At 61.6% G+C, this 50,240-nt stretch carries 58 protein-coding genes and 1 riboswitch (1 of these 59 running past the window's edge); of the genes, 26 read left to right on the top strand and 32 right to left on the bottom strand.

Annotated elements, in window-relative coordinates:
* From AB4Y85_RS09595 to xth, 3 genes are all read left to right on the top strand, one after another.
* Positions 1-167, top strand: a 167-nt coding sequence (locus AB4Y85_RS09595; protein ID WP_441984665.1) for a DNA translocase FtsK, incomplete at its 5' end; no start/stop codon positions are given.
* Between the two features lie 109 nt (positions 168-276).
* On the top strand, positions 277-1,215 hold the full coding sequence (locus AB4Y85_RS09590; protein ID WP_441984647.1) for an outer-membrane lipoprotein carrier protein LolA: 939 nt from the start codon (positions 277-279) through the stop codon (positions 1,213-1,215).
* A 67-nt stretch (positions 1,216-1,282) separates the two neighbouring features.
* Complete coding sequence (gene xth / locus AB4Y85_RS09585; protein WP_441984646.1) at positions 1,283-2,098, top strand: exodeoxyribonuclease III; 816 nt, start codon at positions 1,283-1,285, stop codon at positions 2,096-2,098.
* 3 nt (positions 2,099-2,101) lie between these two features.
* Here xth and AB4Y85_RS09580 read toward each other — a convergent pair whose 3' ends face one another.
* Entirely contained in the window at positions 2,102-2,596 is a 495-nt protein-coding gene (locus tag AB4Y85_RS09580; RefSeq protein WP_441984645.1) for a cyclic nucleotide-binding domain-containing protein, read from the bottom strand.
* Between the two features lie 3 nt (positions 2,597-2,599).
* Entirely contained in the window at positions 2,600-3,286 is a 687-nt protein-coding gene (locus AB4Y85_RS09575) for a response regulator transcription factor (protein ID WP_441984644.1), read from the bottom strand.
* Positions 3,287-3,503: 217 nt separating this feature from the next.
* On the opposite strand from AB4Y85_RS09575, the gene AB4Y85_RS09570 reads away from it, so the two are divergent.
* Both AB4Y85_RS09570 and AB4Y85_RS09565 read left to right on the top strand, forming a co-directional pair.
* Positions 3,504-4,037: a L,D-transpeptidase family protein gene (locus AB4Y85_RS09570; protein ID WP_441984643.1), complete on the top strand. Its 534-nt coding sequence runs from the start codon at positions 3,504-3,506 to the stop codon at positions 4,035-4,037.
* A 3-nt stretch (positions 4,038-4,040) separates the two neighbouring features.
* A complete protein-coding gene (locus AB4Y85_RS09565; RefSeq protein ID WP_441984642.1) occupies positions 4,041-4,889 on the top strand; it encodes an ATP-grasp domain-containing protein in 849 nt (282 codons plus the stop codon).
* Positions 4,890-4,898: 9 nt separating this feature from the next.
* Here the strand turns inward: AB4Y85_RS09565 and AB4Y85_RS09560 are convergent, their stop codons facing one another.
* Positions 4,899-5,798: a LysR family transcriptional regulator gene (locus tag AB4Y85_RS09560; RefSeq protein WP_441984641.1), complete on the bottom strand. Its 900-nt coding sequence runs from the start codon at positions 5,796-5,798 to the stop codon at positions 4,899-4,901.
* A 111-nt stretch (positions 5,799-5,909) separates the two neighbouring features.
* Between AB4Y85_RS09560 and AB4Y85_RS09555 the strand changes: the two genes are divergently transcribed.
* The gene (locus AB4Y85_RS09555) at positions 5,910-6,905 is read left to right on the top strand and encodes an aldo/keto reductase (RefSeq protein ID WP_441984640.1); all 996 of its coding nucleotides are present in this window, start codon (positions 5,910-5,912) and stop codon (positions 6,903-6,905) included.
* 178 nt (positions 6,906-7,083) lie between these two features.
* Positions 7,084-7,299, top strand: coding sequence for a YqaE/Pmp3 family membrane protein (locus tag AB4Y85_RS09550; protein ID WP_441984639.1), 216 nt, complete (start codon positions 7,084-7,086; stop codon positions 7,297-7,299).
* A 130-nt stretch (positions 7,300-7,429) separates the two neighbouring features.
* On the opposite strand, the gene AB4Y85_RS09545 is transcribed toward AB4Y85_RS09550, so the two are convergent.
* Both AB4Y85_RS09545 and AB4Y85_RS09540 read right to left on the bottom strand, forming a co-directional pair.
* Positions 7,430-8,947 (bottom strand): ATP-binding cassette domain-containing protein, encoded by a 1,518-nt coding sequence (locus AB4Y85_RS09545; RefSeq protein WP_441984638.1) that lies wholly within the window; start codon positions 8,945-8,947, stop codon positions 7,430-7,432.
* Positions 8,948-9,282: 335 nt separating this feature from the next.
* Positions 9,283-9,963 (bottom strand): YggS family pyridoxal phosphate-dependent enzyme, encoded by a 681-nt coding sequence (locus tag AB4Y85_RS09540; protein ID WP_441984637.1) that lies wholly within the window; start codon positions 9,961-9,963, stop codon positions 9,283-9,285.
* A 125-nt stretch (positions 9,964-10,088) separates the two neighbouring features.
* Here AB4Y85_RS09540 and leuS point away from each other — a divergent pair, with 125 nt between their 5' ends.
* The 3 genes from leuS to holA are packed head-to-tail and all read left to right on the top strand — an operon-like array spanning position 10,089 to position 14,298.
* Positions 10,089-12,710 (top strand): leucine--tRNA ligase, encoded by a 2,622-nt coding sequence (gene leuS, locus AB4Y85_RS09535; protein WP_441984636.1) that lies wholly within the window; start codon positions 10,089-10,091, stop codon positions 12,708-12,710.
* Entirely contained in the window at positions 12,697-13,272 is a 576-nt protein-coding gene (gene lptE / locus AB4Y85_RS09530) for an LPS assembly lipoprotein LptE (protein WP_441984635.1), read from the top strand. The genes leuS and lptE overlap by 14 nt, the downstream gene beginning before the upstream one ends.
* A 6-nt stretch (positions 13,273-13,278) precedes the next feature.
* Positions 13,279-14,298, top strand: coding sequence for a DNA polymerase III subunit delta (gene holA / locus AB4Y85_RS09525; RefSeq protein WP_441984634.1), 1,020 nt, complete (start codon positions 13,279-13,281; stop codon positions 14,296-14,298).
* A 9-nt stretch (positions 14,299-14,307) separates the two neighbouring features.
* Here the strand turns inward: holA and AB4Y85_RS09520 are convergent, their stop codons facing one another.
* The 6 genes from AB4Y85_RS09520 to mnmE all read right to left on the bottom strand — a co-directional run bounded on the left by AB4Y85_RS09520 (position 14,308) and on the right by mnmE (position 20,736).
* Entirely contained in the window at positions 14,308-14,754 is a 447-nt protein-coding gene (locus AB4Y85_RS09520; RefSeq protein WP_441984633.1) for a DUF1801 domain-containing protein, read from the bottom strand.
* A 218-nt stretch (positions 14,755-14,972) separates the two neighbouring features.
* Entirely contained in the window at positions 14,973-15,857 is an 885-nt protein-coding gene (locus AB4Y85_RS09515) for a ParB/RepB/Spo0J family partition protein (protein ID WP_441984632.1), read from the bottom strand.
* Between the two features lie 18 nt (positions 15,858-15,875).
* On the bottom strand, positions 15,876-16,715 hold the full coding sequence (locus AB4Y85_RS09510) for a ParA family protein (protein WP_441984631.1): 840 nt from the start codon (positions 16,713-16,715) through the stop codon (positions 15,876-15,878).
* Entirely contained in the window at positions 16,712-17,335 is a 624-nt protein-coding gene (gene rsmG / locus AB4Y85_RS09505) for a 16S rRNA (guanine(527)-N(7))-methyltransferase RsmG (RefSeq protein ID WP_441984630.1), read from the bottom strand. Before rsmG ends, AB4Y85_RS09510 begins: the two co-directional genes overlap by 4 nt.
* Positions 17,332-19,215, bottom strand: a complete 1,884-nt coding sequence (mnmG, locus tag AB4Y85_RS09500) for a tRNA uridine-5-carboxymethylaminomethyl(34) synthesis enzyme MnmG (RefSeq protein ID WP_441984629.1) — start codon at positions 19,213-19,215, stop codon at positions 17,332-17,334. The genes rsmG and mnmG overlap by 4 nt, the downstream gene beginning before the upstream one ends.
* A 210-nt stretch (positions 19,216-19,425) precedes the next feature.
* Positions 19,426-20,736, bottom strand: a complete 1,311-nt coding sequence (gene mnmE, locus AB4Y85_RS09495; RefSeq protein WP_441984628.1) for a tRNA uridine-5-carboxymethylaminomethyl(34) synthesis GTPase MnmE — start codon at positions 20,734-20,736, stop codon at positions 19,426-19,428.
* Positions 20,737-20,859: 123 nt separating this feature from the next.
* On the opposite strand from mnmE, the gene AB4Y85_RS09490 reads away from it, so the two are divergent.
* Complete coding sequence (locus AB4Y85_RS09490) at positions 20,860-22,884, top strand: thioredoxin domain-containing protein (protein ID WP_441984627.1); 2,025 nt, start codon at positions 20,860-20,862, stop codon at positions 22,882-22,884.
* A gap of 16 nt (positions 22,885-22,900) precedes the next feature.
* On the opposite strand, the gene AB4Y85_RS09485 is transcribed toward AB4Y85_RS09490, so the two are convergent.
* The 4 genes from AB4Y85_RS09485 to hemE all read right to left on the bottom strand — a co-directional run bounded on the left by AB4Y85_RS09485 (position 22,901) and on the right by hemE (position 27,002).
* Entirely contained in the window at positions 22,901-23,428 is a 528-nt protein-coding gene (locus AB4Y85_RS09485; RefSeq protein WP_441984626.1) for an Lrp/AsnC family transcriptional regulator, read from the bottom strand.
* A 185-nt stretch (positions 23,429-23,613) separates the two neighbouring features.
* Positions 23,614-24,879: a transcription termination factor Rho gene (gene rho, locus AB4Y85_RS09480; RefSeq protein WP_441984625.1), complete on the bottom strand. Its 1,266-nt coding sequence runs from the start codon at positions 24,877-24,879 to the stop codon at positions 23,614-23,616.
* A gap of 656 nt (positions 24,880-25,535) precedes the next feature.
* Positions 25,536-25,958, bottom strand: a complete 423-nt coding sequence (gene hemJ, locus AB4Y85_RS09475) for a protoporphyrinogen oxidase HemJ (RefSeq protein WP_441984664.1) — start codon at positions 25,956-25,958, stop codon at positions 25,536-25,538.
* Positions 25,959-25,964: 6 nt separating this feature from the next.
* Positions 25,965-27,002: a uroporphyrinogen decarboxylase gene (gene hemE, locus AB4Y85_RS09470; protein WP_441984624.1), complete on the bottom strand. Its 1,038-nt coding sequence runs from the start codon at positions 27,000-27,002 to the stop codon at positions 25,965-25,967.
* Positions 27,003-27,392: 390 nt separating this feature from the next.
* Between hemE and AB4Y85_RS09465 the strand changes: the two genes are divergently transcribed.
* From AB4Y85_RS09465 to dnaQ, 5 genes are read left to right on the top strand one after another with little or no spacing between them, the layout of a single operon-like run.
* On the top strand, positions 27,393-28,226 hold the full coding sequence (locus AB4Y85_RS09465; protein WP_441984623.1) for a pyruvate, water dikinase regulatory protein: 834 nt from the start codon (positions 27,393-27,395) through the stop codon (positions 28,224-28,226).
* A 3-nt stretch (positions 28,227-28,229) separates the two neighbouring features.
* The gene (locus tag AB4Y85_RS09460; protein WP_441984622.1) at positions 28,230-28,847 is read left to right on the top strand and encodes a Maf family protein; all 618 of its coding nucleotides are present in this window, start codon (positions 28,230-28,232) and stop codon (positions 28,845-28,847) included.
* A 12-nt stretch (positions 28,848-28,859) separates the two neighbouring features.
* Complete coding sequence (locus tag AB4Y85_RS09455) at positions 28,860-29,708, top strand: shikimate dehydrogenase (protein WP_441984621.1); 849 nt, start codon at positions 28,860-28,862, stop codon at positions 29,706-29,708.
* Complete coding sequence (coaE, locus tag AB4Y85_RS09450; protein WP_441984620.1) at positions 29,705-30,319, top strand: dephospho-CoA kinase; 615 nt, start codon at positions 29,705-29,707, stop codon at positions 30,317-30,319. Before AB4Y85_RS09455 ends, coaE begins: the two co-directional genes overlap by 4 nt.
* Positions 30,320-30,321: 2 nt before the next feature.
* A complete protein-coding gene (dnaQ, locus tag AB4Y85_RS09445; protein WP_441984619.1) occupies positions 30,322-31,050 on the top strand; it encodes a DNA polymerase III subunit epsilon in 729 nt (242 codons plus the stop codon).
* Positions 31,051-31,270: 220 nt separating this feature from the next.
* Here dnaQ and secB read toward each other — a convergent pair whose 3' ends face one another.
* The gene (gene secB, locus AB4Y85_RS09440) at positions 31,271-31,759 is read right to left on the bottom strand and encodes a protein-export chaperone SecB (RefSeq protein WP_441984618.1); all 489 of its coding nucleotides are present in this window, start codon (positions 31,757-31,759) and stop codon (positions 31,271-31,273) included.
* A gap of 292 nt (positions 31,760-32,051) precedes the next feature.
* Here secB and AB4Y85_RS09435 point away from each other — a divergent pair, with 292 nt between their 5' ends.
* From AB4Y85_RS09435 to AB4Y85_RS09420, 4 genes are read left to right on the top strand one after another with little or no spacing between them, the layout of a single operon-like run.
* Positions 32,052-32,774, top strand: coding sequence for a Tim44/TimA family putative adaptor protein (locus AB4Y85_RS09435; RefSeq protein ID WP_441984617.1), 723 nt, complete (start codon positions 32,052-32,054; stop codon positions 32,772-32,774).
* Positions 32,775-32,824: 50 nt separating this feature from the next.
* Positions 32,825-33,943, top strand: coding sequence for a murein transglycosylase A (gene mltA, locus AB4Y85_RS09430; protein WP_441984616.1), 1,119 nt, complete (start codon positions 32,825-32,827; stop codon positions 33,941-33,943).
* A gap of 10 nt (positions 33,944-33,953) precedes the next feature.
* Positions 33,954-34,517: a Smr/MutS family protein gene (locus tag AB4Y85_RS09425; protein WP_441984615.1), complete on the top strand. Its 564-nt coding sequence runs from the start codon at positions 33,954-33,956 to the stop codon at positions 34,515-34,517.
* A 4-nt stretch (positions 34,518-34,521) separates the two neighbouring features.
* Complete coding sequence (locus tag AB4Y85_RS09420) at positions 34,522-34,929, top strand: helix-turn-helix domain-containing protein (RefSeq protein WP_441984614.1); 408 nt, start codon at positions 34,522-34,524, stop codon at positions 34,927-34,929.
* A 55-nt stretch (positions 34,930-34,984) separates the two neighbouring features.
* Here AB4Y85_RS09420 and AB4Y85_RS09415 read toward each other — a convergent pair whose 3' ends face one another.
* Positions 34,985-35,626: a LysE family translocator gene (locus AB4Y85_RS09415; protein ID WP_441984613.1), complete on the bottom strand. Its 642-nt coding sequence runs from the start codon at positions 35,624-35,626 to the stop codon at positions 34,985-34,987.
* Between the two features lie 20 nt (positions 35,627-35,646).
* A riboswitch (ZMP/ZTP riboswitch) is annotated at positions 35,647-35,729 on the bottom strand.
* Positions 35,730-35,865: 136 nt separating this feature from the next.
* On the opposite strand from AB4Y85_RS09415, the gene AB4Y85_RS09410 reads away from it, so the two are divergent.
* Complete coding sequence (locus AB4Y85_RS09410) at positions 35,866-36,867, top strand: adenosine kinase (protein ID WP_441984612.1); 1,002 nt, start codon at positions 35,866-35,868, stop codon at positions 36,865-36,867.
* A gap of 184 nt (positions 36,868-37,051) precedes the next feature.
* Here the strand turns inward: AB4Y85_RS09410 and AB4Y85_RS09405 are convergent, their stop codons facing one another.
* The 14 genes from AB4Y85_RS09405 to AB4Y85_RS09340 all read right to left on the bottom strand — a co-directional run bounded on the left by AB4Y85_RS09405 (position 37,052) and on the right by AB4Y85_RS09340 (position 45,775).
* On the bottom strand, positions 37,052-37,570 hold the full coding sequence (locus AB4Y85_RS09405; RefSeq protein WP_441984611.1) for a YidH family protein: 519 nt from the start codon (positions 37,568-37,570) through the stop codon (positions 37,052-37,054).
* A gap of 45 nt (positions 37,571-37,615) precedes the next feature.
* Positions 37,616-37,978, bottom strand: a complete 363-nt coding sequence (locus AB4Y85_RS09400) for a hypothetical protein (RefSeq protein WP_441984610.1) — start codon at positions 37,976-37,978, stop codon at positions 37,616-37,618.
* A 36-nt stretch (positions 37,979-38,014) separates the two neighbouring features.
* Positions 38,015-38,473 carry a GNAT family N-acetyltransferase gene (locus tag AB4Y85_RS09395; RefSeq protein ID WP_441984609.1) on the bottom strand — a complete coding sequence of 153 codons (459 nt, stop codon included), beginning with the start codon at positions 38,471-38,473 and terminating at the stop codon, positions 38,015-38,017.
* 9 nt (positions 38,474-38,482) lie between these two features.
* Entirely contained in the window at positions 38,483-39,460 is a 978-nt protein-coding gene (coaA, locus tag AB4Y85_RS09390; RefSeq protein ID WP_441984608.1) for a type I pantothenate kinase, read from the bottom strand.
* An 18-nt stretch (positions 39,461-39,478) separates the two neighbouring features.
* On the bottom strand, positions 39,479-39,799 hold the full coding sequence (locus AB4Y85_RS09385) for a phosphoribosyl-ATP diphosphatase (protein ID WP_441984607.1): 321 nt from the start codon (positions 39,797-39,799) through the stop codon (positions 39,479-39,481).
* Between the two features lie 8 nt (positions 39,800-39,807).
* Positions 39,808-40,557, bottom strand: coding sequence for a type I methionyl aminopeptidase (gene map / locus AB4Y85_RS09380; RefSeq protein ID WP_441984606.1), 750 nt, complete (start codon positions 40,555-40,557; stop codon positions 39,808-39,810).
* A gap of 69 nt (positions 40,558-40,626) precedes the next feature.
* Positions 40,627-41,130, bottom strand: coding sequence for a hypothetical protein (locus AB4Y85_RS09375; protein WP_441984605.1), 504 nt, complete (start codon positions 41,128-41,130; stop codon positions 40,627-40,629).
* Positions 41,131-41,136: 6 nt separating this feature from the next.
* Positions 41,137-41,919, bottom strand: a complete 783-nt coding sequence (hisF, locus tag AB4Y85_RS09370; RefSeq protein ID WP_441984604.1) for an imidazole glycerol phosphate synthase subunit HisF — start codon at positions 41,917-41,919, stop codon at positions 41,137-41,139.
* The gene (gene hisA, locus AB4Y85_RS09365; protein ID WP_441984603.1) at positions 41,919-42,671 is read right to left on the bottom strand and encodes a 1-(5-phosphoribosyl)-5-[(5-phosphoribosylamino)methylideneamino]imidazole-4-carboxamide isomerase; all 753 of its coding nucleotides are present in this window, start codon (positions 42,669-42,671) and stop codon (positions 41,919-41,921) included. The genes hisF and hisA overlap by 1 nt, the downstream gene beginning before the upstream one ends.
* Positions 42,659-43,309, bottom strand: a complete 651-nt coding sequence (gene hisH, locus AB4Y85_RS09360) for an imidazole glycerol phosphate synthase subunit HisH (RefSeq protein WP_441984602.1) — start codon at positions 43,307-43,309, stop codon at positions 42,659-42,661. The genes hisA and hisH overlap by 13 nt, the downstream gene beginning before the upstream one ends.
* Positions 43,306-43,794 carry a DUF2628 domain-containing protein gene (locus AB4Y85_RS09355; RefSeq protein WP_441984601.1) on the bottom strand — a complete coding sequence of 163 codons (489 nt, stop codon included), beginning with the start codon at positions 43,792-43,794 and terminating at the stop codon, positions 43,306-43,308. The genes hisH and AB4Y85_RS09355 overlap by 4 nt, the downstream gene beginning before the upstream one ends.
* 66 nt (positions 43,795-43,860) lie before the next feature.
* Positions 43,861-44,448: an imidazoleglycerol-phosphate dehydratase HisB gene (hisB, locus tag AB4Y85_RS09350; RefSeq protein WP_441984663.1), complete on the bottom strand. Its 588-nt coding sequence runs from the start codon at positions 44,446-44,448 to the stop codon at positions 43,861-43,863.
* Between the two features lie 431 nt (positions 44,449-44,879).
* Positions 44,880-45,413, bottom strand: coding sequence for an SRPBCC family protein (locus tag AB4Y85_RS09345; protein WP_441984600.1), 534 nt, complete (start codon positions 45,411-45,413; stop codon positions 44,880-44,882).
* Positions 45,410-45,775: an ArsR/SmtB family transcription factor gene (locus AB4Y85_RS09340; protein WP_441984599.1), complete on the bottom strand. Its 366-nt coding sequence runs from the start codon at positions 45,773-45,775 to the stop codon at positions 45,410-45,412. Before AB4Y85_RS09340 ends, AB4Y85_RS09345 begins: the two co-directional genes overlap by 4 nt.
* A 221-nt stretch (positions 45,776-45,996) precedes the next feature.
* Between AB4Y85_RS09340 and hslV the strand changes: the two genes are divergently transcribed.
* The 4 genes from hslV (at position 45,997) to AB4Y85_RS09320 (ending at position 49,513) form a co-directional block, all read left to right on the top strand.
* Complete coding sequence (gene hslV, locus AB4Y85_RS09335) at positions 45,997-46,527, top strand: ATP-dependent protease subunit HslV (protein WP_441984662.1); 531 nt, start codon at positions 45,997-45,999, stop codon at positions 46,525-46,527.
* Positions 46,524-47,834: an ATP-dependent protease ATPase subunit HslU gene (gene hslU / locus AB4Y85_RS09330; RefSeq protein ID WP_441984598.1), complete on the top strand. Its 1,311-nt coding sequence runs from the start codon at positions 46,524-46,526 to the stop codon at positions 47,832-47,834. The genes hslV and hslU overlap by 4 nt, the downstream gene beginning before the upstream one ends.
* Positions 47,835-48,206: 372 nt before the next feature.
* Positions 48,207-48,980 (top strand): endonuclease III domain-containing protein, encoded by a 774-nt coding sequence (locus tag AB4Y85_RS09325; protein WP_441984597.1) that lies wholly within the window; start codon positions 48,207-48,209, stop codon positions 48,978-48,980.
* Positions 48,981-49,060: 80 nt separating this feature from the next.
* Positions 49,061-49,513, top strand: coding sequence for a BA14K family protein (locus tag AB4Y85_RS09320; protein WP_441984596.1), 453 nt, complete (start codon positions 49,061-49,063; stop codon positions 49,511-49,513).
* Positions 49,514-49,551: 38 nt separating this feature from the next.
* On the opposite strand, the gene AB4Y85_RS09315 is transcribed toward AB4Y85_RS09320, so the two are convergent.
* A complete protein-coding gene (locus tag AB4Y85_RS09315; RefSeq protein ID WP_441984595.1) occupies positions 49,552-49,902 on the bottom strand; it encodes a RidA family protein in 351 nt (116 codons plus the stop codon).
* Positions 49,903-50,089: 187 nt separating this feature from the next.
* Here AB4Y85_RS09315 and AB4Y85_RS09310 point away from each other — a divergent pair, with 187 nt between their 5' ends.
* A protein-coding gene (locus tag AB4Y85_RS09310; RefSeq protein ID WP_441984594.1) for a DUF4142 domain-containing protein crosses the window boundary here: on the top strand, positions 50,090-50,240 show its 5' end (the start). Its footprint extends 353 nt past the window's final position; the window shows 151 of its 504 coding nt (coding positions 1-151); the start codon lies at positions 50,090-50,092; its stop codon lies beyond the right edge, outside the window.

Genomic DNA, 50,240 nt, shown 5'->3' with positions numbered 1-50,240 from the left:
CGGTGGTGTTGCGGGACAAGAAGGCTTCGACGAGCTACATCCAGCGTCGGCTGCAGATCGGCTACAACCGGGCGGCCTCGCTGATGGAGCGGATGGAGAACGAGGGCATCGTCGGGCCCGCAAACCATGCCGGTAAACGCGAAATCCTGCTTGAATCTCCCGAATAATCAGAGGATTAGCCTCTATCGTCGGAACCTTGGCCGCGGGCCTGCGTCATTCTTGAACGCTGTCAAAGTAGCGCAGCTGCGGTCATAGTGTTCGCGGGAGAGGTTTCGGATGCGTTTTGCGCGGTTAGCTGGTTGGATCACGGTGGCGTCCGCGCTTGCGGTCGGTTCTCCGGCTGTAGCCCAAATCCTCCCGATGGAGCTGATCCTGCCGCCCAAGCGCCCTGTTGTGGGCGGTTTCAGCGGCTCCGCTCATACCCTGCCGACCTCGGCCTTCCATCCGACTGCCGCTTCGCAAACTGATTCGCAGCATGCCCGGCCCACCGCGCCTGCCGCACCCCCCGCCCGGGCGGTGAATGCGGAGCAGGTCTTGGCGGCGACCGCGCCGCTTCCGCCCTCGCGGCCTGTCGTGACAGCCTCGGCGGAGCCTGAGACTGTCACCATCGCGCCCACCCCCATCGTGACCGCCGCCATGGGTCCGGTATCGCGGGGCGAGCCGCTGTCGAACAGCGTCATCGTGGAGCGGGCGAACGCCTATTTCACCGGGCTGACCACCCTCATCGCCGATTTCACGCAGGTCGGCGGCGATGGACAGCGCATCGGCGGAACCCTCTTTCTCCAGCGCCCAGGCAAGGTGCGCTTCGATTACGATGCGCCCTCAAACCTGGAAGTGATCGCCGACGGACGCTCGGTGGCGGTGCGTGACCGCAAGCTCGCGACACAGGATCTTTATTCGATCTCGCAGACGCCGCTGAAATTCCTCCTGCGCGAGCAGGTCAATCTCGGCCAGGACATCAAGATCACCGGCATCACCGCTGAGCCAAACGCGGTGCGCATCAACCTGGAAGATTCATCGACGATCGCCGGCACCTCCCGCATCACCCTGTTCTTCGACGCGGATGTTCAGAACCTGAACCAATGGCGCATCGTGGATGCGCAGGGCTTCCAGACGGTCGTCGTGCTCAACAAGGCCCAGAGAGGCCGCGCCATAGATCAGAGCATGTTCCACATCAACTACGTGCCCATCATCGGCGGCAACAATAACAGGTAGCCGCTTGGAGCTTCCCTCCGGCGCAAATCTGTCGTAGCCCGGAAAGATCTTCCGAGGGGCTTTTTTCGTGAAACTCACCGTCTCGACCTGGAACATCAATTCCGTTCGCCTGCGCATCGACCAAGTCGGCCGTTTCCTGAAGGAACGGCGGCCCGATATCCTGTGCCTGCAGGAGACCAAGTGCCCGAACGATAAGCTGCCCCTCAAGGAATTGCAGGCCTTCGGCTATCCCTTCGTCGTTCATATGGGCCAGAAGGGCTATAACGGCGTGGCGATCCTTTCACGCTATCCGTTTTCGGAAACCAGCGTGATGGAGATGTGCGGCCGCCAGGACGCCCGGCACATCACGGTCACCTTGAGCCCGCAATCCAAGGCGGCGTCTGGCCTCACGATCCATAATTTCTATGTACCCGCTGGTGGCGACATCGCCGACCCGGATCTCAATGAGAAATTCCGCCACAAGCTCGATTTCATGGCCGAGATGCGTGCCTGGGGCGGACGCTCCAAGCCGACTTCCGGACCCGCGATCCTGGTGGGCGATCTCAACGTGGCGCCGCTTGAACACGACGTGTGGAGCCACAAACAGCTTCTCGACGTGGTGAGCCACACCCCCATCGAAACCCAGGCGCTGGAAGAGCTGCGTCAGGAAGCCGGCTGGATCGACGCCATGCGCGTCCTAAGGCCAGAGCCCGAAAAGATCTATTCCTGGTGGAGCTACCGCTCGCCCGACTGGAACGCTGCTAACAAGGGCCGGCGCCTCGACCATATCTGGCTCTCCGAATCCCTCAAGGGCAGCCTGCGCTCCATGGACGTGACCCGCGAAACCCGCGGCTGGGAGCGCCCCTCGGATCATGCGCCGGTAACGGTGGAGCTGGAGCTTTAAGACTCAGTCCTCATCAGTCCCCTTCGCCGGAATCTCCTCGCCATCGATGGCGATCAGCTTCTGCCTCACGCCCTCCAGGCCCTGGCTCAACCGGTCGAGTTCTTCGGCCATGGCGTCCTGCATGGCGGCGGCGGCATCGGGGAATTCTTCCAGCACGCGGCGCATGAGGCTCGGCGTCACGCGGATGACCGTGGAGGCCTCGGTGGCGGTCGCCGTGGCCGGGCGGGCGATGCGGGTGAAGAGAGCGGCTTGGCCGATCAATGCGCTGGGGCCGGCCGTGAAGGCGGCGGGGGAGCCGTCCTCGCTGGAATCGAGCGTGAGGCTGCCGCTTCTCACCACATAGCCACCATCCGAGCGGTCGCCTTTGCGGAACAGCACATCGCCCGCGCGGAGCGAGCGGGCCTCGGAGGCGAAGGCCACGAGGCGCAGGGCATCACGCTCCAGCAGGCTGAAAAGCGGCGCCTTGGCGAGAACCGAAATATCGTCTTCGAGAGCCATGGATCAGGGGATCAGCTTGTAGCCGCCGGGCTCGGTGACCAGGATGCGGGCGTTGGACGGGTCGGCCTCGATCTTCTGGCGCAGGCGGTAGATATGCGTCTCGAGGGTATGCGTGGTCACGTTGGAATTGTAGCCCCACACTTCGGTCAGAAGCGTATCGCGGCCCACCACCGCCTGACCGGCGCGATAGAGATAGCGTAGGATCGCGGTTTCCTTTTCCGTCAGCTTGAGCTTCGAGCCCTTCTCGTTGGTGAGAAGCTTCGAGCCGGGGCGGAAGATATAGGGCCCGATCTGGAACACCGCATCCTCGCTCGCCTCGTACTGGCGTAGCTGGGCGCGGATGCGGGCGAGCAGCACGGCGAACTTGAAGGGCTTTATCACGTAATCGTTGGCGCCGGCCTCAAGCCCCATGACGGTATCGTTGTCCGAGTCCTGGCCGGTGAGCATGATGATGGGGCTGCGGAAGCCGTTCTGGCGCATGACCTTGACCGCATCGCGCCCGTCCATGTCGGGCAGGCCCACATCCATGATGGCGAGGTCGATCCGGTCGCCCTTCACCGCCTCGATGGCACCGCCCGCCGTCTCGACGATGGTCACCTGGAATTCCTCATAGAGGCCCAGCTGCTCGGCGAGGGTGTCGCGCAGGTCCTGATCGTCATCCACGACGAGGAGGCGGCTGGCATTCGACATCTCAAACCCTTCAATATTATCAAAAACAGCGCAAGCACCGGAATTCTCCCTCGGAAGCGGCTGGCCGCGTCCCTCGATCCCGGATGGTTGCGTCAGAAAAACCTGAAGCGTGGCCCTATTGCTCTGGCAAGCCTTGCACTTTCGGACCATGCTAGGATCCATAGAGTAGTCATTCCCAGCTTGACAACAAGGGGCGGCCCCTGCCCTTCCACTGCGTATGAAGCCCGCTCGCACGAATGTCATCCGTGTCTACCGTTCCCCGCTCGACCACAAGCGGGGGTTGCTGAAGGCCGGCAATCTCACGATTCCCTGCGCCCTTGGCCGCTCCGGCACCACCCGGTCGAAGCGTGAGGGCGATGGCGGCTCGCCTGTGGGGCGGTTCAGGCTGCTCCAGGCCTTCTACCGGCCCGATCACGGCCTCCGCCCCCGTACGGGATTGAGGCTCCGCCCCATCCGCCAAGGCTACGGCTGGTCCGACGACACCCGCGACCGGCGCTACAACCGCCTCGTTCCCCTACCCTGCCCCACGAGCCACGAAAAGATGTGGCGGGATGATCACCTCTACGACGTGGTGATCGACATCGCCTGGAACCGCGGTCCGATCGTCAAGGGCCGAGGCAGCGCCATCTTCCTCCACATCGCCCGCCCGGGCTTTCTGCCGACGGAGGGCTGCGTAGCGGTGGACAGGCACATGATCCGCCGCCTGCTGGAGCGGATCGGTCCGAAGACGCAGATCGAGATCGTTGGATAAACCATGATCCTTATCGCCACTTGTTCGGAATACCCCCATCCGACGCCCAATCTCGAGGCTCTGATCAAGGCCCTGAGGTCGGCGGGCGCCAAGGCGGATTATCTGCCCTGGAAGACGACACCGCTGGAAACTTTTGCGGCGACTGATGCCGTGTTGCCCCTGTGCTGCTGGGATTATTACGACGACCCGAAACGTTTTCTCGACTGGATCGAGGCGCTGGAAGCCGGAGGCGCAAGGCTGATCAACGGCACAGAACTTCTGCGTTGGAATTTCCGCAAGACCTATCTGCTGGAACTGGCGGCAGCGGGGCTTGCCATTCCCCGAACCTTTCATCTTCAGGATGCAACCCGCGAGGCCGTCGAGCAGCGGATGGAGGAAAACGGCTGGCACACGGCGGTGCTCAAGCCGGTTTCGAGCCAAGGCGGGCACGGTCTTCAGAAACTTGTTAGAGGGGATCGCTCCCAATTGTCCCTTGATGTCGGACAGAACGAGGTGCTGCTCCAGGAATTTCAAGAGGATTGTAGCGCTCTTGGCGAGACGACATTCACCTTCATCGATGGACACTTCTCCCATGCTGTCCGTCGCGTGTTAAAAGCTGGTGAGTGGCGCGCCAATCCACAGCATGGAATCACCTACGAGCGGGTCGAGCCAGATCAGGCAGTCATTGAAGCAACTCAACGCTATCTCGACGTGCTGCAGGAAACACCGCTCTATGCCCGTGTCGATGGACTGGTGCGCCCTGACGGCTTCATGCTGATGGAGCTGGAGCTGATCGATCCCTATCTCTATTGCGAATTCGCACCCGGCAGCGCGGAGGTTTTCGCGCAAGCGTTGCTCAAGAGAATCTGCTGAGAGCGCGGGTTATGGCTCTCTTCCAGCCTTGATGAAATCGACGAAAGCCCGCAGCGGCGCGGGCATGTGCTGGCGGCTTGGATAGTACAGGAACGGGCCTGAAAAGCTCTGCTGCCAATCATCGAGAACCGGCACGAGGTCGCCACTTTTCAGCGCCGGTTCGAGAAAGCCCTCAAAAGTGCCGATCACGCCAAGGCCTTGAATCGCCGCGCTGATTTCGAGATCGATAGTGTTGGCGATGAGCTGGCCTGCGGGGCTGATCTTCAACACCTCGCCCTCGCGTTCGAATTCCCAGGGCAGCATGACGCCATGCGCGAAGCGATGGCGAATGCAGGCATGGCGCAGAAGATCCCTCGGATGCCGAGGCCGTCCGTGCTGCGGGAGATAGGCCGGTGATGCCGCCGTTACGAAGCGCTGGACGCTCGGGCCGATGGGCACGGCGATCATGTCCTTCTCCAGGCGCTCGTCATAGCGAATGCCTGCATCGAAACCGGCTGCGAGCACATCGATGAAGCTGTCATCGGTGATGATCTCCAGGCTGATGCCGGGATGTGCCTTCAGGAAAGGCCCGACGATCAGGGGGAGCACCAGGCGCGCCACTGCGCCGGGCACATTGAGCCGGAGCGTGCCAGTCGGGCTGTCGCGAAAGCCGTTCACCGCATCGAGCGCGGCGCTTACTTCACTCAAAGCGGGAGCCAGCCGTTCCAGCAGCCGCTGCCCGGCCTCGGTGGGTGTGACGCTTCGCGTGGTGCGGTTGAGAAGGCGCACGCCGAGCCGCGTTTCCAACCGGCGCAACGCCTCGCTTAAAGTGGAGGCGGAAACACCGCGCAAGCGGGCCACGCTACGGAAGCTCCGCGCGCGGGCGACGGCAGCAAAGACTTCCAGATCGGCAAGATCGGCTTGAGCCATTGTTCGAAATCCCAAACAACCTGTTCCAGTTATGACGAATTATCGCACGAACCGGAAGGTGGCATGGTTCGTTCATGAGCGATGCACCGCTCGCCGCAAAGGAATCGAACAATGGACATTCGCCAATTGGGCATGGCCGGGCCACGCGTCTCCGCCCTCGGTCTCGGCTGCATGGGCATGTCGGGCATGTACGGCCTCGCTGATAGGCCTGAGAGCATCGCCACCATCCATGCCGCTTTGGACGCCGGAATCACGCTTCTCGATACGGGCGACTTCTACGGCATGGGCCATAACGAGATGCTGATCGGCGAGGCCTTGCGCGGCCGCAACCGTGATCAGGCACTGATCAGCGTGAAGTTCGGTGCGCTGCGCGAGCCGTCGGGAAACTGGATGGGCTACGATGCGCGGCCCAAAGCCGTGAAGAATTTCATCGCCTATTCGCTGCAGCGCCTCGGCGTCGATCACATCGACATCTACCGCCCCTCGCGGCTCGATCCCGACGTTCCGATCGAGGAAACCATCGGCGCCATCGCCGACATGGTGAAGGCGGGTTACGTCCGTTACATCGGCCTGTCGGAGATGGGCGCCGACACCATCCGCCGCGCCGCCGCCGTGCATCCGATCTGCGATCTCCAGATCGAATATTCCCTCATCTCGCGTGGGCCTGAGGACAGCATTCTACCCACCTGCCGCGAACTCGGCATCGGAATCACAGCCTATGGCGTTCTCTCGCGCGGCCTGATCAGCGGGCATTGGCAGAAAGGCACGGAAACCAAAGGCGATTTCCGCATCCACAGCCCGCGCTTTCAGGACGGCAACGTGGAGAAGAATCTGGAGCTGGTGGAAGCCCTGCGGCAGCTGGCCGACACGAAGGGCGTCAGCGTCGCCCAGATCGCCATCGCCTGGGTGGCGGCAAAAGGCGCGGATATCGTGCCCCTCGTCGGCGCCCGCCGTCGCGACAGGTTGAGCGAGGCGCTTGGTGCGCTCGATGTGGTGCTGACGGACGAGGACATGGCCGCCATCGAGCAGGTTATTCCGAAGGGTGCAGCTGCGGGCGAGCGCTATCCGGCCATGCAGATGGCGCATCTGGATAGTGAGAGGGCGTAGGAGTCCGAGCAAGGATAAGGCGCATGCTTCCCTCCCCCTTGCGGGGAGGGCTAGGGTGGGGGTGGTCTGACTGGATGAGCGTTTTCAAAGTAAAGCGCTGGACTAACCTCTCCCACACGGGAGAGGGGTTCTGCCTTTGCAACCGGATGCCGTCATCCCATTTAAAGCCGAGTTTGGAATGAAAGGCCTGCTGACCATGCGTCTCCTGATTGCCCTGATCCTGCCCTGGCTGACCTTCTTCACCATCGGCCGGCCCTTCGCGGGGCTGATCTGCCTGATCCTGCAAGTCACCGTGATCGGCTGGCTTCCGGCGGCGATCTGGGCCGTCTATGCGCTGAGCCAGTTCAACACCGACCGCAAGATCGAAGCGGCCATGCGCCAGCAGGTGCGGTGATCGCGCAATCCTGATCGATCCGTCATCACCGGCCATGTGCCGGTGATCCCGATTGTTTGAAACGCGGCGCTCTTCGGATCGGGATGGCCGGGACAAGCCCGGCCATGACGGTGGAGTATTCTAATCGCCCCTACGCCGCCCTCAACGTCTCATAAAACACCTCCGGCGCGTCGATCTCCCTCACCTTGCGTCCTTCGATCAGCAGGAAACGCGTGCCGACGGCCTCGATGAAGCTGCGGTCGTGGGAGACGAGGATCGCGGTCGCTTCCGAGGCGAGAATTTCCGATTCCAGGGCCTCGCGGCCGGGAATGTCCACGTGGTTGGTGGGCTCGTCCATGAGGTAGAAATTCGGCTCTGTCAGACGCAAGGCCAACAGCCCGAGCCGCGCCTTCTGGCCCGGCGACAGGGTGCCGATGCGCCGCTTTTGCTGCTCAATCGAGAAGCCCGCGCCCGCCAGCAAAGCCGTGCTGCGCTGATCACCCAAGCGAAAGCCCGAGAGGATGTAGCCATGCGGCGTTTCGCTGGAAGGCATCTGCGACAGATCCTGATCCGTGTAGCCGAGCACAAGCGTCGGTGAGGTGCGGATGCTGGACACGCCGTCGGGGCGAGTGATTGCCCTTTGCAGCATGCGCACGAATTGCGATTTGCCGATTCCGTTGCGCCCGAGCACGACGATGCGGTCGCCCTGCTCCACGTCGAGCTTGCGGATGTCGAACAGCTTCTCGCCATCGGGCTTGGTGATGGTGATGTTTTCCAATGCCAGCAGAACCCGTGCATGGGTACCGCGATTGCCGAGACGGATTTCGCCCGTACGCTCGCGATGCAACGTCAGCAGATTATCCTCCAACGCATCGGCGCGCTTCTTCAATTGCTTCGCCTTCGTCAACGCTAAGTCGCTGCCGCTGTTGATGCCGGTATTGCGCAACTCGCCCGCGTTGTGCCGCAACCGTTTGATCTCTCGCCGATCTTTCTCGTTCTGGTTCGCCTGCGCTTCGTCATGCGCTTCCATGAGATCGCGGGCGCGGCGATAAGGGTGCGCGAAGACCACGGATGTTTCAGGCCGCAGGAACAGGGTTTTGGTGGTGCAGGAATCGAGAAAGTCGCGATCGTGACTGACGATCGCCACCGGGATCTGTCCGGCAGTCTCATTGATCCATCGCTCCAGCAGCAGCAGCTTTTCGAGATCGAGATGGTTCGTCGGTTCATCGAGCAGCAATGCGTCCGGTTCCGCGATCCAAGTGCGCGCGATGAGCGCCAGACGCTGCCAGCCGCCACTGAGCGCACGCATCGGGGTTTGGCGCATCGCCTCCGGGGCTTCGAAGCCGTCGAGCACGATGTCGGCGCGCCATTCATTACCCTCGCGTTCGAAAGCCGGAAGGCCGCTCAGCACGGCGTCGAACAGGGTCAGGTCGAGAAGTTCATCCGGCACGTCCTGTTCGACGAGGCCGAGGCGCATGCCGCGGGAATGGATGACCTCTCCTTCCGTCGGCTCGGCTAGTCCTGCGAGGCATTTGAGAAGCGTGGTCTTGCCGGAGCCGTTGCCAGCGACGATGCCGAGGCGGTCGCGTTCGCCGATGACGAAATTCAGGTCGCGAAACAGGGGAGCGGGCGTGAGGACGGTGACATTGCGAAGGCTGATATGGCCCATAATCGATCTCTTCTGGCAGGCGAGGCGGCTTATTCAAAGCACGCGGCGCGAAGTCTTGAACGTGACGTCAGACGCGCCGGGCTTTTTAAGCCTTCAGCGCGGGTGAGCCGTTCAGAGCCGACCAGAATGAGATGAGGACGCGAGGGTCGCTTTCAGCGACCAAAAACCTTGCGTCAGATCCGTGTCATGGTCCGCCCTGCAACAAGCTGCTGCAGGGCCTGCCAGGGGCCGAACATGCGTAGATGCATCGCTTCACACATGCAGCCCTCCTGTGGTTGGTGTGGCGGATCGTTGGGAAATTTAACCGTAATGCCCTTGCGGCGCAATTCGAAAAGTCAGACGGCCTTCGGACGGCTTCCGAAAATCGCGCTGCCCACGCGCACATGGGTGGCGCCGAGCTGGATCGCGGCGTCGAAATCGGCGCTCATGCCCATGGAAAGCATTTTGAGACCGTGCTTTTTCGCGATGGTGTTGAGCAGCGCGAAATGCGGTGACGGCGGATCCTCGGCGGGCGGAATGCACATCAGGCCTTCGATGGTCAGGCCGTATTTCGTGCGGCAGGCTTCGAGAAAACCATCCGCTCCCCCCGGTGCGATGCCGCCCTTCTGCGATTCCTCACCGGTATTCACCTGAACCAGCAGGCGCGGCGCCCTGCCCTGCTTGGCGATTTCCTTGGCGAGCGCTTCGGCGAGCGAAGGCCGGTCGAGGGTGTGGATCACGTCGAAAAGCTCTACCGCCTCCTTGGCCTTGTTGGACTGAAGCGGGCCGATCATGTGCAGCTCCACGTCGGGAAAACGCTCACGCAAGGCGGGCCACTTGGCCTTGGCCTCCTGCACGTAGTTTTCGCCGAACACCCGCTGACCGGCAGCCAGAACCGGCTCGATATCTTCCACCGGAAAGGTTTTGGACACGGCCACCAGCGTGATCCCAGCCGAATCGCGGTCATAATCGGATGCGGCGCGGCGGATCGCCTCCCGCACCTCCTGCAGACCCTCGACGGGGTTGTTCTCGCTCATGGGACCCTCTCAAAGCCGTCTCCGCGACGCGAAACCGTTGACCGCGCGGGAGAGCTGTGTCCTAGTCCGCCGCAACGTGGCGGCGCAAGCCGCATGAACCTCTAAACGACGGATAAAGACGGAAAATGAGGCCCGAGCGCTACAACGCCAAGGAAGCCGAGCTGAAATGGCGTAAGGTCTGGAACGACGGCAACCTGTTCAAGACCGACAACTACGACCCGCGTCCGAAATACTACGTGCTTGAGATGTTTCCCTATCCGTCGGGGCGCATCCATATGGGTCACGTGCGCAACTACACCATGGGCGACGTGGTGGCGCGCTACAAGCGAGCCAAGGGTTTCAACGTGCTCCATCCGATGGGCTGGGACGCCTTCGGCATGCCGGCGGAAAACGCCGCGATGCAGAACAAGGTCCACCCCAAGGAATGGACCTATGCCAATATCGCGACCATGCGCACCCAGCTGCAGAGCATGGGCCTGTCCATCGACTGGAGCCGCGAGATCGCGACCTGCGATCCGAGCTATTACAAGCACCAGCAGCGCATGTTCATCGATTTCCTGGAAAAGGGCCTCGTGGACCGCAAGACCGCGAAGGTGAACTGGGATCCGGTGGACCACACCGTGCTCGCCAACGAGCAGGTGATCGACGGGCGCGGCTGGCGCTCCGGCGCCTTGGTGGAGCAGCGCGAGCTGACCCAGTGGTTTTTGAAGATCACCGATTACGCACAGGATCTCGACGAGCGGCTCGACACCTTGGACCGCTGGCCTGAGAAGGTGCGCCTGATGCAGCGCAACTGGATCGGCCGCTCCGAGGGCCTGATGGTGCGTTTCGCCTTGAAGCCCGAGACGGTGCCGAACGGCGAGACCGAGCTGCAGATCTACACTACGCGTCCCGACACCCTGTTCGGCGCGAAGTTCATGGCTGTTGCGCCCGATCATCCGCTGGCGAAAGCCGCTGCCGAGAAGAACCCGGAACTCGCCGCCTTCATCGAGGAAGCCAAGCGCGTCGGCACGGCGCAGGAGGCCATCGACAAGGCGGAGAAGCTCGGCTTCGACACCGGCGTGCGCGCCGTGCATCCGCTCGACCCGAACTGGACGCTGCCCGTTTACGTCGCGAACTTCATCCTGATGGAATATGGCACCGGCGCCATCTTCGGCTGCCCGGCGCACGATCAGCGTGACCTGGATTTCGTCAACAAATACGGCCTCGGCAACACGCCTGTCGTCTGCCCGCCCGATGTGGACCCTGCGTCCTTCGTGGTCACCGACATCGCCTATGACGGCGACGGCCGCATGATCAATTCCCGCTTTCTCGACGGCATGACCATCGATGAGGCGAAGGAAGAGGTCGCCCGCCGCTTGGAATCCGAGACTCTTGGCAACCGTCCGGTGGGCGAGCGCAAGGTCAATTTCCGCCTGCGCGACTGGGGCATCTCGCGCCAGCGCTACTGGGGCTGCCCGATCCCGATCATCCATTGCGACGATTGCGGCGTGGTGCCGGTGCCCAAGGATCAGCTGCCCGTGGTTCTGCCGGAGGACGTGTCCTTCGACGTGCCGGGCAACCCGCTTGACCGCCACGCGAGCTGGAAGCGCGTGGATTGCCCGACATGCGGCAAGGCGGCCCGCCGTGAGACGGACACCATGGACACCTTCGTGGATTCGTCCTGGTACTTCGCCCGCTTCACCGACCCGACCCTGACGGATAAGCCCACCGACCGCGCAACGGTCGATGCCTGGCTGCCGGTCGATCAGTATATCGGCGGCATCGAGCACGCGATCCTGCATCTGCTCTATTCGCGCTTCTTCACCCGCGCGATGAAAAAGACCGGCCATGCCGGCCTGGACGAGCCCTTCGCCGGCCTGTTCACTCAAGGGATGGTAGTGCACGAGACCTATAAGGACGCCAAGGGCGCCTGGGTCCTGCCCTCCGACGTGCGCTTCGAGGTGCAAGGCGCAACCCGCAAAGCCTTCCATGTGGAGAGCGGTGCGCCCATCGAGATCGGCTCCATCGAGAAGATGTCGAAGTCGAAGAAGAACACGGTCGATCCGGACGAAATCATCGCATCCTACGGCGCAGACACCGCACGCTGGTTCATGCTCTCCGACTCGCCCCCTGAGCGCGATGTGATCTGGACCGAGGAAGGCGTGCAGGGCGCAGGCCGCTTCGTGCAGCGCGTATGGCGCCTCATCGGCGAAATCGCGGAGCGTATGGCAGGCGGCGACGGCGCTGCAGCTGACGGCCCCATCGGTTTGGCTGTCCGCAAGGCCGCGCACAAGGCGCTGGCTGCCGTGGAAGAGGATGTGGAGCGCCTGCGCTTCAATCGCTGCGTGGCGCATCTCTACGAGCTCGCCAATTCCCTCCAGGATCTGGCTAGCCAGGCGAAAACCGCCAATGAGCCCGGCCTGTCCGCCGCTTTCGGCGAGGCCGGACGCATCTTCGTGCAATTGCTCGCTCCGATGATGCCGCATCTGGCGGAGGAATGCTGGGCGTCTCTGAACCAGCCGGGCCTCGTTACGGATACCGCCTGGCCGGTCGTCGAACGCTCGCTGCTCGTCGAGGACACGGTTACCCTGCCTGTCCAGGTCAACGGCAAGAAGCGCGCCGATGTCACCGTGGCCCGCGATGCGGATCAGGCGACGATTGAGGCAGCTGTGCTCTCGCTTGATGCCGTGCAAAAGGCTATGGAAGGGAAACCTGCCCGCAAGATCATCGTCGTTCCCCAGAGGATCGTGAATGTCGTCGCTTAATCTCAAAGGGTTTTCCAAGAAGCCCTTGACCTTGAAGCCCTTGGCTCGCCTTGCTCTCGTGGCAGGCCTCTCGCTCGGCCTGTCCGCCTGCTTCAAGCCACTCTACAGCCCGACGGCCTCAGGCGAATCACTTCAGTCCGTGCTCGCCGCCATCGACGTGCCGGAGATCGATTGGCCGGACAGCCAGGCGGTGATGGGCCATTATCTGCGCAGCGCGCTGATCTACGCGCTCAACGGCTCGGGCTCCGACACGCCGAAGCGCTATAAGCTGCGGCTCGCCCTGACGCGGACCATCAGTGCACCCATCGTCGATACGGAAACGGGCCGCGCCAGCTCGGCCATCGTCAACGGCACGCTGACCTATACCCTGACGAGCCTGGACGGGAAGACGGTCTACACCCAAGGATCGGCCACCAACACCACGTCCTATGACCGCTACCAGCAGCGTTTCGCCTCTATCCGTGCAGGACGCGATGCGGAGGTTCGTCTGGCTAAGGTCTTGACGGAAGAAGTGAAAACCAGACTGGCGGCGACGCTGTCCGCAGCACCTGCCGGCAGCTGATCGCCTATGGTCGCCGTCAAGGCCGGTGACGTGGAAGGGGTGCTACGGCGCCCCAATCCACAGATCGGCGTGTTTCTATTCTATGGACCCGACATGGGCCTCATCAATGAGCGCGCCCGCGCCCTTGCGGAACGCTCGGTCGATGACTCTGCCGATCCCTTCCAGCTCATCCGCATCGATGGAGACGACATCGCCTCCGATCCCGGCCGTTTGGCCGACGAGGCGGGCACTATGGGCCTGTTCGGCGGCAAGCGGGCGCTTTGGATCAAGTCCACCTCGCGCAACATCGCGCCCGCCGTGGATGCGGTGCTCAAGGGCGAGTTGCAGGACACGGTGATTGTCATCGAGGGCGGTGACCTTCAGAAATCCTCGCCCCTGCGGACCCTTTGCGAGCGTTCTCAGAAGGCTCTTGCCCTGCCCTGCTATGCCGATACCGGCCGCGATCTCGGCACGGTGGTCGACGACACCTTGAAAAACAACGGCCTTTCGATCTCACGCGATGCCCGCACCGCCCTTATCGCCAGCCTCGGCGGCGACCGCCTGGCGACGCGCGGCGAACTCTCCAAACTCATGCTCTACGCGCATGGACAACGCGAAATCACCCTTGAAGACGTCGATGCGATCATGAGCGACGTATCGAGCCTTGCGATGGATGCGGTGGTCGATGCGGCTTTCGGTGGCGAAGGCACGGGGCTCGAAACCGGCTCGCGCCGCCTTGCCGCCGAGGGCGTACACGCTTCCGTCGTACTCGGTGCCGCGCTGCGCCATGCCTTCATGCTGCTCACGGCCCGGCTCACTGTGGAGGAAGGCCGCCCGATTCCGACCGTCATGGAAACCATGCGCAGCCTGCATTTTAGGCGCAAACCCCTGGTCGAGCGCGACCTTCAGAAGTGGACGAGCGAGCGGCTGAAACTGGCAATTACCTTGCTGCAGACAAGCCTGCTCGAAACCCGGCGCATGTCGCATCTCGCCGATACGATTGCCGCGAAAACCTTGCTCGACATCGCGCGCTCGGCGCGGCGCTGAACTTGCTTATTACTGTTCGAGACCAATCAGAGACTTATTTCGGCTCCCACGTCCCTGATGATAAGTTAACGCCATCGCCACGCAATGCTTGAATGGAGCTATAGGAAATTCGTCGCCAACTGTGAAAACCAATGCCCGATTGTCTTGGAACGTGAATTCGCCCGGATAGAGTTCGCGGAATGTGGAGACGAGGCTTGTTTGACAGTGAAAGAAAACGGCATAGCGCAAAGCCTCTGCCTTCATGGCGTCGACTCTAATGGTGGTTCCGACCTTCGGTCGTGAGGGCAGATAAGCTGGCTGCCCCCACTTCAAAGTCTCAATGATCTCTCCAACAAGATCGATGTCATAAGCGGTTTCAAGAATAAGGTCTCTTACCCGCAGCAATGGCTTTCTGAGAACAACAGGATACGCTTTGAATGCGGCTTCGACTTGAGGGTCGCTAAATGGAATAGCCATCGATTACCTGAATGCTGAAGGGCGCAGCATTAGTGTGAATCTAAACCCAAGCTAGATCTAGCGTATCTAGTGAAACAGAAAATCTATTTGTCTAGCCAAGGCAGCAGTTGTGTAAAAGGCGATGCTTCTTGCTTTGCCATTAAGCAATACAGGCCATTGGTCCGCAGCTGTATCCTGCGCGAAGTAACCTATGGAAGTATTGCGATAGGTTTGTTGGATTAAGGATTCAACCGCCGGCAGAGGCCGTCGAGCTGTTCCAAGGTCTTGTAGCGAATACGTAATTCGCCGCCGCTGCTCTTGTGGTCGATGGAGACGGTGAGGCCCAGGACGTCCTGGAGCACGCGCTCGAGGGCACGGGTGTCCGGATCCTTCTCGGCTTTCGCCTTCGCGGCAGACTTGGTCTCCAACTTGGTCGGCTCGGCATTGTCGGTCTGCGCGATGGCCTCGACTTGGCGAACGCTCATCCCCTGATCGATCACCTGTTTCGCCACCGATGCGGGGTCCTTCACCGCCAGAAGCGCTCGACCGTGACCGGCGGAGAGCTTGCGGTCGACGAGGAGCTTCTTCACCGGACCGGGCAGGTCGGTGAGGCGCATCATGTTGGCGATGTGGCTGCGGCTCTTGCCGATGATCTTCGACAGGTTCTCCTGCGTGTAGGAGAATTCGGCCATCAGCCGCGCATAGCCTTCGGCCTCTTCGATGGGATTGAGGTCGGCGCGCTGGACATTTTCGAGAATGGCGTATTCGAGCGAGGTCTTGTCGTCGATATTGACGACGACGACCGGAACCTCATGCAAACCCGCTTTCTGCGACGCGCGCCAACGGCGCTCACCGGCCACGATCTCATAAGAATCGTGCTTATTCGGCACGGGCCGCACAACGATGGGCTGAATGATGCCGCGGTCTTTGATGGACTGGGTCAATTCCTGCAGCTCCGCATCCTCGAAAACTTTTCGCGGATTGCGCGGGTTCGGCGTGAGGAACTCGACAGGCACCTTCTTCTGCCCACCTTTGTTGCTCTGGATCGTGCCGATCTCATCGCCGACTTCGCCGATCAACGCGGCAAGGCCACGGCCGAGGGACGACTTCACTTCTTTCGCCATTGTTCTTCTCAACTCTTGTTACGCGGCGCGCAGGGAACGTTCGCGCTGAATGATTTCGGATGCCAAACGGAGATAGGCCTGAGAGCCTGTGCACTTGATGTCGTAGAGCAGCACCGGCTTGCCGTGGGACGGCGCCTCGGACACGCGCACGTTGCGCGGGATCATCGTCTCGTAAACCTTGTCGCCCATGAACTGGCGAACATCGGCCACGACCTGCCCCGACAGATTGTTGCGCGGGTCGAACATGGTGAGCACCACGCCGTGAATCGTCAGCTCCGGATTGAGTGCGGAACGGACCTGTTCGACCGTCTTGAGCAGCTGGCTGAGGCCTTCCAGAGCAAAAAATTCGCATTGCAAGGGCACTAGAACCGCGTCTGCAGCCGTTAGCGCATTGATGGTCAAAAGATTTAGCGAAGGTGGGCAGTCGATTAAAATATAGGTAAAGGGTTCCGTTACCTTTTCACCCCAAAGCGCCTGAATTGCCGAGCGAAGCCTGTGAGCCCTGTTACGCTCGCTTGCGATCTCCAATTCAATGCCGAGCAGGTCGAGCGTCGAAGGCGCGACGTATAATCCGGGCACGACTGTCTCGGTAATGCTCTCCGCGAGCGAAGCTTCGCCGGCAAGAACATGATAGGTCGAGACCTGACGGTTCTTCCGGTCAATGCCCAGACCGGTCGAGGCGTTGCCCTGCGGGTCGAGATCAACGATCAGAACCTTCTCGCCAATGGCCGCCAAGGCGGTGCCGAGATTGATGGCGGTGGTCGTCTTTCCGACTCCGCCCTTCTGGTTGGCAAGCACAAGCACACGGGGCTTAGGCCCACGCGCTCCAGCTTCAGGTCCGCTGTGGTCGGTCATCATGATAGGCTCTCGATGGAAGTTATGCGGAGAATCCTGGCTTCGGAATCGGTGCGGCTTGGCAGGATATCTGCCTCGAATGTCCACCTTTTCCGGGCCTCGGTCAATTCAATCTCGGCGTCCCTCCCTTTAGGAAAGAGGCCAATTGCCCCCGCTTTCAACATGGGTTCAGTCCATTCTAGAAGCTGGGTTAATGAGGCGAGCGCACGGGCGGAGACCACATCGGCTTGGCCCACGAAGCCGGGGATCACGGTTTCTAGACGAGCCGCACGGATACTAGCCTGGGCTCCTGTGAGGCGTGTAATCTCACGCAGGAAGGCGCATTTGCGGGAATTGCTCTCGACGAGATAGACCTTCAGACCCCTCTCCTGTCCTGCGATGGCCAAGACCAGACCCGGAAAGCCCGCCCCTGAGCCGAGATCGATCCATGTCTTGGCTTGAGGCGCGAGGTCGAGGAGCTGAAGCGAATCGACGATATGGCGATCCCAAATCTGGTCGAGGGTCGCTGGGCCGACGAGATTCTTGACCTTTTGCCAACGGCGAAGCTCACGCTCCAGAAGCTCAAGCTTTTCTCGTGTTTCACGTGAAACATCGATCTTCGATGTGGTAGAGCTTGCCATCATGACGCCGCCGAATCGACGGATCGACTAAAACGGGACGACTTTTTGGCATGTGCTGCCAGAAGCGTCAGCGCTGCAGGTGTGATGCCCTCAATGCGGGCGGCTTGGCCGAGAGTCTTGGGCCGAACGAGATCGAGCTTGGCCTTAATCTCGTTCGACAAGCCCGGTAGACCACTGAAGTCCAACGCCTCTTCCAGCACGATCCCCTCATCTCGGCGATAGGCAGCGATATCGGCCTGTTGACGATCCAGGTACACGGCATAGGTCGCATCCGTTTCCAGCCGCTCCTGCACCTGGGAACTGACGGATTCCAGCTCCGGCCAAGCCTTCGTGATCTCGGCCCATCCGATGCTTGGATAAGACAGTAGCTGATAGGCGCTGCGGCGGACCCCGTCCTGGTTCAAATTTAAGCCATGCCGTGCCGCTTCCTGCGGGCTCATGCTGACAGATTGAAGCTTATTGCGGACGAAGCGGATCTCCTCTTGCGAGTGCTTGAAATGAGCTTCACGCTTCGAGCCTACGCAGCCGATCTCAAGGCCCCTGCCCGTCAGGCGCTCATCCACATTATCGATGCGCAGGCTGAGGCGGTATTCGGAGCGGGAGGTGAACATGCGATAGGGCTCGCTCACGCCCCGTGTAATCAGGTCGTCGATGAGCACGCCGATATAGGATTCGGCACGGTCGAACACCGCACTATCCCGGCCATCGGCCCGACGCGCGGCGTTGATGCCGGCGACGAGGCCTTGGGCGCCCGCCTCTTCATAACCCGTCGTACCATTGATCTGACCAGCCAGGAACAGGCCCTTCACGGCCTTGGTTTCGAGCCCTGATGTCAGATTGCGGGGGTCCACATAATCATACTCGATGGCATAAGCCGGCTGGAGCATGCGCACCCGCTCAAGGCCGGGAATCTCGCTAAGGAAAGCGAGCTGGACGTCCTCCGGGAGAGAGGTCGAGATGCCATTGGGATAAATGGTGACATCATCAAGGCCTTCCGGCTCCAGGAATATCTGGTGTCCATCTCGGTCGCCGAAGCGCACCACCTTGTCCTCGATGGAGGGGCAATAGCGCGGGCCTGTGCCTTGGATATCGCCGGAATACATCGCCGAGCGGTGCAGGTTAGCCCGGATCAGATCATGGACCTTAGCCGTGGTGCGGGTGATGCCGCACTCGATCTGAGGCGTCGTGATCTTCTCGGTCAGGAGCGAGAAAGGCACCGGCTCATCATCCGCCGCCTGCTTGTCGATGCCGGCCCAATCGATGGTGCGGCCATCGAGGCGCGGCGGGGTACCAGTCTTGAGGCGCCCGAGGGTAAAGCCAAGCCGTGCGAAGGTCTTCGGTAGGCCGAGCGAAGGACGCTCACCCATGCGGCCTGCAGGAATCTTCTTCTCGCCGATGTGAATGAGGCCCGACAGGAAGGTCCCCGTGGTGATGACCACGGCGCCGGTCCTGAGCTGCTGTCCATCGGTCAGAAGCAGGGCCGCAACCCGGCCATCCTGTACGATAATGTCATCCGCCTCCCCCTCGACGATGGTAAGGTTCGGCGTGTGATGCAGCTCGGCCTGCATGGCACGGGCATAGAGCTTCCGGTCCGCCTGGGTGCGTGGGCCGCGAACAGCGGGACCCTTTCGTCGATTGAGCAGGCGAAACTGGATGCCTGCCTGGTCGGCGATACGCCCCATGACGCCGTCCAGGGCATCGATTTCGCGCACGAGATGGCCCTTGCCGAGGCCGCCGATGGCTGGGTTACAGGACATCGCGCCAATGGTCGTGAGTTTGTGGGTTACGAGCGCGGTGCGCGCGCCCACGCGTGCGGAGGCCGCTGCCGCCTCGGCACCGGCATGGCCGCCACCGACCACGATCACATCGAAATTATGACTCACGAAGGTCTCCATGGCAGGGGTCTAGGTCCTCGCCTGGAAGAGGTCAAAAGGGCAAATTGTTTCACGTGAAACATCGGCGCTCTCCACTGCTTCCACACAGGCTCTCCACAGGCTGTGCAGATTGGATTCAGCACCAATCAACCGATTCGTGAACAGGCTGCGAGAAGAGTCTCACAGATTCGCTTTATCCTTACCGGGCCAGACCGGCGCTTACTTGCCAATGCAGAAGCTGGAGAAGAGCCGGTCGAGAACATCCTCGACATCGACCCGTCCGGTGATTTCCCCAACAGCCCTCGAAGCAAGACGAACCTCTTCAGCCGCCAATTCCAAGGGGCCGGCGGTCGCAAGAAGCTCACGTCCATTCACGAGGCAGGCATGCGCCCGCTCCAGGGCCTTTCGATGGCGCTCGCGAGTGAGAATGGCATCCCCCTGGCTCATGGCTTCTTCCGCTTCCACCTGAAGACGGTCGATAAGATCGGGAATCCCCTCCCCGGTCGCGGCGGAGACAAGAAGATCGCAATCGTGCCGGACCCGATTCAAATCAGCCTTGGTTCCGACCTTCAACAAACGGCGGGAGAGCGGTGCACCGGTCACGGCACCATCCGGCGGAACGAGCCACAAGACGAGATCCGCATCCTGAGCGCGGGCGCGGGCGCGGGATACGCCCTCCTGCTCGATCAGGTCGCCGCTCTCCCGCAGGCCCGCCGTGTCGACGATGATCACTGGGAGACCGGCCAGATCACATCGCACCTCGATCACATCGCGGGTGGTCCCGGCGATGGGGGAGACGATCGCCACGTCTCGCTGGGCCAGAGCATTGAGAAGGGTCGACTTGCCTGCATTGGGCGGTCCGGCGAGAACGACAGTCAGCCCCTCACGCAAACGTTCGCCGCTGCGGTTGGACAATGCCCGACCGATCTCGTCCTGAAGCCGGTCGATACGCGCCAGGATATCGGCCTCCAGATCCTCGGGCACATCGCCCTCGTCCGAGAAATCGAGGCTCGCTTCCAGAAGAGCGAGGACCTGGAGGATGCCTTCGCGCCAGCTCTCGGCGGCGTTGCCGAGACGGCCTTCGAGCTGGAGCATGGCTTGGCGCCGCTGCGCCTCGGTCTCAGCGTCGATCACGTCGGCGAGACCCTCGACCTGGGAGAGGTCCATGCGGCCATTAAGGAAGGCCCGGCGGGTGAACTCTCCCGCTTGCGCCGGGCGGCATCCGGGGATTGAGCCGAGGGCGCGGAGCACCGCTGCGCGGGTGGCGAGACCGCCATGGATATGCAGCTCGGCCTGATCCTCGCCGGTAAAGCTCTTCGGTCCCGGCATCCAGAGAACGAGGGCCTGGTCTAAGGGTTCTCCCGTGCCTGGCTCACGCAGGATGCGGACGGCGGCCTGGCGCGGCGTAGGAAGACTTCCACCCAGGGTCTCCAAAACCAAACGGCTGGCTGGTCCGCTGATCCGGATGAGGCACACGGCGGCCCGGCCGTAACCGGAGGCAGTGGCGAAGATGGTGTCATCCGAACGCATGACTTGAACCTCTGGGGTTTAAGGGACTTGATGGTTGATGAAGCGTTGACGCGAGATGGAGCAAGGATCGGTTCAGGTCCGAATCGATCAAGCCCGCGAACTCGCGGCCTGAGAGACACATCGATGAATCGCCTCGCGAATGCCAGCTCTCCCTATCTCCTGCAGCACAAGGACAATCCTGTCCATTGGTGGGAATGGGGGCCGGACGCCCTGGCGGAGGCGAAGCGGCTGAACAAGCCGGTGCTGATCTCCATCGGCTATGCCGCCTGCCATTGGTGTCACGTGATGGCGCATGAGAGCTTCGAGGACTTAGGTGTGGCGGCGGTGATGAACGAGCTCTACGTCAACATCAAGGTGGACCGGGAGGAGCGGCCCGATGTGGACCATGTCTATATGAGCGCCCTCCACCTCCTCGGCGAACAGGGCGGCTGGCCGCTCACCATGTTCCTGACGCCGGAGGGCGAGCCGTTCTGGGGCGGAACCTATTTTCCGAAGGACCCGAAGTTCGGCCGGCCCGGTTTCACCCAGGTGCTTCAGGAGATCAGCCGCCTCTATCATGCGGAGCCGGAACGCATTCTCAAGAATCGGGACGCCTTGAAGCAGCATCTCGCCAAGGGAACCGAGGGCGACGGAGGCACCCTGGCCCCGGCGGATCTCGACCGCATGGGCCTGCGGCTGACGGAGCTCATCGATCCCGAGAACGGTGGCCTCCAGGGCGCGCCGAAGTTCCCCAACCCGCCGATCCTCGAATACCTCATCCGCTATGTGCGGCGCACAGGCGATATCGAGGCACGCCAGCGCTTCCTCCTGACGATGGAGCGAATGGCCCTCGGCGGCATCCGCGATCATCTCGGCGGAGGCTTTGCCCGTTACTCCGTGGATGAGCGTTGGCTCGTGCCGCATTTCGAGAAGATGCTCTACGACAATGCGCAGCTGCTGGAACTCTATGGGCTGGCCTATGCGGAGACGGGACGTGCTCTGTTCCGGGATGCGGCGGAAGGCATCGTCACGTGGATCGAACGGGAGATGGTGACACCCGAGGGTGCCTTCGCTTCGAGTTTGGACGCGGATTCGGAAGGCGAGGAGGGACGCTTCTATGTCTGGAGCCTCAGTGACATCCGCGAAGTGCTGGGCGAGGATGATGCCGCCTTCTTCGCCAAGGTCTACGACATCACGGGTGAGGGAAACTTCGAAGGCCACAACATCCCTAACCGTCTGATCACCGGAGAAGCCCCTCCCCCGATCGAAGAGCGGCTTGCAATCATGCGGGCCAAGCTGCTGGAGCGGCGTGCAGGACGCGTGCGCCCGGGCCTCGACGACAAGGTGCTGGCCGATTGGAACGGGCTGATGATCGCGGCCCTGGTGCGCGCCGTTCCCCTCCTCGACCGGCCGGACTGGATCGGACTTGCAGAACGGGCCTATCGGTTCATTCGCCAGTCGATGAACCGGGATGGGATGCTCGGTCATTCATGGCGTGGCGGCTCGCTCATCTTCCCCGGCTTCGCCCTCGATCACGCTGCGATGATGCGGGCTGCCCTCGCGCTGTTCGAAGCGACGGGCGACGTCTCCTATCTGCGGGATGCGCAAACCTGGCGCGATGTGCTGCTGGCGGAATTCATGATCGAGGACGGTGGGTCTTTGGCGATGACGGCGAGAAGCGCCGATCCGCTCGTGGTGCGTCCACAGCCGACCCATGACGAGGCGGTGCCCAACGCCAATGGTGTCTTTGCCGAAGCCCTCGTGCGGCTTGCCCGGATCACCGAGACGCAAGCCGATCACGAGCGGGCGGGCGAGGTTCTGTCCCAGCTTCTGGGCATCGCGCGGTCGTCGCCGCTCGGTCATACCTCGATCCTCAATGCCCTCGATCTGCATCTGCGGGGCCTCACCATTCTCGTCACGGGAAACAAAGCAGATGCTCTTTACGATGCAGCGCTGCGGGTGCCCTATCTCGACCGCAGCACCCGCCGGCTTCAGCCAGGAGAGAGCGTGGGCCCGAACCACCCGGCAAGCGCCCTCGCCTCCTCGAGCGAGAACGCGCAGGCTCTCGTCTGCGCCGGTCAGCGCTGCTCGCTCCCCGTCACGACATCGGAGGCCCTGAAGGTTCAGGTCATGGAGATGATAGCGGTCGCCCCATACCAGGATTCCTAGAGCATCAACAATGACCTCACGACCGATGCTTGAGAAGCTCGCGCACCTTCTCGCCGGCGAGTTCGCGCTTGAGATGGGTGAGCGGCAGCGCGCCGTCCGACTTCACGCGAGTGAGGGAAAAGCTCGACCGAATGTCACCGATCATCGGCAGAGTGAGAAGCTGGTCGGTCAGAAAGCGCTCGTAGGTCTTGAGATCCGACACAACGATCTCGGCGATGAAATCGGCATTACCGGACACCATGTGGCAGGCCACCACTTCCGGCATCGCGATCAATGCATCCCGGAGAGCGGCGGCGTTTTCCCGTGAATGCTTTACCATCTTGATGTCCACGAAGATGGTCAGCCCGAGGCCCACCGAATCCCGATCCAGGACCGCGCGATAGGTGCGGATGTAACCGTCCTTTTCCAACCGGCGGACGCGCCGCAAACAGGGTGAAGGCGACAGGCCGACCTGATCCGCCAGTTCCTGATTGGTCAGCCGCCCATCCGATTGCAGGGCGCTCAGGATCCGCAGATCGATGGCATCGAGTTCAAGGTCGGACATGAATTCACCGGAAGTCGCGCTGATGCGCAATCTTCTGCCAGGCATGGACATGGGGCAAGGCGAACTTTGCCGGGATGTATTTTGAGGCCTCCGGATCACATCGGAACCACTCAAACAAAAACCCCACCCTCCGCGCGGAGGATGGGGCGATGGCAGCCGAATAGTTCGGCGATCAGGTATTCCGATTACGTGTTCATCGAGTCGAAGAATTCCTGGTTCGACTTGGTCTGACGGAGCTTGTCGAGCAGGAACTCGATGGCGTCCACCGTGCCCATCGGGTTGAGGATGCGGCGCAGCACATACATCTTCTTGAGCGTATCGCTCGGCACCAGCAGCTCTTCCTTACGAGTGCCGGAGCGGGTGATGTCGATAGCCGGGAAGGTGCGCTTGTCGGCGACCTTGCGGTCAAGGATGATTTCCGAGTTGCCGGTGCCCTTGAACTCTTCGAAGATCACTTCGTCCATGCGCGAGCCGGTATCGATGAGCGCCGTCGCGATGATGGTGAGCGAACCGCCCTCCTCGATGTTACGGGCAGCACCGAAGAAGCGCTTCGGGCGCTGGAGCGCGTTGGCGTCGACACCGCCGGTCAGCACCTTGCCGGAGGACGGAACCACCGTGTTGTAGGCGCGGCCCAGACGGGTGATCGAGTCGAGCAGGATGACCACGTCGCGGCCATGCTCCACCAGGCGCTTGGCCTTCTCGATCACCATCTCGGCCACCTGCACATGGCGGGTCGCCGGCTCGTCGAAGGTGGAGGCCACGACCTCGCCCTTCACGGAGCGCTGCATGTCGGTCACTTCCTCGGGGCGCTCGTCGATGAGCAGCACGATGAGGTAGCACTCGGGATGATTGGTGGTGATCGACTGCGCCACGTTCTGCATCAGAACCGTCTTACCGGTGCGCGGCGGCGCGACGATCAGCGCACGCTGGCCCTTACCGATGGGCGACACGATGTCGATGATGCGCGGCGAGAAATCCTTGCGCGTCGGATCGTCGATCTCGAGCTTGAAGCGCTCGGTCGGGAAGAGCGGCGTCAGGTTATCGAAATGAACCTTGTGCCGGATATTCTCCGGGTCCTCGAAATTGATGGTGTTGACCTTGAGAAGCGCGAAATAGCGCTCGCCTTCTTTGGGTCCGCGAATCGGGCCATCCACCGTATCGCCAGTGCGCAGGCCGAATTTCCGGATCTGCGAGGGCGACACGTAGATGTCGTCAGGTCCCGGCAGGTAATTCGAATCGGCCGAGCGGAGGAAGCCGAAGCCGTCCTGCAGCACCTCGACGACGCCCGCACCGATGATCTCCACCTCACGGGCAGCGAGCTGCTTGAGGATGGCGAACATGAGCTCCTGCTTGCGCATCGTGCTCGCGTTCTCGACCTCGAGCTCCTCGGCGAAGGTGATGAGTTCGGTGGCGGATTTGGATTTCAGGTCTTGAAGTTTGATTTCCCTCATCGGGGAACACTCTCGGAGGTAAAAGCGCGGGCAGGTTCACTGTGCGCGGGGGAGATCGGGGAAATGTTCGACAGGGCCGCCCAGCTCACGAAGAGTGACTGTTTTTAAGAGCCATGTAGGCCCCCGTGCAGCGCAACCTGTCTTTTATGGAAGAGAACGCCTTTATAGCCGCGTTCGCGGGATTTCTCAAGAGGTTTGGCGTCAGAATAAAAATCGATCAGGGCCACCAGAACACGGAGGGGATAGAAAGGACCATGTTAAATTCGATGGTGAAGGGAGATCCGTCAATTTGACCCTGGCCCGCAAGAGAGAATTGAGGGGAGCTTTGGCCGTTCGAACTCGATTTTAAAACAAAGAACCCATTTATTCGGGTTTCGAAGGTGGCTTTTCTACCGTCCTTACAAGTGAACGAGCCTGAAGCTCCGCCATTATAATTGTAACGAAGTAGACCTCTGCAATTTTGATCTCCAACAAAAATATCTATCCTCTCAGGATTAGAAATATAATCTGAGATTACATAACGCCCTGTAATTGTCTCTCCGCTCGATGGTATAAATCCGTTGATCGGAAACATAGACACAAAGGCTTCTGTCGGCCCTCCGACAAAAGCCATAACCAAGACAGTTGTTATAATCCTGATCCAGCTGAGCATTGATCTAGAACGGCTTCACGATCACCAGGATCACTATGCCGATCATCAGCACCGTCGGGACCTCGTTGAGGATGCGGTAGTACTTCGCCGGCTTGGTGTTCTTGTCGGCGGCGAAGTCCTTCAGGCGACGCACATAGACGCCGTGCAGACCCGAGAGGATCAGCACGAGGGCGATCTTGGCGTGCATCCAACCGGATTTGTACCAGCCGCCATCCCAGAGCAGATAAAGGCCGAGCACCCAGGTGACGATCATCGCCGGGTTGATGATCGCCTTGAGCAGCCGGCGCTCCATGATCTTGAAGGTCTCGGACTGGATCGAGCCCTTTTGCGCCTCGCAATGATAGACGAAGAGCCGCGGCAGATAGAGCATGCCGGCCATCCAGGCGACGACGGCGATGACGTGAAACGCTTTCAGCCAGAGATACAGCATGTTTTAGGCTCCCCTCACGCGAGCGATCATCTGCTCGACGTGAGCGGTCGGCGTTTCCGGCAGGATACCATGGCCGAGATTGAAGATATGCGGACGCCCACGCACCGCACTCAAAATGTGGTCGATCCCCTGCTCCAGGGGTTCGCCGCCGGCGATCAGCGCCAGCGGATCGAGATTGCCCTGGGTCGCGACGGTCTGCGGCAGGGTCGGCAGCACGAGGGCCGGGTCGAGGGTCCAGTCGAGGGCAAGCCCGTCGCCGATCCCGGCCGATGCGAAGCGGTGGAGGTTCGCCCCACCACCGCGCACGAAAACGATCACCTTGGCCTGGGGCCGGGCGGCCTTCAAACCTTCCACCATCCGGCGGATCGGGTTGAGGGACAGGCGGTCGAACAGAGCAGGCGGCAGCGCCGAGCCGAAGCTCTCGAAAATCTGCACCGCTTCCGCGCCGGCATCGATCTGGCGGATGAGATAGGCGGTCGAGGCGGTCACCAGCCGGTCAATGAGCCCGTCCATGAAGGACGGATCGCGATAGGCGGCCAGCCGGGCCGGTGCTTGGTCCGGGGTGCCCTTGCCCGCGATCATATAGCTCGCGACCGTCCAGGGTGCCCCGCAGAAGCCCAGAAGCGTTGTTTCCTTCGGCAGCGACGACTTCAGACGATCCAGCGTCTCGAAGACGGGCTCCAGCCGCTCCAGCGGCAATTCATCGGCAAGCCTCTTAAAATCCTCCTGCGAGGTGACCGGATCGAGTTTCGGTCCCTCATTCTCGACGAAGCGCACATCCTGGCCGAGAGCGTGAGGAATGACGAGAATGTCCGAGAACAGGATCGAGGCGTCGAATTGGAACCGTCTAATCGGCTGTAACGTTACCTCCTCGGCAAGCTTCGGATTGTAGCAGAGGTCGAGAAAGGAACCTGCCTGTTTCCGGGTCTCCCGATATTCCGGCAGATAGCGGCCGGCCTGACGCATGATCCAGATCGGAAGAGGCCAGACCGGTTCGCCGTTCAGGACGCGCAGAATCGCTTTGGTGGGACGCTCGTTCACAGGACCTCTCTAAAACTAATAATCTTTGAATCTTAGAATCTATTGTTTCTCTTGGGCCGTGAATCATAAAGCCGCAAGCCCGTCCACAAGCGGTCCACATTGCCCAGGGCGTTAACCATTCGTTTACGATTGGGGCAGCCCTGCCTCAATCCTTTCCGAAATCTTAAACCTTAACAGCCCGTTAACGGACATTAACGAAGTCTGAATCCTCCGCTTGGAAGTGATTCGTGCCGGATTCTCCCAATTGGTCATCGGATAAGTCGCACAACGGGCAGCCCTGTTGATGATTGGTCCGGGAACTCACAGGCGCTTTTTCTGGACCTCGGCGAAAGGCCGTTCTATCCACACTTATCGACTCCTTTCCCAAGCCGGACATGCGGGGGTTAGACCTTGGCGGGACGCAGCTATTTCCATCTCCATCTCGTCTCGGACTCGACTGGCGAGACCCTGATCACGGTCGCTCGCGCGGTGGTGGCGCAATATGAAGGGGTCGCGGCCATCGAGCATGTCTATCCGCTGGTCCGCTCCACCACGCAACTCGAACGCGTCTTGAGCGAGATCGAGACCGCGCCGGGCATCGTGCTTTATACATTGGTCGAGCCGGAACTCGCTCATCGCCTGGAGGAGACCTGCCGGGCAACGAGTTCGCCGTTCCTCTCCGTGCTCGAGCCGGTGCATTCCCTGCTCTCCTCCTATCTCGGCACCCATTCGACCGCGCGTCCGGGCGCTCAGCACATGCTGAACGCGGAATATTTCAAGCGCATCGACGCCATGAACTACACCCTTCTCCACGATGACGGGCACCTGCCCGACGATCTCGACTCTGCGGATGTGATTCTCGTGGGCGTGAGCCGGACCTCCAAGACGCCGACCGCGATCTATCTCGCCAATCGCGGCTTGAAGACGGCAAATATTCCTCTGGTGCCGGGCATCCCGCCGCCGCAGATTCTAGAGACGGCCCGCAGAGCCCTCATCATCGGCTTGGTGGCCAGCCCTGAGCGCATCGTTCAGATCAGGCAGAACCGTCTGCTCAGTCTCAACGCGGATGATGACACATCCTATGTGGACCGTGATGCGGTGGCCGAGGAAATCGCGGTGTCGCGGCGGCTCTTCGCCCGCCATGGCTGGCCGGTGATCGACGTGACCCGCCGCTCCATCGAGGAGACGGCGGCCGCGATCATCGATCACTACCGGGATCACCGCCTGAAATTCATCGCGGAATAGGCCATGCCCGAACTCTGGACACCGACGGAAAAACTGCTGCTCGCTTCCACCAGCGCCACGCGCCTGCGTCTGCTCATGAGCGCGGGCCTCACGGTGGAGACGCAGGCACCCGAGGTCGACGAGCGCGCCATCGAGGCGGATGTCCAGAAGAATACTCTCGATCCGTTGGTCCTGGCCGCGCGGTTGGCCGCCGAGAAGGCGCTTGCCGTCAGCCGCCGCAATCCAGATCGGATCGTGCTCGGCGCGGATCAGGTTCTAGCCTGCGACGACGTGGTGTTTCACAAGGCACCGAACCGCAAGGCGGCTGCGCGAAAGTTGCAGACCCTGTCGGGCAAGACACATTTCCTGCATTCCGCCGGCGCGATTGCCATCGGCGGCAAGGTGGTCGAGCAATTCGATGCGAGTGCGTGCCTCACGATGCGCAACCTGACGGACGAGGCCATCGAGCTTTATCTCGACCTCGCGGGTCCCGATGTGCTCCAGAGCGTCGGCGTCTATCAGTATGAAGGTCTTGGGAGCCACCTGTTCGAGACCGTCGAGGGCGACCATTCCACGATTCTCGGTCTTCCCCTGCTCCCGCTTCTCGCAGCCCTGCGCCGTCTCGGCTGCCTGTCCCTCTAGGAATACCGCGTCATGAAGAAGGCCTTCATCATCGGCCATCCGATCAAGCATTCCCGCTCGCCGCTGATCCATGGTTATTGGCTGAAGCAATATGGGATCGACGGATCGTATGAACGCATCGATGTGGCGCCTGTGAATTTCGGGGAATTTTTCAAAAGCTTCGCGCGCGAAGGCTTCGTCGGCGGCAACGTGACGATCCCCTATAAGGAAGCAGCCTTCGCTTCTGTCGATCGCATGACGGCGCGGGCCGAGCGGTTGGGTGCCGTCAACACGCTCTGGATCGAGAAGGGCCAGATCTGGGGCGACAACACCGATGTGCTCGGTTTCATGGATAACCTCGATCAAACCTTGGGGACAGGCTGGGAACAGAATGTGGATACCGCGCTCGTTCTCGGCGCGGGAGGCGCGGCGCGCGGCATTGTCGCCGGTCTTCAGGATCGTCCCCTCAAGCGCATCCTCATCACCAACCGCACGCGTGATCGCGCCGAGGAACTGGCGCGTGCGTTCGGGGTCACCGGCGGGGTCACAATCGAGACGCTCGCATGGGACGAACTCAATCATGGTGTCGCGCAATCGCAGCTCATCGTGAACACCACATCGCTTGGCATGGCAGGCCAGTCACCTTTGCCCATCGATTTGAAACAGGCACCGGACAACGCGATCGTTTCCGATATCGTTTATGCCCCCTTGCGCACGCCACTTCTCGCTGCTGCCGAAGCACGCGGATTGCGCATTGTCGATGGCTTGGGAATGCTGCTGCATCAGGCGGTGCCCGGCTTCGAGCGTTGGTTCGGCGTGAAGCCGCAAGTCACTCCCGGATTGCGCGCGCTGATCGTCGCCGATATCGAGAGCCATTCATGACGTTTGTTCTGGGACTCACCGGCTCCATCGGCATGGGAAAATCGGCCACCGCCGATCTCTTCCGGCAGCTCGGCGTCCCGGTTCACGATGCGGATGCATCCGTGCACGCGCTCTATCGCGGACGCGCAGCAGCACTGATCGAGCGGGCTTTTCCCGGCACCGTTGTCGATGGAGCTGTTGATCGCCGCAAGCTCGGTGCGGTCGTGTTGAATGATGCTGAAAAAATGAAGCAGCTCGAATCCATCGTGCATCCCTTGGTACGTGAGGAAGAACAAAAATTTTTGTCCTCCGTCACGACGACCATCGCCGTGCTCGACATTCCGCTGCTGTTCGAGACCAGTAGCGAGAAGCGCTGCGATGCCGTGCTCGTCGTGACCGCACCCGCAGATGTGCAGCGGCAACGCGTCATGGCGCGGCCGGGCATGACGGAGGAGACTTTTCGTGCGATCCTCGCTAAGCAGATGCCGGATCGGGAGAAGCGCGCCCGCGCGCATTTCCTGGTCGATACCAGCCGGGGTTTCGATTCAGCGAGAGCGCAGGTGCGATCCATCCTCGCCTGCCTCGCCGGGCGGCCGGGACGGCACAACGAAATTGTGAAGACAGGTGTTTGACGATGTTGCGTGAGATTGTTCTCGATACCGAAACCACCGGCACCGACCACGCCAAGGGCGACCGGATCGTCGAAATCGGCTGCGTCGAACTTCTCAACCACATCCCCACCGGCAAGACCTATCACGTCTACATCAATCCGGAATTCCCGGTTCATCCCGGCGCCTTCGCGGTGCACGGACTGAGCAACGAATTTCTCGCCGATAAGCCGGTCTTCGCCACCATCGCCGACGAGTTCAACGAGTTCATCCGCGATGGCCGCCTCGTCATCCATAACGCACCGTTCGATATCGGCTTCATCAACGCGGAATTCGCGCGCACCGGCCACTCGACGATCAATCTGTCCGACGTGGTCGACACGCTCCTCATGGCGCGGCGCAAGCATCCGGGTGCAGGCAACAGCCTCGATGCGCTCTGTTCGCGCTACGGCATCGACAATTCCAAGCGCACGAAGCACGGCGCGTTGCTCGACTCAGAAATCCTGGCTGAGGTCTATATCGAGCTGATCGGCGGCCGCCAGGTTGGCTTCGATCTCACCGCGCAGCCCGCGAAGGGAGCCGGTTCCGCCATGCGCTCCGGTGCGGGCGCACCGCGCGAGATCCGCCAGCGCACCCTGATCTCGCGCTTGACGGATGCGGAACGTGAAGCTCACGCTGCTTTCATAGAACAACTCGGCGCGACCGCACTCTGGCGCGAATATATCGGCGAGGGCTCGCCGGAGAGTTCGTCCTAAAAGTTACTGACAGGCTTTCTCACGTCATCACCGGCCTTGTGCCGGTGATGACGCTTGTGCAAAGCGCCGCGCTTTTCGGATCGGGATGGCCGGCACAAGGCCGGCCATGACGGTGCATGGGTGTCACCTGCGAGCCTCCTCAATTGAGAGCCGCACACGAAACAAAAAGGGCGGAGCAGTCGCCTGCTCCGCCTTCGCATTTTAGAAAAACCGAACTGTCTTACGACAGGGTCTGTCCGCCCTGCTGACCCTGAACCTCGGCCGCGCGCTGGCGGTAGAGGGCCACGAAGTCGATCGGGTCGATATAGAGGGGCGGGAAGCCGCCGTTGCGCACCGCTTCGGCCACCATCTGGCGGGCGAAGGGGAACAGGAGGCGTGGGCACTCGATCATGACGACCGGGTGCAGCTGGTCCTGCGGGATGTTCTGGACGCGGAACACGCCGGAATAGGTGAGCTCGAAGGCAAAGAGCACGTCCTTGCCGCCGACCTTGGCGTCGCCCTCGAGGGTCAGGTCCACCTCGAAATCGGCATCGGCCAGCTGCTTGGCGTTCACGTTGACCTGCAGATTGATCTGTGGGCCTTCCGCCTGCTGCTGCAGGGAGCGGGGGGCGTTGGGATTCTCGAACGAGAAATCCTTGCAGTACTGAGCGAGAGCGTTCAGCGCGGGTGCTGCGCCGGTTGCTCCGTTGTTTGCCGGGTTGTCGGCCATGGTTTTCGTGCTCCGAAGAGGTGTATCGGTCGAGCCCGGACGTGGCGCTTTCTCGAAAGCGCCTGATCGGCAACGGGCCGTGGAACTCCGCGCTATCATGTTTCCGGCGCGAGAGGCAAGATTTTGCAAGGTCCCGATTTCTCAAGCCCCGATTTTGCGAGACTCCTTCGCTTGTCGCGGGGAAAGGTGGATGTTACGACCCCTAGGCCCCATATGCAAAGGATCACACCTTCTCCCTTTGGGGTATGCCCGGCTCACCGCCGGATCCCGATAGGCTGACAACGGATCGACGATGCAGGACTCCTTCGACATCACGACCCTCATTTTTATCGTTCTCGCGATCTTCGTGATCTGGCGCCTTCGCTCGGTGCTGGGGCAGAAGACCGGCAGCGAGCAACCTCCTTTCGATCCCCTGTCGCGCCGCGATGCTCCTTTGCGTCCGGGCAATCAGCCGGCGGAGCCCGATCACAATGTGGTGCGCTTGCCCGGCACCAACGGCACCCGCCCGGCCGCCGAGGTTCAGACCGCCGAGCGCTGGAAGGGCATCGCCGCACCTGGCACGCCCATGGCGGCGGCTCTCGACGAGATCGCCCGCACCGAGCCGAATTTCGACGCTCCCGAATTTCTCGAGGGTGCCAAATCCGCCTATGAGATGATCGTCAGCGCCTTTGCCGTCGGTGACCGCAAGACGCTCAAGGATCTTCTCTCCCGGGAAGTCTATGAGGGTTTCGAGCGCGCCATCACGGAGCGCGAGCAGCGCGGCGAGCGGGTTGAAACCACGTTCGTCTCCATCGACAAGGCAGAGATGGCCGGCGCCGAAATTCACGGCAAGACGGGCCAGGTTGCGGTGCGTTTCGTTTCGCAGCTGATCACCGTCACCCGCGACACCTCCGGCATCGTGGTGGACGGTAGCCCCGACAGCGTTGCCGAGGTCACCGATGTGTGGACCTTCGCCCGCCAGCTCGGCAGCCGCGATCCGAACTGGCAGCTGGTCGCCACCGAAGCGGGGCAATGATCCATGCGGGGCGAGCCCTCCTCGCGTGTTTCCTCATCGGGACAATGAGCATGCCGTCGGCTGAGGCGGCGTCCGGCCTGATGGGGCAGGCGCGCCTGGAGCCCCTTTCCTTCAAGGATTTGGCGGGCTGGGCCGATGACGACCATGCCGCCGCCTTCAAGGCCTTCCTCCGGTCCTGCCGCGCGCTCGAGGCCAGCTCCGCCGAACTGCGCCTGGCGAAGGCTCCCGAAAAACGCCTGCTGGCCGTTTGCCGGGAGGCATTTAAATCGAAGAATTTGTCACGGGCTCAGGCGCGCCGGTTCTTCGAGACGCATTTCCAGCCCTTCGCCATTCATCCTCATGAGGGCCGCGGCTTTCTCACCGGATACTACGAGCCCGAATTTCTGGGTTCGCGCACGCCCAACGCCACCTTCAAGGTGCCCCTGCTCGCCCGCCCCGACGACCTCGTGACGATCGCGCAGGGGCAGTCCCTGCCCGGCATCGACAAAAGCTTCCAAGCTGGGCGCCGCACCGCCAAGGAGGGTTACGAGCCTTATCCAGATCGCGCCGCCATCGAGAGCGGCGCGCTCGGGTCAAAGGCAAAGCCCGTGGTTTATCTGCGCGAACCGGGTGAGGCCTTCATTATCCATGTTCAGGGCTCCTCCCGCATCCGGCTCGACGACGGTTCGGTGATGCGCGTGGCCTATGCCGGGCGCAACGGCCGTCCTTACACCTCCATCGGGCGCGTCCTGGTGCAGCGGGGCGAGATGGATCTGGAAACCATGACGCTCGCCAAGCTCATGGGCTGGTTGAAGGACAATCCCGGTCCCGCCAAGGACCTGATGCGCCAGAACCAATCCTACATCTTCTTCCGGGAGGCCGATGAGCTGGCCCCTGACGATGGGCCCATCGGCGGGGCGGGCATTCCCCTCGTGCCGGGGCGCAGCCTGGCAGTGGATCGCTCGCTCTGGACCTATGGTCTGCCCTTCTGGCTGGAGGGCGAGCTGCCGTTCTCGCTCGAAAAAGCCGAGCCTCTGCGGCGTCTCATGATCGCGCAGGATACGGGCTCGGCCATCGTCGGCCCGGCGCGGGGCGATTTCTTCTTCGGCAGCGGCGATGAGGCGGGCGTTCGCGCGGGCCTTCTGCGCCACACCACTCGCTTCGTGGTGCTGCATCCGAAAGCCGGATGATCACCTCTCCATGACCAAGCGCCGCCGTACACGTCAGCTGACCGCGGAGGAGCGACGGCTCTGGTCCCATGTGGCGCGCCATGTCACGCCCATGAAGGGCAAACTGCCCCTGCCCGCGCCCGAACCGGAGGACGAGCCCGCCACCGCGCCGCCACCGAAGATCATGGCACCCTCCCCGGCCCCGCCATCACTTCCGGCGAAGAAGCCGTCCATGCCGCCGCTTGCTCCAGTCGAGCGCAAAACTCTGGTTGCGCTCCGCCGGGGCCGCAAGGAGGTGGACAGCGTCATCGACCTGCACGGCATGCGTCAGGAAGAGGCGCATTTCGCGCTGCTGCGCTTCCTCCATCAGGCCCAGAATTCCGGCTACAGCGTCGTGCTGGTGATCACCGGCAAGGGCGGCGCTGCCACCGGAGGCCTGTTCGACGAGCGCGGCGTGCTGCGGCGCATGGTGCCCCATTGGCTGCGCCTGCCCGACCTCAGATCTCTTGTGGTCGGCTTCGAGGAAGCCTCTCCCCAACACGGCGGTTCCGGTGCAATCTATGTCAGGCTCCGCCGCAGGCGGGGTGCAGGATAGTGCGATGACTCCCTTTGGCGAACGGGTGCGGCAGCTGCGCCGTGAGCGCGGGCTCATGTTGAAGGACATGGCCGCGCATCTCGGCGTATCGAGCGCCTATCTCTCGGCCCTCGAGCGTGGCGAGCGCGGCAAGCCCACCTGGGCTCTCATTCAGGGCGTGCTGCAATATTTTCACATCATCTGGGACGAGGCCGACGAGCTGAAGCGCCTCGCCGACCTCTCCGACCCGCGCGCTAAAATCGACACCGCCAGCGCCGATCCGAAAGCCACGCTCCTCGCCAACCGCCTCGCCCGCGAAATCCGGTTTCTCTCCGAGAGTGAACTCGAGGACATGTTGACCATCCTCGACCGCGCGCAAAGCCGTGAGCGGCGCGCGCTTGTACCGATTCAGGCCGTGCAGGATGCGGTTTGAGAGGGGCTCTTCTGCTCGGAATTTGTGCGGTCCGAGCAAAACGTCATTCTCGTTTCTATGATTTTTGCAGTGTCATACTCTCGGCAATCAAGCGCAAACCCAAAGCTCCTATGACGAAGCCTGCTGTCCGATCGATCCAGCGTTTGAATCCGAGATAGAGCGAGCGTGGACGACTATTCGAGAAGGCGAGCGCAACCAGGACATACCATCCTGCCTCGATCGAGAAGATCAACGGCGGGAAAATGATCAGCATCCACATGGGGGGAGAAGGCGGCAGCAGGGCAGCAAAAATGCTTGCGTAAACAACGGCCGTTTTTGGATTGCTGATCTGTGTGATGAAGGCAAAGGCGAACGAGCGCAAAAGAGAGTTGGTCTTGAAGGCTTGGCCATCCGGAACTTCAAGAGGCTCGGATGCTACCTTCCAGATGCGCAGGCCTAGATAGACCAGATAAGCCCCACCTGTCAGCTTGAGGGCGAGGTAGAGCCACTCGACCTGAGAAAGCAGAGTGCTTAGGCCAAGAAGTGCTAAGGCCCCGAAAACTGCGCCACCAAGACCCATTCCAAGGGCGGCGGCGAGCCCATCCAAACGGGAAGCTGTAATCGCAATTCGGGAAACGAGAACGAAGCTCGGGCCAGGGCTCACGGCACCGATCAATAGGGCTCCAAGAATACTGATAAGAATGCTGGTCGCAGACATGGCAAAACCTCATTGGTTATTTGCAGTGCCCAGGCGAACGGCGTTTCTTGATCTGCGCTTCCCGATGGTGATCCATCCTATGTCGCCAGTTACGCAGATGAGATAGAATATATCATCTGTTATAAACTTAAACAGTGAATCCTCACTATGAGACGGTGTCATTAACTTCCAGAGTTAGCTTGACCTCCTTTATTCCGGATGCGAAAGCGCCCCATCCTTTTGCAACATCATGGTAATTCATGTCCCAGACCCGCATCGACGTGCTCACGCTCGGCAACGCCATCGTTGACGTGCTCGCCCATACCGACGAGGCCTTTCTGCTCCAGAAGAAGGTGCACAAAGGCGCCATGATGCTCATCGACGAAGAGCGCGCCGAGGAGCTCTATCGGGACATGGGCCCCGCCATTATCGTGTCGGGCGGCTCGGGCGCCAACACGGCGGCGGGTGCTGCCTCCTTCGGCGTGAAGGCGGGCTTCATCGGCAAGGTGAAGAACGACGAGACCGGCAAGCTTTTCTCGCACGACCTGAAAGCCATCGACGTCCATTACGACGTGACACCGGCGCAGGACGGTCCCGCCACCGCGCGCAGCTTCATCCTGGTGACGCCGGACGGCGAGCGCACCATGAACACTTATCTCGGCGCCTGCCAGAATCTCACGCCCGACGACGTGCATCCGGACACGGTGCGCGCGTCCAGCATCGTCTATCTCGAAGGCTATCTCTGGGATCCGCCGGCCGCGAAGGAAGCCTTCCGCAAGGCCGTGAAGATCGCGCACGAGGCCGGCAACAAGGTGGCGCTGACCCTCTCCGACGCCTTCTGCGTCGACCGCTACCGCGATGAATTCCTCGGTCTGATGCGCGACGGCAGCCTCGACATCCTCTTCGCCAATATCCACGAGCTGCAGAGCCTCTACGGCACCTCCTCGGCCGAGAGCGCGCTAGCCGCCTTGCGCGAGGAAAAGCTGCTCGGCGTCGTCACCCGCTCGGCGGATGGCGCGCTGGTGGTGAGCCGTGGCGAGACGCTCGCCATTCCCGCTTTCCCGGTCGAGCGCGTGGTTGACACCACTGGTGCCGGCGACCTCTTCGCCTCGGGCTTCCTCGCCGGCCTGACGCAGAATCTCAGCCTCACCGATTGCGCCCGCCTCGGCGGCCTGGCGGCGGCCGAGATCATCAGCCACCTCGGCGCCCGCCCGCAGGTGAATCTGCGCGAACTGGCGCAGCAGGAAGGGCTGTTGGGGTAAAACCCATCCTTTGTCATTCCGGGGCCGCGCAGCGGAGCCCGGAACCCATAGCCATCACAGATGTAGAATGAAGCTTGCGGGTTCCGTTGCGCTTTCCTCGGCAACGTCGTAGTTATGTGTTTCCACGCCTTCGGCGCGGCCCTTCGGGTCGGGCTCGCCTTTGGCGCACCGGATGACAGCGGATTTACCCTCCCATCTTCCCGAACCATAGACCGAACAGGGCTGCGAGCGAGACGAGAGCCAGGAAGCCGTTGAAGAGGACCAGCATGGCGGGCGCGAGTTGCCTCACGTCCGGGTGAGGCGGCTGCGCGCCGGTGAAGATCTGTCGCCAGACGGCCGCCGCGAAGCAAAAGGCGCTGAACAGCACCAGCACTGATCCGGTGGACATGATCATCCAGAACGGCACCACCCCTTCGAGAAGCTTCTGGGCACCGATGCCGGAGGCGAGCGAGGCGAGGCCCGTGCGCACCCAGGCGGCATAGGTCCGCTCGGCAGCGAAGACAGTGCGGTTGGCGGCAAGCTCCGTGCGTCGGTCCGCGCTGTCCTTCAGTTGAACGGTGGCCTTGGCTGTCGTCTTGGCAGCAGCTTGCGTCTGCTCGGCGGCTTCTTGCGTATTTTCCGCCGCTTCCTGTGTCTGAACGGCGGCTTCCTTGGCGTGCTCGGCGCTGCGCGTGAGCTTTTCCTCGACCGGCGGTGTGGACATGCGGCCTCCTTGATAGAGGCACAACGCTCAAGGTTGTGAAAAAGGTCAGCCTTGATATGCCCAGGCGATTTCGGCGAGCAGCCACGCCATGGCAGTCCAGCTGACGCCGCTCAAGACAAACAGGGCTCCTGTTGAAATACCGAATGCCCTGTCACTCCAGAGCGCATCCATCATCCGGCTCGGCTGATCCGCTGCACTGGCCGCCATCCCCGTCGATGCGCTCGAACGGGAAGTCGAGCCGATGAACATCATCGCACCCAGGCCACCCATTCCAAGCCCGGCATAAGTGGCTGCATCGAGAATGTCCGTGATGGCCCTGTAGTCGAGAAGCCAGACGATGGCTGCCGTGGCAGCAAAGGCCATGAGGTTCAGGAACAGCAATCCTTTGGCCACGCTCTTCACGCCCATGATGATCCTTAGTCTCGTTCGCCTTACTGTATCGGCTCAGTCGCGCCTGAGCGTGAACGCCGTCTTCTCATCGCGGCTGAAACCGGCCTTTTCATAAAAGCGGTTGATCGCTTCGTCCTTGCGGCCTGTCATCAGCATGATCTTGTAGCAGTTCTCACGCCAAGCTTGATCAATGGCACTGGAGAGAACCGCATGCCCGATGCCGAGGCCACGATGAGCTTCATGGGTCACGACGTTCTCGATCAAAGCGTAAGGACAACCGTTGCGGGTGAGATTGGGCACGACAATCAAAGTGCAGCTGCCGACGAGCCGACCCGCCAGTTCCGCAACATGGATGGTGACGCCTGGTCTTTCGAGAAGATTATCCCAAATCTTCTCGGCGGCTTCCGGCTCCAGAGCGGGATCGGCTCGATTGAGATGCCGGTAGAGAACGAGAAGTTCGGTCAAATCGCGCTTCCGAGCGGGCCTGATCTCGATTGCGCGTGTCGTATCCAACCAATGCTCCTATAGCCTTCTCAACGCCACCGTCTCGATCCGGTGGCTCGCGCCCTTTTTCAGGATCAGGCTCGCGCGCTGGCGGGTGGGCACGATGTTGTCGCGCAGGTTCACCAGGTTGATCCGGTTCCAGAGGCCGTCGGCGGTGGCGATGGCGTCCGTTTCGGGGAGTTCGGAATAGCGCCGGAAATAGGAGAGCGGATCGCGGAAGGCCGTGTGGCGCAGGCGCAGGAAGCGGTTCACGTACCAGCGGTGCAGGTCCTCCTCCTCCGCGTCGATATAGACGGAGAAATCGAAGAAATCCGACACGAATGGAATGGCCTCGCCATCCTTCGGCAGGCGCGCGGGCTGGAGCACGTTGAGGCCCTCGACGATGAGGATGTCGGGCCGGTCGACCGTGGTTTCCTCCCCGGGCACCACGTCATAGACGAGGTGGGAGTAGAGCGGCGCCTTCACGTTGCGCTTGCCCGCCTTGATGTCGGCGAGAAAGCGCAACAATGCGCCGGTATCGTAGCTTTCTGGAAAGCCCTTGCGCTCCATCAGGCCGAGCCGCGTCAGCTCGGCATTGGGCAGGAGGAAGCCGTCCGTGGTGACGAGGCCAACCTTGGGCGTGTTGGGCCAGCGGGCAAGCAACGCCTTCAGCACGCGGGCAGTGGTGGATTTTCCTACCGCCACCGATCCGGCGACGCCGATGATGTAGGGCACCTTTTCGTCCTGCTCGGCCAGCAGGAAGCGCTGGGTCGCCTTGAACAGCCCCTGCGTCGCGGCGACATAGAGGGAGAGCAGGCGCGACAGCGGCAGATAGATCGCGGCCACCTCGTCCAGCGAAATCGGATCGTTGAGGGATTGCAGCTGCATCACCTCGTCGGCGGTGAGCGTCATCGGCGCATCGGCACGCAGCTTCGCCCATTCATCGCGCGAGAAGGTGCGATAGGGGGAGAGGCCGTCATCGTCCGGCAGATTCTGCAACACGTTGAGCTGGTCCATGCGAACCGCCTTTTCGTCTCAAAGCTTGCGCGAGGCTTTCTCCGCGAGCCCCGATTGTACGGTGCGGCGCTCCAGTTCGGCCATGACTTCACTTAGCGGAATACTCGCGCCCTGCAACACGACCAAAAGATGATACAGCACGTCCGCCGCTTCCGCCGTCAGGTTCTGCCGGTCGCCCTGGACGGCGGCGATGGCCGCCTCCACCGCCTCTTCGCCGAGCTTCTTGGCCGCCTTGGCCGGCCCGCCGCTGATCAGCTTGGCCGTATAGGACTCGGTGGCGGGCGCAGCCGCGCGCTCGGCGACGATGCGGGCGAGGTCATTGAGGGTAAAGGAGGTCATGGTTTGAACTAGCCCGGGAGGGTTACGACAAGAGGTCCGTTACGGGTGGCGACGACCGTATGCTCATACTGGACGGTCGGCGCGCGCGGATCGCTGAGCAGTGTCCATTCGTCATCGCCATCCGTCGCTAAAGTCGCACCCACCGACAGGAAGGGCTCCACCGTGAAGACGAGGCCCTCATTCATGATCCGGCGCTCGGAGCGATCCGGCCAAGTGGGGATTTCCCCCGGCTCCTCATGAAGGGAATGGCCGATGCCGTGGCTCGCCAGGTTGCGGACCAGCGTGTAGCCGTTCTTTTCGGCAAACTTTCCGATGGCCTGTCCGATGCCCGCAATCGGCTTGTCGGCGCCGACCTGACGCAGGCCGACCCACATGGCGCGGCGGCCATCCTGGCAGAGTCGCTTGGTGGCATTCGTGACTGGCGGAACCGCGAAGGAAGCGCCGGTATCGGCATAGATCCCGTTCTTTTCCGCCGAGATATCGATGTTGACGAGATCGCCCGCCTCGATCCGGCGCGATCCCGGAATGCCATGGGCGATCTGCTCGTTCACGCTGATGCAGGTGGCGCCGGGAAAATCGTAAACAAGCTCCGGGCCGGAACGAGCACCGGCTTCCTCAAGGAGCCTGCGGCCGATCATGTCGAGTTCCGCCGTCGTCATGCCGGGTTCAAGCACTGCTGCCATGGCCTCAAGGGTATTGGCGACAATCCTGCCGATCTCCTGGAGCTTCGCGAGATCGTCTTCGTTGGAGACCGTCATTTGTTGAAACTACCGATTACAGTGGAGTACTCAGCGACAATGCGGACAAGGCCGTCGAGGGTGGAGGGGTCATGAATGGGATGCTTTCAAATAGCTCTGCCAATCGACGGGAAGTCTACGGTCATAAGTGCCGCGCCATGACGCAATGCGTAACTCATGATCGCCAGGGGGCACATCAGTAAATTTTGTGAGTTCATTAGAAAGGATTGTCGAACTCAGCTTCATTCTGCCCTCTGCCCAGACGGATGCAATAATAATGTTCTCATCGAGGATAGCTTGCAGGTAGTTCACTACCCGATTGCTTTCGGCAGCCTCAATATACTCCTCCGACCATGGAAAATGGATATGGAAATCACCAAAAGAAACAGTGATTTCCTGGCCCCAAGTCGAAATTTCGAGCGGATGCTCATTTCCCACCCCTGAGGCGTCGGGAATGGTGAGTTCCAGAAAATCCTGATTGGCATCCTTATCGTGAAAGGCGCGGACATGGGCGAGCCATTGTGGAAATTGGGCTTCTATCAAGCGCAAAAAATCCGCATTGAGCTCCTGAGCATTTTCTTTTGACAAAGTCATTGCAGCTTATTGAACGGCATCCAACCGCATCTTCAGACCCTTCTCGGCCATGTAGCCCTTGGCTTCCGAAATCGTATGCGTGCCGAAATGGAAGATCGAGGCCGCGAGCACGGCGCTGGCATGGCCTTTTTCGACACCATCGACGAGGTGATCGAGATTGCCGACGCCGCCGGAGGCGATGACGGGCACGGAGACCGCGTCCGCGATGGCGCGCACGAGCGCGAGGTCATAGCCGCCCTTGGTGCCGTCGCGATCCATCGAGGTGACGAGGAGTTCACCCGCGCCGAGCTCCGCCACCTGCTTGGCGAAGGCGATGGCATCGATGCCGGTGGCGTTACGGCCGCCATGGGTGAAGATTTCCCAACGCGCGTCTTCGCCTTCACCGGAAACCTTCTTCGCATCGATGGCGACGACGATGCATTGGTTGCCGAATTTTTCCGAAGCCTCGCGCACGAATTCCGGGTTGTTCACAGCTGCGGTGTTGATCGACACCTTGTCGGCACCTGCGAGCAGAAGCTTGCGGATATCCTCCACCGTGCGAACGCCGCCGCCCACGGTGAGCGGCATAAAGCAGGCTTCGGCCGTGCGCTGCACCACATCGAGCAGGATGCCGCGTGCCTCATGGCTCGCGGTGATATCGAGGAAGCAGAGTTCGTCCGCACCCGCCGCGTCATAAGCTTTCGCGGCTTCCACCGGATCGCCCGCATCGACGAGATCGACGAATTGCACGCCTTTCACGACGCGCCCGTCCTTGACATCGAGACATGGAATGAGGCGAACTTTTAACATCAGGCAGGTTCCTTGCGCACTGAGCGCAGCAGCGCCAGCGCCTGATCCGGGTCGATGCGTCCGTCGTAGAGCGCACGTCCCGAAATGGCGCCGTTGAGCGCGGCGCAATCGGCTTCCGTCAAACGCTCGATATCGGCCATGGAGGCGAGGCCGCCCGAGGCAATCACCGGGATCGAAACCGCGCGGGCAAGGCCCAGCGTCATCGGGAAGTTGAGGCCTTTGAGAATGCCGTCGCGGGCAATGTCCGTGTAGATGATCGCGGCGACGCCAGCATCCTCGAACCGGCGGCCGAGTTCTTCCGCAGACAAGGTCGAGGTCTGAGCCCAGCCTTCGACCGCCACGAGCCCGTCCTTGGCATCGATGCCCACCGCGATCTTGCCCGGATGGAGGCGCGCGGCCTCGCGCACGAAGGCGGGATCGCGCACGGCGGCGGTGCCGATGATGACGCGGGATACGCCCTTGGCGAGCCAGCCCTCGACGGTCTTCATGTCGCGGATGCCGCCGCCGAGCTGAACGGGAATTTTTACGCGCTTGAGGATGTCTTCCACGGCGGAAGCATTCATCGGCTTGCCCGCGAAAGCCCCGTCGAGATCGACTACGTGCAGCCATTCGAAGCCTTGCGCCTCGAAGGTCGCGGCCTGGTCGGCGGGGTCGTCGCTGAACACGGTCGCCTGATCCATGTCGCCTTGAATGAGGCGAACGCAGCGGCCTTCCTTCAAATCGATTGCGGGATAAAGAATCACGGTTGCCACCTTAAAAAATTCGCAATGAGCTTCAGGCCGAGCGCTTGGCTTTTCTCGGGATGAAATTGAGTGCCGACGATGTTATCCCGTCCAACAATGGCCGTGACCGGCCCACCGTAATCGGCAGTCGCGATGACATCCGATGCATCAGTGGGCGAGAGCGCATAGGAATGCACGAAATAGGCGTGCAGCCCGTCAGGGCCTGTGGAAATGCCTTCGAGCAGGGCATGCGGGCGGTTCTGGGTCAGGGTGTTCCAGCCCATATGCGGGATCTTGAGTGTGGGATCGCTCGGCGCGATCGGCTTCACGTCGCCATGAATCCAGTCGAGGCCGTAGCTCGTGGTGTGTTCGAGGCCGCGCGTCGCCATGAGTTGCATGCCCACGCAGATGCCGAGGAAGGGACGTTTGTCCTCATGCACGCGCCGCTGCAGTATCTCCACCATGCCCGGCACGGAATCGAGGCCGCGGCGGCAATCGGCGAAGGCGCCGACACCCGGCAGCACGATCCGCTCGGCTTTGGCGACGAGATTCGGGTCGGAGGTGACAGAGATGATCCCGTCGAGGCCAGCCTCGCGGTTTGCGCGCTCAAAAGCCTTGGCGGCCGAGTGCAGGTTGCCCGAACCGTAATCGATGATGACGACGCTCACCGGCTGCGCTCCGCGTCAGGAAAAAGGCCAATCACGGGATCGAGCCTTCTCGGGGTGGAGGGAACGGATGTCGAGACCGGCGGACGTGCCGTGGCGGGACGCTGTTCAAGCCAGCGGGCGAAGGACTTCGCCTCAGCTTCGTCCCGGTCGGCGGCGGTGACCACATCGGCGATGGGGAAACCACGGCGCGCCAGCGTCCAGCGGCGGAGGCTGTTGGCCTCCAGGCCGATCAGGATCTGCAGCAGCAGCGCGGCAATGGTGCCGGCGACGGGATGAACGTCGAGCAGCTCCAGAGCCATGCCGAAAGCGAAGACCAGCACGAGGACGCCCAAACCGGCGAGCCAGAGGCGATGGAAGAAGAACCAGAGGAAGGTGAAGAAGAACGCGCCCCAGGAGAAGGCATCCTTCACGAGTTCCGCTTCGTCCAATGCGGTGGGATCACCCGGCCACGCATCGCGCGGGAGGTGCAGGGTAAACGTGGTCATGGCGTCGTTTCCTCAGGCCATCCGGTGAGGTGAAGACTTAATCCGTCCGGACAGGCGTCATTAAAATTAGAGCGTACCCTTGGTGGAGGGAACGCGTCCCTCTTCCCGCGGATCCACCGCAACCGCCTGACGCAAGGCCCGTGCCAATCCCTTATAGCAGCTTTCCGCGATGTGGTGGCTGTTCTCCCCGTAGAGGGTTTCCACATGGAGCGTCAGCCCCGCCTGGATGGCGAAGGCCTGGAAGAACTCGCGCACCAGCTCGGTATCGAAAGCGCCGATCTTCTCCGTCGGGAAGGAGGTGCGGAACACGAGGAAGGGACGGCCGGAAATGTCCAGCGCAACGCGCGTCAGCGTCTCATCCATCGGCAGATGGATGTCCGCATAGCGGGTGATGCCCTTTTTATCGCCAAGCGCCTTCAGGATAGCCTGACCCAGAGCGATGCCCGTATCCTCGGTCGTATGATGCTGGTCCACGTGCAGGTCGCCCGTCACCTTCACGGTCAGGTCGAAGAGACCGTGGCGGGCAAAGAGTTCGAGCATATGGTCCAGAAAGCCGACCCCGGTGGAGATCTCGGCCTTGCCGGTGCCGTCGAGGGCAATCGACACGGCCACATCGGTCTCGGCGGTGCGGCGGCTGACGCTCGCGGAGCGCATCATGAAAGTCCTTTGCGGAGAGTGAGATGAGGGCGTTCTAACAAGATGCACGGGAAAAGGCCACCCGCTCGTCATGCATGGAAGCGTCCTGTTTTCGTTCCCCCGATGGCTCCGCAGGGATGAGAAGCCTTATGACAGACCTGGTGAGTGCTTCCCTCCCCCTTGCTAGGAGGGATCGAGGGCGGGGGTCGGAAAGTCAAAGTGCTTCGCGCCATCCAGACAGCACAACAGTCCTACGATGTCATGGCCGCCTCGCGTCGGCCATCCCGATGGGAAAAGCGCCGCGCTCGACACAATCGGGATCACCGGCACAATGCCGGTGATGACGTGGAAGTAATCTGGTTTTTTCTCTCGCCCAGTCAAACCACCCCCACCCTGACCCTCCCCGCAAGGGGGAGGGAAAAGAGGGGGGAGCTTTGCGAAACAGACCTTCAGCCAGGAAGCCGTTGGTCATATTCCTCCCGCAGGCGGAGCCAGGCGTCCCAGAACAAGCCGACGTCCTGGCCCGAAGCGCGCGCAGTGAGAGCATCGAGATGCGCATGCCATCCGGCGCTGACCATCAGTAGGGTCTGGCGGTCCGGCAGGCAGCGGTGGATGATCGTGAGCAGAACCTTCGTGCCCAAGGGTTCCAGCTCGATGGTCACATCGCCGCTACCGACCCAGGTGAAGCCGATTTTGTGCGGCGGATCGAGTTCGGTGATGCGGCTCTCCATCCGCTGCTCTTCCGCGAAACCGTCGGGCCTGCGGCCGGGCGGGTTGGAGAGTTCGTCGTTGCGCCAGACGAGTTCGAAAGGCGCCCCCACTTTCAATTCCATCTCGCCGGCGGCCAGCCATTGGCGGCGCAGGTCGCTCTTGGTCAGATAATCCCAGATCCGCTCGACAGGACCCGGCAGGATGCGCTGGATCTTGAGCGTCGCGGGTTCGGTCAATGTGCCGTAGCGGTCCAGTGTCGCGAGGTCGTTCATGAATCGTCTCCTTTGGCAGGTGGGGTTTCGCGGGCATCCTCCTCACGGAGGAGTTGATCGAGGGCATCCAGACGGTCGGTCCAGAAGCGTTCGTAGATGCCAAGCCACTCATGGGCGCTGGCGAGCGGCCCTGGATCGAGGTGGCACAGATGGGTGCGGCCCTGGATCTCGCGGCGGATCAGCCCGGCATGCTCCAGCGCTTTGATATGCTTGGAGGCCGCCGCCAGCGAGATCGCGAAGGGCTCCGCGAGCTGGCTCACGGTTCGCGCGCCACCGGCAAGCTCTCGCAACATGCTCCGCCGCGTGGTGTCGCCGAGGGCGTGGAAGACTGTGTCGAGTTGGGATGTGTGTAATTCAACCATGTAGTTGAATATATGGGGCGACATATAATTAGTCAACCGAATGGTTGAATAAATTCGTGAGGCCCCAAGCCGAGGCGGCGCTTGGCTTTCAATGCAGAACACAATGAAGCACCGCGTTGCTTTCGGTGGCCGAGTGATTAAGTCAGGGGCGAGCGGCTTTAGCCGCCTCACGTTCCTGCGCGCCGGAGTTCGCCCCCTTGTCCGAAGACAACACCCCCCGCATGCATGCCACCACGATCCTCATGGTCCGCAAAGGCGACCGCGTCGTCATCGGCGGCGACGGCCAGGTCAGCCTCGGCCAGACGGTGGTGAAGGGCAATGCGCGAAAGGTGCGCCGTCTCGCCAAGAGCGGCGTGATCGGCGGCTTTGCCGGTTCCACGGCGGATGCCTTCACGCTCTTCGAGCGTCTGGAGGCGAAGCTCGAGCAATATCCCGGCCAGCTCACCCGCGCCTGCGTCGAACTGACGAAGGATTGGCGTACGGACCGATATCTCCGCCGTCTCGAAGCGATGATGCTGGTTGCCGACAAGGAGGTGGGTCTGCTGCTCTCCGGTGCCGGCGATGTGCTGGAGCCGGAAAACGGAATCATGGCCATCGGTTCGGGCGGCAATTACGCGCTCGCCGCCGCACGCGCGCTGGCGGATTCCGACATGGATGCGGAGGCCATCGTACGCCGTTCACTCAACATCGCCGCCGATATCTGCGTTTATACGAACTCGAATATCGTCATTGAGACTTTGGACACCGAATGACCACCTTCTCCCCCCGCGAAATCGTTTCCGAACTCGACCGCTACATCGTCGGCCAGAACGACGCGAAGCGCGCCGTCGCCATTGCCCTGCGCAATCGCTGGCGCAGGCAGCAGCTCGAAGGTAGCTTACGTGAAGAGGTGGCGCCGAAAAACATTCTGATGATCGGCCCCACCGGCTGCGGCAAGACGGAGATTTCCCGTCGTCTCGCCAAGCTCGCCGGCGCGCCGTTCATCAAGATCGAGGCGACGAAATTCACGGAAGTGGGCTATGTCGGCCGCGACGTGGAGCAGATCGTGCGCGACCTCGTGGAGATCGGTATCGGCCTCGTGAAGGAGGAGCGCCGCAAGCAGGTTCAGGCGAAGGCGCATATCGCGGCGGAAGAGCGCGTGCTCGATGCACTCGTCGGCTCCACAGCCAGCGTCGCCACGCGTGATTCCTTCCGCAAGAAATTGCGCGCCAACGAACTCGACGACAAGGAAATCGAGATCGAGCTGCAGCAATCTGGCGGTGGCGGCATGCCTATGTTCGAGATCCCCGGCATGCCGGGCGCATCGATGGGCGCAATCAATCTCTCAGACATGTTCGGCAAGGCTTTCGGCGGCCAGCGCAAGACGCGCCGCACCACGGTGCAGGAAGCCTATGAGCCCCTGGTGACGGAAGAAGCCGACAAGATGATCGATCAGGACGCCATCGTGCAGGAGGCGCTCCGCCAGGTGGAGAACAACGGCATCGTCTTCCTCGATGAGATAGACAAGATCGCCGGTCGCGAAGGCCGTTCCGGCGCCGACGTATCGCGCGAAGGTGTGCAGCGCGATCTTCTGCCGCTGATCGAAGGCACCACCGTGTCCACGAAATACGGGCCGGTGAAGACGGACCATATCCTCTTCATCGCATCCGGCGCGTTCCATGTATCGAAGCCGTCGGACCTGCTGCCGGAATTGCAGGGACGCTTGCCGATCCGCGTCGAACTCTCACCGCTCACCGTCGAGGATTTCCGCCGCATCCTCACCGAGACGGAAGCGAGCCTCATCAAGCAATCCGTCGCGTTGATGAAAACGGAAGGCGTGGAGCTTGTGTTTTCCGACGATGCCATCGATGCGCTGGCGCAGGTGGCGGTCGAGGTGAACAACACGGTCGAGAATATCGGCGCACGCCGCTTGCAGACGGTGTTGGAACGCGTGCTCGACGACGTGTCCTTCACGGCGCCCGACCGCTCCGGCGAGACGGTGACTATCGACGCGGCTTATGTGCGCGGCGAGGTGGAGAGCCTGGCGAAGAATACGGACCTGAGCCGGTTTATTCTGTAAGTGCACACGCTTGGATAGCCGGACGTGTTCCCCTCTCCCTTGCGGGGAGGGGTAAGATTGGGGTCGTAAAGTCATAGTGTTTCGCGCCATCCAGACAGCACAACAGTCCTACAATGTCATGGCCGGCCTTGTGCCGGCCATCCCGATTGGAAAGGCGCGGCGTTTCAATGCACCGGGATCACCGGCACAAGGCCGGTGATGACGTCAGTATGGACGGGTTTGATCGCTCACCCGGTCGCACCACCCCACCCTGGCCCTCCCCGCAAGGGGGAGGGAACAGAACGGCGCTTAACGAGTATCCTTTCAGGATGAGGGCAGTGTGATTTGAGTCAGCGAAGGGAACCACCGAGTCGGCATCCGACTTGAGTGTCCATGAATCCGGACCTGCAGCAGTTGAAGGACAAGGCGCTCGTCATTCATGAGCGTCTCTGCGCGGTCTACGATTGTCCGATTCCCTATTTCCATCGGCTCGATCCCTTAAGCGAACTTCTCTCCTCGCTTCTCTCTCATCGTACGCGCAATGCGGATTCCGGGCGTGCTTTCAAGGCGCTGCGGGCGCGTTACGGGGATTGGGCCGCGCTGATGGATGCGCCGACCGAGGAGATTGAGGACACGATCCAGGGCGTGACCTGGCCCGAGCAGAAGGCCCCTCGCCTGCAACTCGTTCTGCGCGTCGTTCAGGAGCGGCACGGATCGCTGTCGCTCGATTTTCTCGACGGCATGCCGGTGCAGGAAGCACGCGCCTGGCTTGAGAGCATTCCTGGTATCGGCCCCAAAACGAGTGCGGCGGTTCTCTCCTTTTCGACTTTGCGCAAGGCGGCCCTGCCGGTGGACAGCCACCATCACAGGGTGGCGCAGCGCACGGGGCTCATTCCGCGCTCGCTCGCGGTCGGTCCGTCGCATGTGACCCTGGCGGCACTTTTACCGCCGGATTGGGATGCGCAACAGGTTTACGATCATCACGAGGTGATGATGCTGCACGGCCAACGCTGCTGCTTCTTCAGCAATCCGGCCTGCCAGCGCTGTGCCGTGCTCGACCTGTGCCCCACAGGCCAGCTGCGGATGCTGGAGAAGGACGCGAAGATCGGCGCTGTCAAACGTGCCGCAGTTTCGCCCGGTGCCCCGCGTTTGCGTGAAAGCAAATAGTCAAAAAAGCCGCAGAACGGAACGTCTTCCGGTGTGAGGCGTTCGCCTCACACGCTTGAATCCCCTGGAGGAGTTACCCCATGCGTAAGACGTTTCTGGCTCTTGCCGCAACCGCCGCTCTCGGCGGCCTTGCTCTCTCGGCTCCCGCTTCCGCTGCTCCTGCGCAGCAGACCACACGGCTGAGCAACCTCGTCGCCGCCGTTCAGGCCGGCGAAGTGAAATCCGATTACGTTCAATACCGCCGTTATTATCGCGGTGGCCCGCGTCACGTGAATCGCGGCTATTATCGCGGCGGCCCGCGTTATGTGGAGCGTCGTTACTACCGCCGTGATTACGGTTCGGCTGCCGCAGCGGGCGCTATCGGCCTCGCCACCGGCGCCATCATCGGCGGCGCCATCGCCAATTCTCAGGCCCAGGCCGCTCCGGCTTACGGCGGCAGTGCCACGGCTTATTGCGCGCAGCGCTTCCGCTCGTACGATCCGGCCTCCGGCACCTATATGGGCTATGACGGCGTCCGCCGCTCCTGCCCATAAAGGCACTGGAAGTTAAAGGGCCCTTCGGGGCCCTTTTCTTATTTGGCCGCGATGACGGCGATTTCGACCTTGAACTGAGGCGCTGCGAGCTTGGCCTCGACGGTCGCGCGGGCAGGCGTATTGCCGACGGAGACCCAGGCATCCCACACGGCGTTCATTTCCTGGAACGTGCTCATGTCGGTAAGCCAGATATTGGTCATCAGGATCTTCGACTTGTCGGTCCCTGCTTCAACTAGCAGGCTGTCGATGATCGAGAGAATTTCCTTCGTCTGCTCGGCGACGCTCTGGCCGGCGGTTTGATTCGCGACCTGGCCCGAGAGATAGACAGTGTTGCCGTGAACGACGGCACCGCTCATGCGCGGTCCTGCCTTGATGCGTTGAATGGTCATGATGGTCTCCTTCCAATCGGTGCGGCTGTTCTTGTGGCCGTTTGAGGACGCATCGTAAAGGCCCATGAGACTGCCTTCCTTCGATCCTTAAGGCTCTTCAACAGCCATGGAACCGCGCCATCGCCTAGCCGTTCACCGCTATTCAGTAATGTGTACCCGAAAACGACCTGCTCGGACGAGGTGCATCATGTCCAAGACACTCATCTTAAGCCTGACCTTAGCCGCTGCCGTCACAGGTGCACCTTGCGCCATGGCCAAGGATCAGCCGAACCAGGCCTTTATCAAGAAGGCCATCGAAGGAAACCTCGCGGAAGTTGCCGTGGGTCAGCTCGCGCAGC

The sequence above is a fragment of the Microvirga sp. 2YAF29 genome (assembly GCF_052114605.1).
Classification (GTDB): domain Bacteria; phylum Pseudomonadota; class Alphaproteobacteria; order Rhizobiales; family Beijerinckiaceae; genus Microvirga.
Note: the sequence above shows the minus strand (reverse complement) of the source record. Positions and strands in the feature narration are given on the sequence as shown.

What these genes read in the sequence shown, in the direction of transcription:
- AB4Y85_RS09590 (WP_441984647.1), top strand. Translation starts at nt 277, where the DNA reads ATGCGTTTTGCGCGGTTAGCTGGTTGGATCACGGTGGCGTCCGCGCTT.
- AB4Y85_RS09580 (WP_441984645.1), bottom strand. Translation starts at nt 2,596, where the DNA reads ATGGCTCTCGAAGACGATATTTCGGTTCTCGCCAAGGCGCCGCTTTTC.
- AB4Y85_RS09575 (WP_441984644.1), bottom strand. Translation starts at nt 3,286, where the DNA reads ATGTCGAATGCCAGCCGCCTCCTCGTCGTGGATGACGATCAGGACCTG.
- AB4Y85_RS09570 (WP_441984643.1), top strand. Translation starts at nt 3,504, where the DNA reads ATGAAGCCCGCTCGCACGAATGTCATCCGTGTCTACCGTTCCCCGCTC.
- AB4Y85_RS09565 (WP_441984642.1), top strand. Translation starts at nt 4,041, where the DNA reads ATGATCCTTATCGCCACTTGTTCGGAATACCCCCATCCGACGCCCAAT.
- AB4Y85_RS09560 (WP_441984641.1), bottom strand. Translation starts at nt 5,798, where the DNA reads ATGGCTCAAGCCGATCTTGCCGATCTGGAAGTCTTTGCTGCCGTCGCC.
- AB4Y85_RS09555 (WP_441984640.1), top strand. Translation starts at nt 5,910, where the DNA reads ATGGACATTCGCCAATTGGGCATGGCCGGGCCACGCGTCTCCGCCCTC.
- AB4Y85_RS09550 (WP_441984639.1), top strand. Translation starts at nt 7,084, where the DNA reads ATGAAAGGCCTGCTGACCATGCGTCTCCTGATTGCCCTGATCCTGCCC.
- AB4Y85_RS09545 (WP_441984638.1), bottom strand. Translation starts at nt 8,947, where the DNA reads ATGGGCCATATCAGCCTTCGCAATGTCACCGTCCTCACGCCCGCTCCC.
- AB4Y85_RS09540 (WP_441984637.1), bottom strand. Translation starts at nt 9,963, where the DNA reads ATGAGCGAGAACAACCCCGTCGAGGGTCTGCAGGAGGTGCGGGAGGCG.
- leuS (WP_441984636.1), top strand. Translation starts at nt 10,089, where the DNA reads ATGAGGCCCGAGCGCTACAACGCCAAGGAAGCCGAGCTGAAATGGCGT.
- lptE (WP_441984635.1), top strand. Translation starts at nt 12,697, where the DNA reads ATGTCGTCGCTTAATCTCAAAGGGTTTTCCAAGAAGCCCTTGACCTTG.
- holA (WP_441984634.1), top strand. Translation starts at nt 13,279, where the DNA reads ATGGTCGCCGTCAAGGCCGGTGACGTGGAAGGGGTGCTACGGCGCCCC.
- AB4Y85_RS09520 (WP_441984633.1), bottom strand. Translation starts at nt 14,754, where the DNA reads ATGGCTATTCCATTTAGCGACCCTCAAGTCGAAGCCGCATTCAAAGCG.
- AB4Y85_RS09515 (WP_441984632.1), bottom strand. Translation starts at nt 15,857, where the DNA reads ATGGCGAAAGAAGTGAAGTCGTCCCTCGGCCGTGGCCTTGCCGCGTTG.
- AB4Y85_RS09510 (WP_441984631.1), bottom strand. Translation starts at nt 16,715, where the DNA reads ATGATGACCGACCACAGCGGACCTGAAGCTGGAGCGCGTGGGCCTAAG.
- rsmG (WP_441984630.1), bottom strand. Translation starts at nt 17,335, where the DNA reads ATGATGGCAAGCTCTACCACATCGAAGATCGATGTTTCACGTGAAACA.
- mnmE (WP_441984628.1), bottom strand. Translation starts at nt 20,736, where the DNA reads ATGCGTTCGGATGACACCATCTTCGCCACTGCCTCCGGTTACGGCCGG.
- AB4Y85_RS09490 (WP_441984627.1), top strand. Translation starts at nt 20,860, where the DNA reads ATGAATCGCCTCGCGAATGCCAGCTCTCCCTATCTCCTGCAGCACAAG.
- AB4Y85_RS09485 (WP_441984626.1), bottom strand. Translation starts at nt 23,428, where the DNA reads ATGTCCGACCTTGAACTCGATGCCATCGATCTGCGGATCCTGAGCGCC.
- rho (WP_441984625.1), bottom strand. Translation starts at nt 24,879, where the DNA reads ATGAGGGAAATCAAACTTCAAGACCTGAAATCCAAATCCGCCACCGAA.
- AB4Y85_RS09460 (WP_441984622.1), top strand. Translation starts at nt 28,230, where the DNA reads ATGCCCGAACTCTGGACACCGACGGAAAAACTGCTGCTCGCTTCCACC.
- AB4Y85_RS09455 (WP_441984621.1), top strand. Translation starts at nt 28,860, where the DNA reads ATGAAGAAGGCCTTCATCATCGGCCATCCGATCAAGCATTCCCGCTCG.
- coaE (WP_441984620.1), top strand. Translation starts at nt 29,705, where the DNA reads ATGACGTTTGTTCTGGGACTCACCGGCTCCATCGGCATGGGAAAATCG.
- dnaQ (WP_441984619.1), top strand. Translation starts at nt 30,322, where the DNA reads ATGTTGCGTGAGATTGTTCTCGATACCGAAACCACCGGCACCGACCAC.
- secB (WP_441984618.1), bottom strand. Translation starts at nt 31,759, where the DNA reads ATGGCCGACAACCCGGCAAACAACGGAGCAACCGGCGCAGCACCCGCG.
- AB4Y85_RS09435 (WP_441984617.1), top strand. Translation starts at nt 32,052, where the DNA reads ATGCAGGACTCCTTCGACATCACGACCCTCATTTTTATCGTTCTCGCG.
- mltA (WP_441984616.1), top strand. Translation starts at nt 32,825, where the DNA reads ATGCCGTCGGCTGAGGCGGCGTCCGGCCTGATGGGGCAGGCGCGCCTG.
- AB4Y85_RS09425 (WP_441984615.1), top strand. Translation starts at nt 33,954, where the DNA reads ATGACCAAGCGCCGCCGTACACGTCAGCTGACCGCGGAGGAGCGACGG.
- AB4Y85_RS09420 (WP_441984614.1), top strand. Translation starts at nt 34,522, where the DNA reads ATGACTCCCTTTGGCGAACGGGTGCGGCAGCTGCGCCGTGAGCGCGGG.
- AB4Y85_RS09415 (WP_441984613.1), bottom strand. Translation starts at nt 35,626, where the DNA reads ATGTCTGCGACCAGCATTCTTATCAGTATTCTTGGAGCCCTATTGATC.
- AB4Y85_RS09410 (WP_441984612.1), top strand. Translation starts at nt 35,866, where the DNA reads ATGTCCCAGACCCGCATCGACGTGCTCACGCTCGGCAACGCCATCGTT.
- AB4Y85_RS09405 (WP_441984611.1), bottom strand. Translation starts at nt 37,570, where the DNA reads ATGTCCACACCGCCGGTCGAGGAAAAGCTCACGCGCAGCGCCGAGCAC.
- AB4Y85_RS09400 (WP_441984610.1), bottom strand. Translation starts at nt 37,978, where the DNA reads ATGGGCGTGAAGAGCGTGGCCAAAGGATTGCTGTTCCTGAACCTCATG.
- coaA (WP_441984608.1), bottom strand. Translation starts at nt 39,460, where the DNA reads ATGGACCAGCTCAACGTGTTGCAGAATCTGCCGGACGATGACGGCCTC.
- AB4Y85_RS09385 (WP_441984607.1), bottom strand. Translation starts at nt 39,799, where the DNA reads ATGACCTCCTTTACCCTCAATGACCTCGCCCGCATCGTCGCCGAGCGC.
- map (WP_441984606.1), bottom strand. Translation starts at nt 40,557, where the DNA reads ATGACGGTCTCCAACGAAGACGATCTCGCGAAGCTCCAGGAGATCGGC.
- AB4Y85_RS09375 (WP_441984605.1), bottom strand. Translation starts at nt 41,130, where the DNA reads ATGACTTTGTCAAAAGAAAATGCTCAGGAGCTCAATGCGGATTTTTTG.
- hisF (WP_441984604.1), bottom strand. Translation starts at nt 41,919, where the DNA reads ATGTTAAAAGTTCGCCTCATTCCATGTCTCGATGTCAAGGACGGGCGC.
- AB4Y85_RS09355 (WP_441984601.1), bottom strand. Translation starts at nt 43,794, where the DNA reads ATGACCACGTTTACCCTGCACCTCCCGCGCGATGCGTGGCCGGGTGAT.
- hisB (WP_441984663.1), bottom strand. Translation starts at nt 44,448, where the DNA reads ATGCGCTCCGCGAGCGTCAGCCGCCGCACCGCCGAGACCGATGTGGCC.
- AB4Y85_RS09345 (WP_441984600.1), bottom strand. Translation starts at nt 45,413, where the DNA reads ATGAACGACCTCGCGACACTGGACCGCTACGGCACATTGACCGAACCC.
- AB4Y85_RS09340 (WP_441984599.1), bottom strand. Translation starts at nt 45,775, where the DNA reads ATGGTTGAATTACACACATCCCAACTCGACACAGTCTTCCACGCCCTC.
- hslV (WP_441984662.1), top strand. Translation starts at nt 45,997, where the DNA reads ATGCATGCCACCACGATCCTCATGGTCCGCAAAGGCGACCGCGTCGTC.
- hslU (WP_441984598.1), top strand. Translation starts at nt 46,524, where the DNA reads ATGACCACCTTCTCCCCCCGCGAAATCGTTTCCGAACTCGACCGCTAC.
- AB4Y85_RS09325 (WP_441984597.1), top strand. Translation starts at nt 48,207, where the DNA reads ATGAATCCGGACCTGCAGCAGTTGAAGGACAAGGCGCTCGTCATTCAT.
- AB4Y85_RS09320 (WP_441984596.1), top strand. Translation starts at nt 49,061, where the DNA reads ATGCGTAAGACGTTTCTGGCTCTTGCCGCAACCGCCGCTCTCGGCGGC.
- AB4Y85_RS09315 (WP_441984595.1), bottom strand. Translation starts at nt 49,902, where the DNA reads ATGACCATTCAACGCATCAAGGCAGGACCGCGCATGAGCGGTGCCGTC.